General features: G+C 66.9%; 54 protein-coding genes, 1 other RNA gene, 1 pseudogene and 1 riboswitch (1 of these 57 only partly in view). Of the genes and pseudogenes, 26 read left to right on the plus strand and 30 right to left on the minus strand.

Annotated features, from left to right (window positions below):
• Positions 1–246: 246 nt before the first annotated feature.
• Together AC5P66_RS17945 and AC5P66_RS17950 are read right to left on the minus strand one after the other, a co-directional pair.
• The gene (locus tag AC5P66_RS17945) at positions 247–1,569 is read right to left on the minus strand and encodes an aminopeptidase P N-terminal domain-containing protein (protein WP_099486189.1); all 1,323 of its coding nucleotides are present in this window, start codon (positions 1,567–1,569) and stop codon (positions 247–249) included.
• A 5-nt stretch (positions 1,570–1,574) separates the two neighbouring features.
• Positions 1,575–2,123 carry a UPF0149 family protein gene (locus AC5P66_RS17950; protein ID WP_049417103.1) on the minus strand — a complete coding sequence of 183 codons (549 nt, stop codon included), beginning with the start codon at positions 2,121–2,123 and terminating at the stop codon, positions 1,575–1,577.
• Positions 2,124–2,277: 154 nt separating this feature from the next.
• Between AC5P66_RS17950 and AC5P66_RS17955 the strand changes: the two genes are divergently transcribed.
• The 8 genes from AC5P66_RS17955 (at position 2,278) to AC5P66_RS17990 (ending at position 6,409) form a co-directional block, all read left to right on the plus strand.
• Positions 2,278–2,499: a TIGR02449 family protein gene (locus tag AC5P66_RS17955; RefSeq protein WP_005418996.1), complete on the plus strand. Its 222-nt coding sequence runs from the start codon at positions 2,278–2,280 to the stop codon at positions 2,497–2,499.
• Positions 2,496–2,792: a cell division protein ZapA gene (locus tag AC5P66_RS17960; protein WP_049417102.1), complete on the plus strand. Its 297-nt coding sequence runs from the start codon at positions 2,496–2,498 to the stop codon at positions 2,790–2,792. Before AC5P66_RS17955 ends, AC5P66_RS17960 begins: the two co-directional genes overlap by 4 nt.
• 153 nt (positions 2,793–2,945) lie before the next feature.
• Positions 2,946–3,131, plus strand: a non-coding RNA gene (gene ssrS / locus AC5P66_RS17965) — 6S RNA.
• A gap of 83 nt (positions 3,132–3,214) precedes the next feature.
• Positions 3,215–3,808: a 5-formyltetrahydrofolate cyclo-ligase gene (locus AC5P66_RS17970; RefSeq protein WP_049440069.1), complete on the plus strand. Its 594-nt coding sequence runs from the start codon at positions 3,215–3,217 to the stop codon at positions 3,806–3,808.
• On the plus strand, positions 3,805–4,284 hold the full coding sequence (locus AC5P66_RS17975; RefSeq protein WP_049417100.1) for an EVE domain-containing protein: 480 nt from the start codon (positions 3,805–3,807) through the stop codon (positions 4,282–4,284). Before AC5P66_RS17970 ends, AC5P66_RS17975 begins: the two co-directional genes overlap by 4 nt.
• 22 nt (positions 4,285–4,306) lie before the next feature.
• On the plus strand, positions 4,307–4,954 hold the full coding sequence (gene rpiA, locus AC5P66_RS17980; RefSeq protein WP_014648291.1) for a ribose-5-phosphate isomerase RpiA: 648 nt from the start codon (positions 4,307–4,309) through the stop codon (positions 4,952–4,954).
• Between the two features lie 21 nt (positions 4,955–4,975).
• Positions 4,976–5,419, plus strand: coding sequence for a DUF192 domain-containing protein (locus AC5P66_RS17985; protein WP_099495440.1), 444 nt, complete (start codon positions 4,976–4,978; stop codon positions 5,417–5,419).
• 144 nt (positions 5,420–5,563) lie between these two features.
• Positions 5,564–6,409 (plus strand): SirB1 family protein, encoded by an 846-nt coding sequence (locus AC5P66_RS17990; protein ID WP_005419007.1) that lies wholly within the window; start codon positions 5,564–5,566, stop codon positions 6,407–6,409.
• Between the two features lie 59 nt (positions 6,410–6,468).
• Here AC5P66_RS17990 and AC5P66_RS17995 read toward each other — a convergent pair whose 3' ends face one another.
• Positions 6,469–6,693, minus strand: coding sequence for a rubredoxin (locus AC5P66_RS17995; protein WP_014038358.1), 225 nt, complete (start codon positions 6,691–6,693; stop codon positions 6,469–6,471).
• Positions 6,694–6,727: 34 nt separating this feature from the next.
• Here AC5P66_RS17995 and thiE point away from each other — a divergent pair, with 34 nt between their 5' ends.
• Together thiE and hemL are read left to right on the plus strand one after the other, a co-directional pair.
• A complete protein-coding gene (gene thiE / locus AC5P66_RS18000) occupies positions 6,728–7,354 on the plus strand; it encodes a thiamine phosphate synthase (RefSeq protein ID WP_099495439.1) in 627 nt (208 codons plus the stop codon).
• A 17-nt stretch (positions 7,355–7,371) separates the two neighbouring features.
• Positions 7,372–8,661: a glutamate-1-semialdehyde 2,1-aminomutase gene (hemL, locus tag AC5P66_RS18005; protein WP_049417097.1), complete on the plus strand. Its 1,290-nt coding sequence runs from the start codon at positions 7,372–7,374 to the stop codon at positions 8,659–8,661.
• A 73-nt stretch (positions 8,662–8,734) separates the two neighbouring features.
• Here hemL and azu read toward each other — a convergent pair whose 3' ends face one another.
• Entirely contained in the window at positions 8,735–9,184 is a 450-nt protein-coding gene (azu, locus tag AC5P66_RS18010) for an azurin (RefSeq protein ID WP_049413722.1), read from the minus strand.
• Positions 9,185–9,306: 122 nt separating this feature from the next.
• On the opposite strand from azu, the gene AC5P66_RS18015 reads away from it, so the two are divergent.
• Positions 9,307–9,909 (plus strand): HAD-IA family hydrolase, encoded by a 603-nt coding sequence (locus AC5P66_RS18015; protein WP_099495438.1) that lies wholly within the window; start codon positions 9,307–9,309, stop codon positions 9,907–9,909.
• A 53-nt stretch (positions 9,910–9,962) separates the two neighbouring features.
• Here AC5P66_RS18015 and AC5P66_RS18020 read toward each other — a convergent pair whose 3' ends face one another.
• Positions 9,963–11,189 (minus strand): acetylornithine transaminase, encoded by a 1,227-nt coding sequence (locus AC5P66_RS18020; protein WP_099495437.1) that lies wholly within the window; start codon positions 11,187–11,189, stop codon positions 9,963–9,965.
• A gap of 63 nt (positions 11,190–11,252) precedes the next feature.
• Here AC5P66_RS18020 and AC5P66_RS18025 point away from each other — a divergent pair, with 63 nt between their 5' ends.
• Positions 11,253–12,125, plus strand: coding sequence for an ion transporter (locus AC5P66_RS18025; RefSeq protein ID WP_049439908.1), 873 nt, complete (start codon positions 11,253–11,255; stop codon positions 12,123–12,125).
• 102 nt (positions 12,126–12,227) lie between these two features.
• Here the strand turns inward: AC5P66_RS18025 and AC5P66_RS18030 are convergent, their stop codons facing one another.
• The 3 genes from AC5P66_RS18030 to AC5P66_RS18040 form a co-directional block, all read right to left on the minus strand.
• The gene (locus AC5P66_RS18030; protein WP_099495436.1) at positions 12,228–13,169 is read right to left on the minus strand and encodes a YiiG family protein; all 942 of its coding nucleotides are present in this window, start codon (positions 13,167–13,169) and stop codon (positions 12,228–12,230) included.
• A 160-nt stretch (positions 13,170–13,329) separates the two neighbouring features.
• Positions 13,330–14,322 carry a YiiG family protein gene (locus AC5P66_RS18035; protein ID WP_099495435.1) on the minus strand — a complete coding sequence of 331 codons (993 nt, stop codon included), beginning with the start codon at positions 14,320–14,322 and terminating at the stop codon, positions 13,330–13,332.
• Positions 14,323–14,414: 92 nt separating this feature from the next.
• Entirely contained in the window at positions 14,415–15,233 is an 819-nt protein-coding gene (locus AC5P66_RS18040; protein WP_099495434.1) for an SDR family oxidoreductase, read from the minus strand.
• Between the two features lie 108 nt (positions 15,234–15,341).
• Between AC5P66_RS18040 and AC5P66_RS18045 the strand changes: the two genes are divergently transcribed.
• Complete coding sequence (locus tag AC5P66_RS18045) at positions 15,342–16,025, plus strand: hypothetical protein (RefSeq protein ID WP_049413712.1); 684 nt, start codon at positions 15,342–15,344, stop codon at positions 16,023–16,025.
• Between the two features lie 51 nt (positions 16,026–16,076).
• Here AC5P66_RS18045 and AC5P66_RS18050 read toward each other — a convergent pair whose 3' ends face one another.
• Together AC5P66_RS18050 and AC5P66_RS18055 are read right to left on the minus strand one after the other, a co-directional pair.
• Positions 16,077–16,583 carry a DUF2867 domain-containing protein gene (locus AC5P66_RS18050; RefSeq protein WP_099495433.1) on the minus strand — a complete coding sequence of 169 codons (507 nt, stop codon included), beginning with the start codon at positions 16,581–16,583 and terminating at the stop codon, positions 16,077–16,079.
• Positions 16,580–17,242 (minus strand): serine/threonine-protein kinase, encoded by a 663-nt coding sequence (locus AC5P66_RS18055; RefSeq protein WP_099495432.1) that lies wholly within the window; start codon positions 17,240–17,242, stop codon positions 16,580–16,582. Before AC5P66_RS18055 ends, AC5P66_RS18050 begins: the two co-directional genes overlap by 4 nt.
• A gap of 85 nt (positions 17,243–17,327) precedes the next feature.
• On the opposite strand from AC5P66_RS18055, the gene AC5P66_RS18060 reads away from it, so the two are divergent.
• Positions 17,328–19,325 (plus strand): bifunctional DedA family/phosphatase PAP2 family protein, encoded by a 1,998-nt coding sequence (locus AC5P66_RS18060; RefSeq protein WP_049413708.1) that lies wholly within the window; start codon positions 17,328–17,330, stop codon positions 19,323–19,325.
• Positions 19,326–19,446: 121 nt separating this feature from the next.
• Here AC5P66_RS18060 and AC5P66_RS18065 read toward each other — a convergent pair whose 3' ends face one another.
• The 3 genes from AC5P66_RS18065 to AC5P66_RS18075 form a co-directional block, all read right to left on the minus strand.
• Positions 19,447–20,025 (minus strand): LON peptidase substrate-binding domain-containing protein, encoded by a 579-nt coding sequence (locus tag AC5P66_RS18065; protein ID WP_005419042.1) that lies wholly within the window; start codon positions 20,023–20,025, stop codon positions 19,447–19,449.
• Positions 20,022–21,386, minus strand: a complete 1,365-nt coding sequence (mpl, locus tag AC5P66_RS18070; RefSeq protein WP_049413707.1) for a UDP-N-acetylmuramate:L-alanyl-gamma-D-glutamyl-meso-diaminopimelate ligase — start codon at positions 21,384–21,386, stop codon at positions 20,022–20,024. Before mpl ends, AC5P66_RS18065 begins: the two co-directional genes overlap by 4 nt.
• 328 nt (positions 21,387–21,714) lie before the next feature.
• Positions 21,715–22,278, minus strand: a complete 564-nt coding sequence (locus tag AC5P66_RS18075) for an adenylate kinase (RefSeq protein WP_005419045.1) — start codon at positions 22,276–22,278, stop codon at positions 21,715–21,717.
• Between the two features lie 136 nt (positions 22,279–22,414).
• On the opposite strand from AC5P66_RS18075, the gene AC5P66_RS18080 reads away from it, so the two are divergent.
• Both AC5P66_RS18080 and AC5P66_RS18085 read left to right on the plus strand, forming a co-directional pair.
• Complete coding sequence (locus AC5P66_RS18080; RefSeq protein ID WP_099495431.1) at positions 22,415–23,671, plus strand: 6-phosphofructokinase; 1,257 nt, start codon at positions 22,415–22,417, stop codon at positions 23,669–23,671.
• Between the two features lie 117 nt (positions 23,672–23,788).
• The gene (locus AC5P66_RS18085; RefSeq protein ID WP_099495430.1) at positions 23,789–24,178 is read left to right on the plus strand and encodes a DUF488 domain-containing protein; all 390 of its coding nucleotides are present in this window, start codon (positions 23,789–23,791) and stop codon (positions 24,176–24,178) included.
• 67 nt (positions 24,179–24,245) lie between these two features.
• On the opposite strand, the gene AC5P66_RS18090 is transcribed toward AC5P66_RS18085, so the two are convergent.
• Complete coding sequence (locus AC5P66_RS18090; protein WP_049438804.1) at positions 24,246–24,749, minus strand: hypothetical protein; 504 nt, start codon at positions 24,747–24,749, stop codon at positions 24,246–24,248.
• Between the two features lie 308 nt (positions 24,750–25,057).
• On the opposite strand from AC5P66_RS18090, the gene AC5P66_RS18095 reads away from it, so the two are divergent.
• Entirely contained in the window at positions 25,058–27,085 is a 2,028-nt protein-coding gene (locus AC5P66_RS18095; protein ID WP_049438803.1) for a sodium-translocating pyrophosphatase, read from the plus strand.
• 78 nt (positions 27,086–27,163) lie between these two features.
• Here the strand turns inward: AC5P66_RS18095 and AC5P66_RS18100 are convergent, their stop codons facing one another.
• From AC5P66_RS18100 to AC5P66_RS18115, 4 genes and pseudogenes are all read right to left on the minus strand, one after another.
• Positions 27,164–27,331 carry a hypothetical protein gene (locus tag AC5P66_RS18100; RefSeq protein WP_241896209.1) on the minus strand — a complete coding sequence of 56 codons (168 nt, stop codon included), beginning with the start codon at positions 27,329–27,331 and terminating at the stop codon, positions 27,164–27,166.
• Between the two features lie 16 nt (positions 27,332–27,347).
• A pseudogene (locus tag AC5P66_RS18105) lies at positions 27,348–27,665 on the minus strand (tonB-system energizer ExbB); the annotation flags it as partial.
• Positions 27,652–28,119, minus strand: a complete 468-nt coding sequence (locus AC5P66_RS18110; RefSeq protein WP_049413699.1) for a YbaN family protein — start codon at positions 28,117–28,119, stop codon at positions 27,652–27,654. The pseudogene AC5P66_RS18105 and the gene AC5P66_RS18110, both read right to left, overlap by 14 nt.
• A 31-nt stretch (positions 28,120–28,150) precedes the next feature.
• A complete protein-coding gene (locus AC5P66_RS18115) occupies positions 28,151–28,738 on the minus strand; it encodes a biliverdin-producing heme oxygenase (RefSeq protein ID WP_099495429.1) in 588 nt (195 codons plus the stop codon).
• Positions 28,739–28,846: 108 nt separating this feature from the next.
• Between AC5P66_RS18115 and AC5P66_RS18120 the strand changes: the two genes are divergently transcribed.
• Positions 28,847–29,104, plus strand: a complete 258-nt coding sequence (locus tag AC5P66_RS18120; RefSeq protein WP_049413695.1) for a DUF2789 domain-containing protein — start codon at positions 28,847–28,849, stop codon at positions 29,102–29,104.
• Between the two features lie 95 nt (positions 29,105–29,199).
• On the opposite strand, the gene AC5P66_RS18125 is transcribed toward AC5P66_RS18120, so the two are convergent.
• The 5 genes from AC5P66_RS18125 to AC5P66_RS18145 all read right to left on the minus strand — a co-directional run bounded on the left by AC5P66_RS18125 (position 29,200) and on the right by AC5P66_RS18145 (position 34,937).
• On the minus strand, positions 29,200–32,118 hold the full coding sequence (locus tag AC5P66_RS18125) for a TonB-dependent receptor (protein ID WP_495216535.1): 2,919 nt from the start codon (positions 32,116–32,118) through the stop codon (positions 29,200–29,202).
• A gap of 220 nt (positions 32,119–32,338) precedes the next feature.
• The gene (locus AC5P66_RS18130; protein WP_099591120.1) at positions 32,339–33,271 is read right to left on the minus strand and encodes a FecR family protein; all 933 of its coding nucleotides are present in this window, start codon (positions 33,269–33,271) and stop codon (positions 32,339–32,341) included.
• Positions 33,272–33,370: 99 nt separating this feature from the next.
• A complete protein-coding gene (locus AC5P66_RS18135) occupies positions 33,371–33,871 on the minus strand; it encodes an RNA polymerase sigma factor (protein WP_049413688.1) in 501 nt (166 codons plus the stop codon).
• Between the two features lie 83 nt (positions 33,872–33,954).
• Complete coding sequence (locus tag AC5P66_RS18140; RefSeq protein ID WP_049413687.1) at positions 33,955–34,446, minus strand: hypothetical protein; 492 nt, start codon at positions 34,444–34,446, stop codon at positions 33,955–33,957.
• The gene (locus AC5P66_RS18145; protein WP_049413686.1) at positions 34,446–34,937 is read right to left on the minus strand and encodes a hypothetical protein; all 492 of its coding nucleotides are present in this window, start codon (positions 34,935–34,937) and stop codon (positions 34,446–34,448) included. Before AC5P66_RS18145 ends, AC5P66_RS18140 begins: the two co-directional genes overlap by 1 nt.
• Before the next feature lie 184 nt (positions 34,938–35,121).
• Between AC5P66_RS18145 and ppa the strand changes: the two genes are divergently transcribed.
• Together ppa and AC5P66_RS18155 are read left to right on the plus strand one after the other, a co-directional pair.
• A complete protein-coding gene (gene ppa, locus AC5P66_RS18150) occupies positions 35,122–35,658 on the plus strand; it encodes an inorganic diphosphatase (protein ID WP_005410935.1) in 537 nt (178 codons plus the stop codon).
• A gap of 152 nt (positions 35,659–35,810) precedes the next feature.
• Complete coding sequence (locus tag AC5P66_RS18155; RefSeq protein ID WP_049413685.1) at positions 35,811–36,932, plus strand: HDOD domain-containing protein; 1,122 nt, start codon at positions 35,811–35,813, stop codon at positions 36,930–36,932.
• 59 nt (positions 36,933–36,991) lie between these two features.
• On the opposite strand, the gene AC5P66_RS18160 is transcribed toward AC5P66_RS18155, so the two are convergent.
• The 6 genes from AC5P66_RS18160 to thiC form a co-directional block, all read right to left on the minus strand.
• Positions 36,992–37,201 (minus strand): hypothetical protein, encoded by a 210-nt coding sequence (locus tag AC5P66_RS18160; protein ID WP_049413684.1) that lies wholly within the window; start codon positions 37,199–37,201, stop codon positions 36,992–36,994.
• A gap of 169 nt (positions 37,202–37,370) precedes the next feature.
• Complete coding sequence (locus AC5P66_RS18165) at positions 37,371–40,217, minus strand: TonB-dependent receptor (RefSeq protein ID WP_049413682.1); 2,847 nt, start codon at positions 40,215–40,217, stop codon at positions 37,371–37,373.
• 49 nt (positions 40,218–40,266) lie between these two features.
• Entirely contained in the window at positions 40,267–41,166 is a 900-nt protein-coding gene (locus AC5P66_RS18170) for a helix-turn-helix transcriptional regulator (protein WP_049435641.1), read from the minus strand.
• A gap of 115 nt (positions 41,167–41,281) precedes the next feature.
• Positions 41,282–43,600: a winged helix-turn-helix domain-containing protein gene (locus AC5P66_RS18175; protein ID WP_049413302.1), complete on the minus strand. Its 2,319-nt coding sequence runs from the start codon at positions 43,598–43,600 to the stop codon at positions 41,282–41,284.
• Between the two features lie 259 nt (positions 43,601–43,859).
• Positions 43,860–44,531 carry an ion channel gene (locus tag AC5P66_RS18180; RefSeq protein WP_049439493.1) on the minus strand — a complete coding sequence of 224 codons (672 nt, stop codon included), beginning with the start codon at positions 44,529–44,531 and terminating at the stop codon, positions 43,860–43,862.
• Between the two features lie 136 nt (positions 44,532–44,667).
• Entirely contained in the window at positions 44,668–46,512 is a 1,845-nt protein-coding gene (gene thiC / locus AC5P66_RS18185) for a phosphomethylpyrimidine synthase ThiC (protein WP_049413306.1), read from the minus strand.
• 82 nt (positions 46,513–46,594) lie between these two features.
• Positions 46,595–46,696: riboswitch (TPP riboswitch) on the minus strand.
• Between the two features lie 224 nt (positions 46,697–46,920).
• Here thiC and AC5P66_RS18190 point away from each other — a divergent pair.
• A complete protein-coding gene (locus AC5P66_RS18190) occupies positions 46,921–48,498 on the plus strand; it encodes a BCCT family transporter (protein ID WP_100478731.1) in 1,578 nt (525 codons plus the stop codon).
• Positions 48,499–49,020: 522 nt separating this feature from the next.
• Here the strand turns inward: AC5P66_RS18190 and ggt are convergent.
• Positions 49,021–50,739: a gamma-glutamyltransferase gene (gene ggt, locus AC5P66_RS18195; RefSeq protein ID WP_495216536.1), complete on the minus strand. Its 1,719-nt coding sequence runs from the start codon at positions 50,737–50,739 to the stop codon at positions 49,021–49,023.
• A gap of 673 nt (positions 50,740–51,412) precedes the next feature.
• On the opposite strand from ggt, the gene ilvC reads away from it, so the two are divergent.
• The 5 genes from ilvC to AC5P66_RS18220 form a co-directional block, all read left to right on the plus strand.
• Complete coding sequence (ilvC, locus tag AC5P66_RS18200; protein WP_014038401.1) at positions 51,413–52,387, plus strand: ketol-acid reductoisomerase; 975 nt, start codon at positions 51,413–51,415, stop codon at positions 52,385–52,387.
• Between the two features lie 39 nt (positions 52,388–52,426).
• Positions 52,427–54,163 carry an acetolactate synthase 2 catalytic subunit gene (gene ilvG / locus AC5P66_RS18205; RefSeq protein WP_049440962.1) on the plus strand — a complete coding sequence of 579 codons (1,737 nt, stop codon included), beginning with the start codon at positions 52,427–52,429 and terminating at the stop codon, positions 54,161–54,163.
• Positions 54,147–54,398 (plus strand): ACT domain-containing protein, encoded by a 252-nt coding sequence (locus tag AC5P66_RS18210; protein WP_005419108.1) that lies wholly within the window; start codon positions 54,147–54,149, stop codon positions 54,396–54,398. Before ilvG ends, AC5P66_RS18210 begins: the two co-directional genes overlap by 17 nt.
• 96 nt (positions 54,399–54,494) lie before the next feature.
• On the plus strand, positions 54,495–55,586 hold the full coding sequence (locus AC5P66_RS18215; protein WP_099495276.1) for a threonine dehydratase: 1,092 nt from the start codon (positions 54,495–54,497) through the stop codon (positions 55,584–55,586).
• On the plus strand, positions 55,583–55,689 hold the 5' end (the start) of the coding sequence (locus AC5P66_RS18220; protein ID WP_099495277.1) for a 2-isopropylmalate synthase. 1,480 nt of this gene lie beyond the right edge of the window; only the first 107 of its 1,587 coding nucleotides appear in the window; it begins with the start codon at positions 55,583–55,585; the stop codon falls past the right edge of the window. The genes AC5P66_RS18215 and AC5P66_RS18220 overlap by 4 nt, the downstream gene beginning before the upstream one ends.

Genomic DNA, 55,689 nt, shown 5'->3' on the forward strand with positions numbered 1-55,689 from the left:
GAAAACGGGCTGGTCCCTGCCTGAGGCCAGCCAGGGCGCAGACCAAAGGCTGCCGGCCAGCGGCCGGCACTACCGTGCCCGTCTCCTGGAGGGGCCAAGCCCCTCCATCAACACAGTTGCTACAAGGACGTACTTGCGGCGGCCCCGCAAACCCACAGTACCCCGCCATCCCACGGAATGCCGCTGTTGCGGTTGCTGTTGCTGTGGCCTCTGCAGGTGCAGGGCTGCAAGCCCTGCCGAAAACCCCTACCCCGCCATCACCGCTTCGATCTCGTCGGCGCTGCGCGCCAGGCCTTCGGTCAGCACGCGATGGCCGTCATCGGTGATCAGCACATCGTCTTCAGTGCGGATGCCGATACCGCGCCAACGCGGTTCCACCGTCGTGTCGTCCACGCCGATGTACAGCCCCGGTTCGATGGTGAACGCCATGCCCGGCTCCAGAAGGCGTGAATCACCGGCCAGGCGGTAATCGCCCACATCGTGCACGTCCAATCCGATCCAGTGGCCGGTCTTGTGCCGGTAGAAGCGCTGGTACAGGCCTTCGGACAGATTCTTTTCCAGCGTGCCCTTCAGCAGGCCCAGCCGCAGCAGGCCCTCGGTCAAGGTCTGCACTGCGGCCAGGTGACCGGCCTCGTACGGCACGCCCGGCTTGGCCTGGGCCAGCGCCGCCGCCTGCGCCTCGCCGACCAGGTCGTGCAGCGCGCGCTGCTCGGCACTGAAGCGGCCGTTCACCGGGAAGGTGCGGGTGATGTCGCTGGCGTAGCCGCGGTACTCGGCGCCGGCGTCGATCAGCACCAGCTCGCCATCGCGCGACCGCGCGTTGTTGTCCCGGTAATGCAGGATGCAGCCGTTGCGGCCGGCACCGACGATGCTGCAATACGCAGGCACCGCATCGCTGGCGCGGAACACGCGTTCCAGCTCGGCCTGCAGTTCGTACTCGTGGATGCCGGCCCTGGCGGCCTTCATCGCCGCCAGATGCGCACGCACGCTGATCTGTGCGGCGTGGTGCATCAGTGCCACTTCGGCGCCGGATTTGAACAGGCGCTGCTCGTGCAGCAGGTGGCCCAGTTCCAGGAACTCGTGCGGCGGCTGCGCGCCATGGCGTACCTGCGAGCGCACGCGGTTGACCCAGCCGATCAGCTTCAGGTCGAAGTCGGCGTCGCGGCCGAAGTGGTAGTAGACGCGCGAGCGCCCTTCCAGCAGGCCCGGCAGGATGTCGTCCAGATCATCGATCGGGTAGGCATCGTCCATGCCGTACTGCGCTACCGCGCCTTCCTGGCCGGCGCGGCTGCCGTCCCATGCCTCGCGCTCGGCATCGCGCTCGCGGCAGAACAGGATGGCCTCGCCGTGGCGGCGGCCCGGAATCAGCACCAGCACCGCCTCCGGTTCCGGGAAGCCGCTCAGGTACTGGAAATCCGAATCCTGGCGGAACGGATAATGGGTATCGAGGCTGCGCACCTTCTCGGCTGCGGCCGGCAGCACCAGGATCGCGTCCTCGCCAGCCATGTCCATCAGCTGGCGGCGGCGACGCTTGTATTCGCCGGCAGCGATGCCGGTGCGCTGCTTGATATCCATCAGTTCAGGCGCTGCCGATGGCGCGCGGCCAGCACCACGTCGCCGTGCAGCAGCAGCACCGCCACGCGGATGAACTCCTCGATCTCCGACAGGGCTTCGTCGTCGTCATCGCCGCCGGCCTCGAAATCCTCACTGGACGCACGCGCCAGGCTGGCCATGTCGGTCAGCGCTTCTTCGCCCTCTTCGGACAGGGCCGGGCGGCGGCCGCCGCTGCCCAGGCCGAAGCCGCCCAGGAACGAGCGGGTCCAGCTGAACATGGCATCGGCCTGCGCGGACACGTCGTCGCTGTCGGCGAGCAGCAGTTCGAAGGCGAAGTCGCGGTCTTCCAGCTGCTTGATGGTGGCCTGCAGCAGTTGCCCCAGCACGCTGTCAGCGGCCACCGGCGGCAGGTTGTCGTCGGCCAGCACGCGCGCCGGCCAATCGTTGCCGGGGGCGCCGCCGGCGGCCAGCCAGCCGCACAGCGCACCGTGCAGCTCGGCAGCGGTAGCGCCCAGGCCCAGCGCCTGGCTGGCGCGGGTAACGTCGTCGACGGAGGGAAGTTCGGTCATCGTGCGGCTCGTTCGGAAATAGGAAACGCGGGGTGCGCACGCGCGCGCCCGTGAGACCCCGTAGTGTAGCAACCCTGCGGCATCCTCTCGTGGCCGTCCGGCCTTGCTGCGACAGCGCTTGACCGCCCTCACCCGGCTTGCCTATCGTGCCTGCATGGAACCCGCCGATCCCCTTGCCCAGCTGCAGGACTTTGCCGCCCGCGTGGACGCGTTGCTTGAACGCAACCAGCGCCTGGCCGAGGAGAACCGCAGCCTGCGCCACCAGCAGGAACAGCTGGTGGCCGAGCGCTCGACGCTGCTGGCCAAGAACGAGCAGGCGCGCTCGCGGGTGGAAGCGATGATCAGCCGGCTCAAATCCCTGGAGCAGCACACATGAGCGCCGAACCGGTCAGCGTCCGCATCCTCGATCGTGAATACACCGTGGGCGTCGGCGCCGACGAACGCGACAGCCTGATGGCGGCTGCGCGCCTGCTCGATGCGCGCATGCGCGAGATCCGCGGCAGCAACCGCATGGCCGCCGTCGACCGCGTCGCCGTGCTGGCCGCGCTGAACCTGGCCCACGAACTGCAGCTGCTGCGCGACGAGAACGCCCGCCAGGCCGTGGCGCTGCAGCAGACCCTGGCCGACCTGAACCGGCGCCTGGACCGCGCGATCGACGGCACCCCATAGAAAAAGGGGACGGAGGGAATTAAGGCGCATTCGCCCCTTCCGTGCTGGAAACGTCTTAATTCCCTCCGTCCCCTTTTCGCGTATCTGAATTGGCACGGACTGTTGCCGACGAACGGCCTATCCAGATCCTGCGTGCTGGCTATAATGGCCACGCGTTCTCTGCGGTACTCGACGGCATGTGCAAACATTCGCCTTGTCCCTTAAGAACGACACCGGGAGCGCGACAGCGCCGGGAGTGCAGGTCCGCCTTGTAGCGGGAAGCCCGATGGTTCTCCAGCGTTCCCACTTGAGCCCCCGGGTTCAAGGTCGTTTCGCATGCATCGACATTGCGGAGAATGCAATATTCCAGCAAGGGCGGCGTCTTCGGGCGTCGCCCTTGTTCTTTCCGGCACAATGACGGCTGATCCTTGCCGCTCGCTGCCATGACCGACCCGCGCCAGGCCTTGCGCCACGACCTGCGGCAACGCCGCCGTGACCTTAACGCTGGTGAGCGCATCGCCGCCGCCGAATCGCTTGCCGATGCCCTGCTCGCCCTGCCGTTTGCCCCGCGCGAAGGCGCGGTGGCCGGCTACTGGGCGCTGGATGGCGAAATCGCCCTGCACCGCTGGCAGCTGCAACTGCCCGAAGGACTCACCTACTGCCTGCCGGTGCTGGCCGGCGACATGCTGCGCTTCGCACCATGGCGGCCCGGGCAGCCGCTGACCAGCAACCGCTATGGCATCCCCGAGCCGGACGTGGCCGTGGAAGACACCCTGGAACCGGAACGGATGGCGCTGGTCGTGACCCCATTGGTGGGTTTCGACGCACAGTGCCGCCGGCTGGGCATGGGGGGCGGCTGGTATGATCGCAGCTTCGCCTTCCGCCACGACCGGCCGGCGCCGCCCTGGCTGGTCGGTGCTGCGTTCGCGGTGCAGCAGGTCGAGTCCTTGCCGGTGGCGTCGTGGGACGTGCCGGTGGATGCGATCTGCACCGAAGACGGCACCCTGTTCCCCTCCGCTGCCCCCGTGAACGCATGACCGCCCGCAAGCGCTACTGGCTGATGAAGTCCGAACCGGACGCCTTCTCCATCGATGACCTGGCCAAGGTCAAGGTCGAACCCTGGAACGGGGTGCGCAACTACCAGGCGCGCAATTTCATGCGCGACGGCATGCAGGTGGGCGACGGCATCCTGTTCTACCACTCCAACACCAAGGTGCCCGGCATCGTCGGCCTGGCCACCGTCGCCAGCCCAGCCTACCCGGACGACACCCAGTTCGACCCGGAATCCGACTACCACGACCCCAAGAGCACACGCGAAAACCCGCGCTGGATGCTGGTGGACGTGGCCTTCGACCGCAAGCTCAAGCAGGTGATCGCGCTGGACGAGATCAAGTTGCACGCTGACGAGCTGGGCGAGGGCTTCCCGCTGGTTGCCAAGGGCAATCGCCTGTCGGTGTTCCCGGTGACCGCCGCGCAGTGGAAGCTGCTGCTGTCGCTGGAAAAGAAATCCTGATTCCCTGCCTGAGAGTTCTCCCATGTCCGAAGCCAAGCGCCTGGCCGCCGAGAAAGCCATCGAGTACGTAGAAGACGGCATGATCGTCGGTGTCGGCACCGGTTCCACCGTGGCCTATTTCATCGATGCCCTGGCCCGCATCCAGCACCGCATCAAGGGTGCCGTGTCCAGCTCCGAGCAGAGCACCGCGCGCCTGAAGCAGCACGGCATCGAGGTGATCGAGCTGAACCACAGCGGCAACCTGTCGCTGTACGTCGATGGCGCCGACGAGTGCGACCCGAACAAGTGCCTGATCAAGGGCGGCGGCGCCGCACTGACCCGCGAGAAGATCATCGCCGAGGCCAGCGAGCGCTTCATCTGCATCGTCGACCCGAGCAAGCAGGTGCCGGTGCTGGGCAGGTTCCCGCTGCCGGTGGAAGTGATCCCGATGGCGCGCAGCCTGGTCGCCCGCCAGATCCGCGACATGACCGGCGGCCAGCCGACCTGGCGCGAGGGCGTGGTCACCGACAACGGCAACCAGATCCTGGACATCCACAACCTGCAGATCACCGATCCGGAAAAGCTGGAGCGCGAGCTCAACCAGCTGCCGGGCGTGGTCTGCGTCGGCCTGTTCGCGCGCCGTCGCGCCGATGTGGTGATCGTCGGCGGCGAGCCGCCGGTCGTGCTCTGACCCTTCCGAAGGAGCCTGACGATGTCGCTGTTGCGTTCGCTGCTGATGCTTCCGCTGCTGGCCCTGGCCGGCTGCGCCACCGATGCGGCCCGCCATTGGGTCGAGCTGGACGGCGCCCGCTACCAGGTCGAGCTGGCCACCAACGATGAAACCCGCGCGCGCGGGCTGATGTTCCGCGACCAGATGGCGACCGACCACGGCATGCTGTTCATCCACGACCGCGAGGAAATGCAGGCGTACTGGATGAAGAACACCAGGATCGCGCTGGACATCCTTTACTTCGACAGCCAGCGCAGGCTGGTCAGCCAGCAGCGCGACGTACCGCCGTGCTCGGCCGGCGACATGTGCCCGCCCTATCCCAGCGGCGGCCCGGCGCGTTATGTACTGGAACTCAACGCCGGCCAGGCCGAGAAGCTGCAGCTCAAGGACGGCACGGAGTTGAAATTCGGCCCGGGCATCGAGTAACAGGGTTCTGCCCGCGGTAGTGCCGGCCGCTGGCCGGCAACCCCACAGGGGTCAGATCCCATTCGCTCGCGAAAGGCATCTGACCCCTGAATTTTTCACGCGACACCGCTTGAATCCGCCTGCGAATGACGCCAGTCTGTGGCCATGCAGGACCGGATCACACTCCCCGACTGGGATGCCTTGGCCGACCTCGAAGACGAGGCGCTGCCACTGTTGCCGACCGCGCTGCTGATCGCGCGCGATGAATACCCCGATCTGCAGCCGTCCACCTACGACGCGCTGATCCAGAGCCATGTCGAGCACCTCCGCTCGGAAGTGGAGAGCATCGACAACAGCCCGCTGAAGATGGCGGCGATCAACCGCCACCTGTTCGACGAGCTGGGCTACAGCGGCGACCACGACGAGTACTACGACCCGCGCAACAGCTACCTCAACCAGGTGTTCGAGCGCCGCCTGGGCAACCCGATCTCGCTGGCGCTGGTGCAGATGGAAGTCGCGCGCCGGCTGGGTATTCCGCTCGATGGCGTGTCCTTCCCCGGCCACTTCCTGGTGCGCCTGCCGGTGGACGACGGCGTGCTGGTGATGGACCCGTTCAACGGTGGCCGGCCGCTGGACGTGGACGAACTGCGCGAGCGGGCCAAGTCACACCTGGGCGGGCAGATGCCCGACGACCAGGTGCTGGCGCAGATCCTCGACCCGGCGCCCGCGCGCGCGATCCTGATGCGCATGCTGCGCAACCTGCACGGCGTGTATGCCGAAGCCGGCGAGTGGGACCGCGCCGCGCGCAGTGCCGACCGCCTGCTGAAGCTGGCCCCGGAGCAGGACGATGCGCTGCGCGACCGCGGCCTGGCCTATCTGCAGCTGGAGTACCTGGCCGGTGCCCGCCACGATCTGGGCCAGTACCTGAAGCGCAACCCGGAAGCCAGCGATGCGCAGTGGCTGCGCGAGAAGCTGATCGACCTCGGCGGGCCGATGCCGCGGCTGCATTGAGGGAGTCGGTGTGTGGACCAACGGTCCACACCCACCGGATGGGCCGGATGGCCCTCCAGTCAATCGACCTCGACCATCTCGAAATCGGCCTTGGTCACCCCGCAATCCGGGCAGGTCCAGGTCTCGGGAATGTCCTCCCAGCGCGTCCCTGGCGCGATGCCTTCCTCCGGCAAGCCTTCCGCTTCGCTGTACAGGAAGCCGCAGACCACGCACATCCAGGTGCGCAAGGTGGTGGGGGTGGCGTCGCTCATCGGATAATCAGGACTGGATTCACGGGCCGCCATTGTCCCATCGCGGTCCACTCACCGGTAGCCATCGATGACTTCTGCTTCCCCGGCGCCCCGCGGCGTCTACCTGATCACCCCGGACGAGCCCGATACCGCACGCCTGCTGGCCCGTACCGCACCCTTGCTGGCCGCCGGCGCCACCTGGCTGCAGTACCGCAACAAGACCGCAAGCGACGCGCTGCGGCGGGAGCAGGCCACCGCGCTGCAGGCACTGTGTGCGGACCACGGCGTGCCGCTGATCGTCAACGATGACCCGGCGCTGGCCAAGGCCGTGGGCGCGGCGGGCGTGCACCTGGGCGGCACCGACGGCGACATCCCCAGCGCGCGCGCCCTGCTCGGCCCCGAGGCCATCATCGGCGCCTCCTGCTATGACCAGCTGGCCAATGCCGAGAGGGCCGTGGCCGCCGGCGCCAGCTACGTGGCCTTCGGCGCGTTTTTCCCGACCACCACCAAGATCACCACCAGCCGCGCCCATGCCGACCTGCTGCGGCAAAGCGCCGCACTGGGCGTGCCACGGGTGGCGATCGGCGGGCTGACGCCGGACAATGTCGGTCCCATCATCGACGCCGGCGCCGATCTGGTCGCCGTGGTCAGCAGCGTGTTCGCCGCCGAAGATCCGGTCGCGACCCAGCGCGCCTTCCTCGCCCAGTTCGCGTAACGCCCAGGATATCCCCCATGAACCACGACCAGTCCCACGCCCTGTTCTCCCGCGCCCAGCAGCTGTTGCCGGGCGGCGTCAATTCGCCGGTGCGCGCGTTCAAGTCGGTCGGCGGCGAACCGTTCTTCGTCGAGCGCGCCGACGGCGCCTACCTGTACGACGTCGACGGCAACCGCTACATCGACTACGTCGGCTCCTGGGGCCCGATGATCGTCGGCCACAACCACCCGGCGGTACGCCAGGCGGTGAAGAAGGCGATCGACAACGGCCTGTCGTTCGGCGCGCCATGCGCGGCCGAAGTGACCATGGCCGAGACCATCACCCGCCTGGTGCCCTCGTGCGAGATGGTGCGCATGGTCAACTCCGGCACCGAGGCCACCCTGTCGGCGATCCGCCTGGCGCGTGGCGCCACCGGCCGCAACCGCATCGTCAAGTTCGAAGGCTGCTATCACGGCCACGGCGACTCGTTCCTGGTCAAGGCCGGCAGCGGCATGCTGACCCTGGGCGTGCCGACCTCGCCGGGCGTCCCGGCCGGGCTGAGCGAACTGACCCTGACCCTGCCCTACAACGACTTCGAAGCGGCCACTGCGCTGTTCGAGCAGCAGGGCGATGACATCGCCGGCCTGATCATCGAACCGGTGGTCGGCAACGCCAACTGCATCCCGCCGCGCGAGGGCTACCTGCAGCACCTGCGCGAACTGTGTACGAAACACGGCGCGCTGCTGATCTTCGACGAAGTGATGACCGGCTTCCGCGTCGCCCTCGGCGGTGCGCAGGCGCACTACGGCATCACCCCGGACCTGACCACGTTCGGCAAGATCATCGGCGGCGGCATGCCGGTGGGTGCGTACGGCGGTCGCCGCGAGCTGATGCAGCAGATCGCCCCGGCCGGCCCGATCTACCAGGCTGGCACGCTGAGCGGCAACCCGGTGGCGATGGCCGCTGGCCTGGCGATGCTGGAGCTGATCCAGCAGCCGGGTTTCCACGACGACCTCGCCGAACGCACCGCACGCCTGTGCGCCGGCCTGGAAGCGGCCGCCGCCGAAGCCGGCGTGGCGGTGACCACCACCCGCGTGGGCGCGATGTTCGGTCTGTTCTTCACCGACGAAAAGGTGGAGACCTATGCGCAGGCCACGGCCTGTGATATTCCGGCGTTCAACCGCTTCTTCCACGCGATGCTGGACCAGGGCGTGTTCCTGGCACCGTCGGCGTATGAGGCCGGTTTCCTGTCCAGCGCGCACGACGATGCGGTGATCGAGGCCACCCTCGCCGCTGCACGCGTGGCGTTCAAGGCCACCAAGGGCTGATCGCAAAAAGGGGACGGAGGGGATTAAGTCGTTTGTGCACAAACGACTTAATCCCCTCCGTCCCCTTTTTTTTCTAACCGAAGACGAACTTGCCCTTCATCATCGCGAAGTGGCCGGGGAACGAGCAGAAGAAGGTGTAGTCGCCGCCCTTCTGCAGGCCCTGGGTGGAAAAGCGCACGCGCGTGGTCTCGCCACCACCAATCACTTTGGTGTGCGCCAGCACGCGCTTGTCGGCCTTCGGCAGGTAGCTGTCGGCCAGGGTCATGCGCATGCCCGCCAGTGCCACCGGCTGGTAATCGGCCGTGCGGGTCAGCACCCAGTTATGGCCCATCGCGGTAGCGGCCAGCTTGCCGGTATGGCGCAGGGTCAGATCCACGGCGGTGCAATCAGCGGCGACCTTGATCTCGCGACTGCTGAAGCTCATCTGGTCGGTGCTGTCGATGCTCACCGCACACACCCGCGCCATCGCCGACGGCGCCAGCATCAGCGCGCCCAGTCCCACTGCCACCCACCAAGCCTTCATCGTTGCCTCTCCTGCGGTTCAAGCACCATTCTAGGCAGGCCCCTGCGGCCGCGTCTGCGACCGTCTGTCGCATGCCCACTCCAGGGTTTCCCGCGCACTCACTGCAATGGCATGCTCGACCGATGCGGATCGACCTGTTGCTGCTGGATGTGGACGGCGTGCTGGTGCAGTACCAGCGCGCGCAGCGCGTGCTGCACCTGGCGCAGGCACTGGATGTTAGCCCTGCCGCAGTGCAGGCGGCGCTGTTCGACAGCGGACTGGAAGCGGCGCATGACAACGGCACGCTGCAGGGTCCGGCCTACCTGGCGCGGCTGGGGGCGTGCCTGGGCAGGACCGTCGATGTACCCAGCTGGATCGCCGCACGCCAGGCGGCCAGCCATCCGCAGCACGCGGTGCTGCAGCGGCTGCAGGTCCTGCAGCTGCCACTGGCGGTACTGACCAACAATGGCGCGCTGATGGTGCAGGCGCTGCCCACCCTGCTGCCGGAACTGTTCCCTGCACTGCAGGGACGCGTGTTCTGCAGCGCCGATTTCGGCCTGCGCAAACCTGAGCCCGCAGTATTCCTGCGCACACTCGACGTACTGGGCGTGGCGCCTTCGCGCACGCTGTTCGTCGATGACCTGTTCGCCAATGTGCGCGGCGCACGCGCCGCCGGCCTGCACGCGGAAACCGTGCGCGATGGCCGTGGATTGGGAAAGGTGTTGAAGCGTTACGCGGTGAGCTGATTGGGGTCAGAGCCCTCTCCGCGGGAGAGGGATCCGACCCCGGCACCCTGGCTTCAGCGCGCGGCGATGAACGCAGCGATCGCTGCGCGCAGGCGCTTGAGGCCTTCGGCCACTTCTTCGTCGGTGATGTTCAGCGACGGCACGAAGCGCAGCACGTCCGGGCCGGCCTGCAGGGTCAGCAGGCCGTGCTCGGCGGCAAGGTCGAGGATCGCCCCGGCCTGGCCGGCGAAGTCCTTGCCCAGCACCGCGCCCAGCATCAGGCCGCGGCCGCGCACGTCGCTGAACACACCGAACTCGTCGTTGATGCGGGCGAAGCCATCGCGCAGCGCCTTGGACTGGCGGCTGACGTTGGCGGCGATCTCCGCCGAGGCCAGCTTGCGCAGTGCCACGCGGGCCACCGCAGCGGCCAGCGGGTTGCCGCCGAAGGTGGTGCCGTGCGCGCCGAACTGCATGGTCTCGGCCACCTTCGGGCCGGCCAGCATCGCGCCGATCGGGAAGCCGCCGCCGAGCGCCTTGGCCAGGGTGACCATGTCCGGCACCACATCATCCTGCCAGTGCGCGAACAGCGTGCCGGTGCGGCCCATGCCGGCCTGGATCTCGTCCAGCACCAGCAGTGCGTTGTGCTGGTCGCACAGTTCGCGCACGCGCTTGAGGAAACCGGACTTGGCCGGCATCACGCCACCCTCGCCCTGGATGGGCTCCAGCATCACCGCCGCCACGTCGCCGGCGGCCATCGCGGTTTCCAGCTGTACCTCATCGTTGAAATCGATGTAGCGGAAGCCGCCAGGCAGCGGCTCGTAGCCTTCCTGGTACTTCGGCTGGGCCGTAGCGGTCACCGCGCCCAGGGTGCGGCCGTGGAAGCTGCCACGGAAGGTGATGATCACCCGCTTGTCGGCCGGGCGGCCCTGGCTGGAGGCCCACTTGCGGACCATCTTGATCGCCACTTCGTTGGCTTCGGCGCCGGAATTGCACAGGAACACGCGCTCGGCGAAGCGGCTGGCCTTCACCAGCTCCTCGGCCAGGTGCAGCGGCGGCGCACTGTAGAACACGTTGCTGGTGTGCCAGAGCTTGCCGGCCTGCTCGACAAGCGCGGCCACCAGGTCCGGATCATTGTGGCCCAGGCCGCACACGGCGATGCCGGCGGCCAGGTCGATGAACTCACGCCCCTGGCTGTCCCACACGCGGGCGCCCTGCCCTCGCTCCAGCACCACCTGGCGGGGCTTGTAGACCGGCAGGTAGTAGTGCGAAAGGGAGATCAGCGGATCGGTCGCGGCAGTCATGGCAGTCGGCAGGGTTCAGGAATGCCCATTCTCGCGCCGGAACCCCTGCGGCACAATGCGCCCATGCGACCGTTTTCCGCCCCCCAGCTCAACCCCGCCACCGAGACCGGCTGGCGCCGTCGGTGGTTCGACATCATCTACCGCCATGACTCGCGGCCCTCGCGCAATTTCGACCTGATCCTGGTGGTGGCGATCGTTGCCAGCATCCTGGTGGTGATGATCGACAGCGTGCAGCACCTGCATGCCGAATGGTCCACCGGCCTGTACATCCTGGAATGGGGCTTCACGATCATCTTCACCGCCGAGTACCTGCTGCGCCTGGCGGTGGTCAAGCGCCCGCTGCGTTACGCGGTGAGCATCTGGGGCATCATCGACCTGCTGTCGATCCTGCCCGCCTATCTGTCGATGTTCATCCCGGGCGCGCAGAGCCTGCTGGTGGTGCGTGCGCTGCGCATCCTGCGGGTGTTCCGCATCCTCAAGCTGACCCGCTACATCGAGGAAAGCGGCGTCCTGATGACGTCGCTGTGGCGCAGCCGGCGCAAGGTGCTGGTGTTCCTGTTCACGGTGATCACCATCACCATCATCGCCGGGGCGCTGATGTACGTGATCGAGGGCCCCGAACACGGCTTCACCAACATCCCGGCCAGCATGTACTGGGCGGTGGTGACCATGGCCACGGTCGGCTTCGGCGACATCGTGCCGCAGACCGTGCTGGGCCGCTTCGTCACCTCGGTGCTGATCCTGATCGGCTACAGCATCATCGCCGTGCCTACCGGCATCTACACCGCCGAACTGGCCAGCACCATGCGCGAAGCCGAGCTGGCGGCGCGCCGGGATGCCCGCGGCTGCCCGCACTGCGGGCTGGAAGGCCACGAGCCGGATGCACGGCACTGCCGCAGATGTGGCGGTGAACTGCCGGATGCATTCAGCCATTGAGTCACATGCCGGCCAGCGGCCGGCACTACCGGACCAACAGGGTGCGCGCCGGGCATGGCCCGGCGCTACCGTGGGCAGATCCACGCCCTGTGTGGATCGCCCTCAGCGCATGCGGTTGCTGGTGGTCACCAGGTCGTTGTAGGCATCCAGAATCGTCGACTGTGCGCCTTCAGGGTCAGTGGTGAGCCAGCTGCCCGACGCCTTGCGCTCGGCGGCCAGCGCATCGGCGGTGATCGGCTTGCCCTGTTCCAGGCGCTCGACTCCGCGCCCGGTGGTACGCACCAGCTTGTCGGCCGAACGCTGCACATGGCCCCACATCGGGTCGTCCTTGCCGACACCACTGTTCTGGATTTCCGTCACCAGCGCCTGATAGTCGGCCAGCTGGCCGCGCAACGCCGCAACGTCCGGCGCGTCGCTCTGGAACGCCATCGCCAGCTGCTTGCCATCGCCGACAAGGCGCAGGTGGTAATAGGCCAGCGAGCGGCCTTCGCTTTCCTCGATCTGCTTCAGCTGGGCGGCGCGGCGATCGTTCTCGTTCTTTTCCAGCGCCTCATCCATCGCTTCGCTGGCCTTGAAGAAATCAGCATAGGCCTGCATCAGCGGGGCATGCTGGCTGCGCATCCCATCGCCACCATCGCGACGATAGTCCTCGCGGGTGAAGTACCCATCGGCACGCTCGATCAGGGTGTTCAGTGCCTGGAATGCCCGCTGATACTGTCGCGCGGGTGCATCCAGCGGCGTGGCAGGGGTCTTTGCCAGCGCATCGGTCACCGGCTGGCCGCAGTAGTCGACCCGGTGCGACAACAGCTTGCCGGGTGAACGCGGCTGCGCTTCCTTGCCGGTCGGGCCGGCCTCGGGATCCTTCATCCAGCCCGTGTAGGTCTGGAAACCCTCGTGGATGGGCTGTTCGACGCCGTTGTAGCACTCGATGTAGGCGTTCACCTTCTCCAGCCCGGGGTCGGCGACCGCCAGCCCGGCCGGTTTGTTGCAGCCAGCCAGCGCGCCGAGCAGGAGAACAGGAATCAGGCGTGTGGGTGCGTTCAAGTCAGTTCCTTGCACAAGTGAAAACTGCAGCCATCGTCCTGCATGGCGCGAGCGCGCGCTCCAGCACCTCGGCAAGGTGCTGGCATTCGGGGCTGCGGGGTGTGTCATGCCGCAATCAACCTGCTCAATTGCGACAAAAATGACGCGCTGAGCTTCCCGCTTACTGGCGGTTGCTCTGGAAAACCAGCGAGTTGTATTCCTGCATCAGCTTGCTGGCCGAACCGCGCGGCGCCATCGAGGGCGAATCCAGCATGCGCCGTTCGAAATCGCTGTAGGGCGTCTTGCTGCTGACCCGCTGCAGCCGCTCCTTGCCTTCCCGACGGAAGTTCTCGGCTTCGCGCTCGAAGCTGTTCCAGTCCAGCTTGCCCGGCTCCTGATCGGCCACCTTGGCATGCGCCTCGTCGGAAATACGGTTGAAGGCGTCGAGTCGTTCACGGGCTTGGGCCGGATCAAAGTCGTCCTCGCTCATCAGCTCCACGATCGCCTTGGCTTCCAGCATCATCGCCAGACGGTAGTACTCGCGCGTTCGCCCCTCGGCCTGTTCCAATACCTTGAGCTGCTCGCGCTGGGCAGCGTCATTCTGGCGCTCCAGCTCGGCGTTGAACGTTTCGCTGGCAACCACGAAGTCCTTGAATGCGGCCAGCAAGGGCGCGTGCAGCTGCTTGCCCTTGGCAAACTGGTCGTCTTCGTAGTCCTGGCGATCATAGTAGTCGTGCGCCTCCTTGCTGACCGGCACCAGCGCCTTCAACGCCTGCTGATAATGGCTGGCAGCAGCATCGAGTTCGGCCAGCGCCGGCTTGGCAGCCATCGCCTCGGTCACCGGGCCATCGCACTGCTTCATGTCGTAATCGCTGATCTCGAACGGACCGTACACCTGTGTCTCGCGCCCGCTCGGGCCGGCCTCGACGTCCTTGATCCAGCGCGTGTAGGACTGGAGGCTGTCGTGCGTCTTCGAATCAAGCGCGTTGAAGCAGCCGATGTAGGCGTTGAGCTTCGCAGTCAACTGCTGCTGTGCGTCCGACGGCACCGTGTTGACCTCCGGCGTGCCTGCGGCGCCGGCGTCGCCAGCGGTTGCAGGGGCCTTGCCACCGCAGGCGGCCAGGACAAGCGACAGCGAAGCGGCCAGCGCCGCGATGGAAAGCGTACGTGTCATGTGTTCACATCCCTGTTGAAAACGATTACAGCCCTGCATTCTAGCGCAGCAGGCCGAGGGCCGCAGCCCTCGGCCCTTGCGCAACGTAGCACTCAGTCCAGGAACAGATCCGGCAACAACGACCGCGACGGGTCCACGGCATAGCCGGACAGATCGCTGATGCCGGCCTGTGCCAGCACTTCATCGTCGATCAGGAACTGGCCGTGGAAACCCGCCGCCTCGCGCACCAGCACCGCGTGCGCTGCATCGGCCATGATCTGCGGCGTGCGGCAGCCGGCCGCATCGACGCCCGGAATCATGTTGATCGCATCGGTGGCGATCACCGTGCGCGGCCACAGCGCGTTCACCGCCACACCCTGCGGGCCGAATTCCGCGGCCAGGCCGAGCGTGACGAAGCTCATGCCCATCTTCGCCAGCGTGTAGCCGGTATGCGCGCCCCACCACTTCGGTTCCAGGCTGGGCGGCGGCGCCAGGGTCAGGATGTGCGGATTCGGCGCCTGCAGCAGGTACGGCAGGCAGGCCTGCGCGCACAGGAAACTGCCGCGCGAATTGACCTGCTGCATCAGGTCGAAGCGTTTCATCGGCGTATCCAGCGTGCCACGCAGCCAGATCGCGCTGGCATTGTTGACCAGGATGTCGATGCCACCAAAGGCGTCGACCGTGGCGGCAACCGCCGCCTGCACCTGCTCTTCCTCGCGGATATCGCACTTCAGCGCCAGCCCCTGGCCGCCGGCCGCGGTAACGGCTTCGGCTGCGGTATGGATGGTGCCCGGCAGCTTTGGGTTCGGCACCGCCGACTTGGCCGCAATCGCCACGTTGGCGCCGTCACGCGCAGCGCGCAGTGCGATGGCCAGGCCGATGCCACGCGAGGCACCAGTGATGAAAAGCGTTTTGCCCTGCAGACTGCCCACGTTCCACACTCCAGCGTATGCAATGAGCCGCTAGTATGCCGCGCCGACGTGGAGTTCACCCGGCCTTGACGATACTTGGGCCTCCAGTCAACGCACGAGGTTCACGCCATGCGCCGTTCCCGCCTGTTGCTGCCTGCCCTGGGCCTTGCCCTGCTGACTGCCTGCCAGGGCCGTTCGCCGGAACCCGGCAAGGAGCCGCCTGCCGGTGATACCCCCAGCGCAGAGAAGGCCGCCGCCGACGGCAAGCTGCGCTGGAGCGAGGCAGTGGTGTGGGATGGCGACCTCAACGCCTGCCGCCAGGGCGAGAATGCGGCTACGCGTGATTGCCTGCGCGATGCGATGCGCGCCGGCGGCGCCAGCGCCGATGCGATCACCGCCGCCGAACAGCTGTCCACCGGCGGCGAGCTGGCCTACGTGACGGCCTGGCACGAGAACGAAGGCCTGGGCATTGCCACGGTCGAGTATCCGTTCCGCGCCAACACCAACGAGGGCACCCGTCTGGTCGACGCCAGCGGCAAGCGCATCGATGTGGATGCCGTGCAGCTGGACGACACCCTGCGTGCCGACCCCACCGTGCAGGCCCTGCTGAAGGACCACCCGCAGGCCACGCCGTTCGCACCGGCGCAGTCGGCCGGGGCCACGCCGCTGGAGAACGGCGGCATCCGCCTGCTGTACCGCACGCCGCTGCGCGACTGCCACGCCTGCCCGGATGTGGGCCAGCTGCAGATCGCCTACGACTTCGATGCCAAGCGCAACTTCATCGGCCAGCAGGTGGTGCCGGCAACGCCGTAACCTGGAAACGCCGCGTGTCGCCGGGCATGGCCCGGCGAGCGCAGTGTCGAATCACCGGTACCCCTGCACCTGCTTCCTCAGCAGATGCGGCACGATCAGCCGATGCACGGGTGCAACCGGCAGCATGTACACGCGCCCGAACGCGTTGTGCGTATGCACCATGGTCGCCACTTCCAGCACGTCTCCCTGCCACTGCAGGGCCAGCTGCACACGCAGGTGGCGGTCGTCGTCTTCCAGCACGATGGCATCGTCATTCAACGACTGCAGGGTGAAGATGCCCAGCCGTTGCCCCGGATGCGGCTGCACGATGTCCTGCACCGCGCGCAACGAGCCCAGGTGCTTCATGCCGAGCAGGCGCATGCCGCGATTGCGCAGTGCCATCAGCCCATCGAACCAGCCGGGAATGGTCGCGGCCATATCGCGATAGGCCTGCAGGGCCGAACGCCCATCACGATGGGTCGTTGCCTGGCAGGCATGCACGAAGTCGGCGCTGGCCAGCTGTGGGCGCAGGACACTGCCCACGCTCGGCGGGCCGGTCACTACCTGCAGTGGACTCACGGCTTGGGCCCCTGCCCCTCGTTGTCTTCCCAATGCAGGATGCGGCGGGTGACGAAGCGGTAGACCGGCTTGCCGGTGGCGAACCACAGTTCGCGCACCCACGAGGTGCGCTTGAGCACCCGCTTCTCCACCGGGGTGAGCGACTCGCGGCAATACATGCGCTTGTGCTTGAGCAGGTGGCGCAGGTCCTCGCGGGCCAGCAGGCGCATCCAGCGCGAGCGCGGGTTGCCGATCACCGCCAGCTGGAAGTCGATCAATGCCGGGCGGCCGTCCTCGGTCACCAGCCAGTTGGCTTCCTTGGCCAGATCGTTGTGGGCCACGCCGCGCCGATGCAGCTGCTGCAGCAGGCGACGCGCGGCGCGGAACCAGGCCAGGTCGCCACGCGGTGGGCGCTGGTACATGGCGTCGCCGGCCATGAAACTGCGGTCGAGATGATGCCCATTCCACGCCAGCAGCTGCGGCACATCGGCCATGCCGTGGATATGGCGCAGCGCGCGCGCTTCGCGGCGGGCCAGCCACCAGGCCGGCAGCCGCAACCACAGTGGTGTGGCGCGCAGGTCACGGCGTACGAAGGGGCCGGCCGGCCCTTCCACACGGAGGATGCGACCGAAGCTGTCGGCCTTCAAAGCATGCGGTGGCGTGTCTGGCGTATGCGGCATGGGCCCATTCTAGGCGATGGCGATGGTTGCAAACGGTCACCAAGCGGCTGGGAACCAGTCACCTTCACGCCCCTATAATCGGGCAATGGACTCTTCATGGATCGACGCCACGCTCGCGTGGATTGCCGCTCACCCCGTGCTGGCGGGTGCCGTTATCTTCCTCATCGCCTTCTGCGATGCGGTGATCATTCTCGGTGCCATCGTGCCGGCCCTGCCGCTGCTGTTCGCGGTGGGCGTGTTCATCGGACTGGGCCAGATCTCCGGGCCGTACGCGGTGGCCGCAGCCGCACTGGGCGCGTTCGCCGGTGATGGCATCAGTTACTGGATCGGGCGCCGCTGGGGTGACCGCCTGCGTGGCGTGTGGCCCTTCAGCCGTTACCCGCAGCTGCTCGACCGCGGCGAAAACCTGTTCCGCCGCAATGCCTTCAAGAGCATCCTGGTGGCACGCTACGTCGGCGCGATCCGGCCGTTCGTGCCCGCCATCGCAGGCATGATGAAGATGCCAGCGAGCCGCTATGTGCAGGCCAGTGGTATCGCCAGCATTTCATGGGCGGTGCTGTTCCTGGCCCCGGGCTGGATTCTTGGCGAGGCCTATGACGCGGTGGCCGCGGTAGCCGGTCGGCTGGTAGTGGTGGTCGGCCTGCTGGCGGTGATCCTCGGCCTGGTCTGGGCCATCGTGCTTTACGGCTACCGCTGGTCGGCCGCGCGCATGGACAACTGGCTGGCACGCCTGCTTGACTGGTCCAACCGCCATCCGACGCTGGGCCGCTACACCGTCGGTGTGCTGGACCCGAAGCGGCGCGAGTCGGTGCCGCTGGCGATGCTGGCGCTGATGCTGCTGGTGCTGGGCTGGGGCTGGTTCGCGCTGCTGACCGTGGTGGTCGCGCATGGCGAGCCACTGGCGATCGACCTGCTGGTACACCAGGCCATGCTGGCCCTGCGCAACCCGCTGGCCGATTACCCGATGGCCGCGCTGGCGTCGCTGGGCGCCTGGCAGGTGCTGCTGCCGGCCACTGCGGCGGCGATGGGCTACCTGGTCTGGCGCCGGCGCTGGATGGCGGCCGCACACTGGCTGGCCGCGCTTGCCTTCGGCCTCGCATTGACCATGCTGCTCGGTGCCACCGTCGATGTGGTGCGCCCGGTCGACGCCAGCAGTGGCTTCGGCTTCCCGTCGGTGTCGGTGACGATGGCCACCATCACCTTCGGCTTCTTCGCGGTGCTGATCGCCCGCGAGATGCCCGGCCGCACCCGCGTCTGGCCGTATCTGGTGTCGGGCATCGTGGTCAGCCTGATCGGCTTCTCGCGCCTGTACCTGGGTGCGCATTGGCTGAGCGACGTGATCGGCGGCATGTTGTTCGGCACGTTCTGGCTGCTGGTGCTGGGCATCGCCTACCGCCGCCGCTTCAACCGCTCGTTCTGGGTGAAGCCGGTGGCATGGCTGTTCTACGGCGTCTTCGCCGTCGCCGCGATGTGGTACGCACCGCGCAATATCCCGGTGAAGCTGGAACGCTTCGAGCCGACCTTGCCGGCCCCGCAGGCAATGGACACGCAGGCCTGGTGGCAGCACGACTGGGCGACACTGCCGGCGCGCCGCAACGAGTTCGACGACGACCAGCGCTGGCCGCTGGACGTGCAGGTGGCCGGTCCGCTGGCACCGCTGCAGGCACAACTGGAAGCGCGCGGCTGGAAGCGGCAGGAGCAGGCCGGCTGGCAGCAGGCGCTGCTGATGCTGGACAAGAACACCGGCGCTGATGAACTGCCGGTGCTGCCGGCGACGCTGGACACCCGCGTCGAGGCGCTGCTGATGGTACGCACGGGTACACACCGTGATGAGCGCTACGTACTGCGCCTGTGGCCGGCCCCTGCGCAGTTGCAGCCGGGCAACACGCCGCTGTGGCTGGGCAGTGCGCAGACCCTGCGCTACGAACGCCATTTCGAGTGGATCGGCATGTGGCACCCGCTGCGTGGCGTCGACCCGGCATTGAATGCCGTGAAGGACGCCGTGCAGGACCTGCCGCAGCGCGAGGACGTGCACAGCGAAACCGGGTTGCCGGTGCTGCGGTTGAAGACCACTACGCCCTGAGGGGGACGGTGCGCGATCACCCACTGTCGCGCCGGCCCATGCCCGGCTGCGCTTCGCACGATCCAACACGCCGAGCATGGGCTCGGCGCTACAGTAGATCCACGCCATGCGTGGATGGCTGCTACGGCATCCAGCCCAGCAACTGCTGCAATCGCTGGTGCGGGTCGTCCATCTGTAGCAGCTGCAGGCGCTGCTGCTCGCTCAGCGGCAGCAGTTCGGCCAGCCGCCAGCCGACCCAGCTGGCCTGGTCCAGCAGCGCCGGATTGGCCGGCGCATAGGCCTCGCCGGCCTGCTCGATGATGTGCCCCAGCACCGTGGCCAGCAGTGCATGCTGCGGCCGCAGTTCGTCATCGGGGTCTTCCTCGCACCAGCGCACATCAGCCACCACCAGGCCGTTGTCGCGCACGCGGGTGCGCTCGACATGGAAGCGACGGGTGCCGCGCAGGCGCAGCTGCAGCACGCCGTCGGCGCCGACATCGAAGTCTTCGATGCGTACCTGCACGCCAAAGGCAGCCGGTGTCGCCGGTGCGCCGACCTCCTCGCCCTCGAGGATCAGGCAGACACCAAATCCCTCACCACTGCGGCCGCTGTCGCGGACCAGGTCCAGATAGCGCCGCTCGAACACGCGCAGGCCCACCGCTGCACCCGGTACCAGCGCGGTGTGCAGCGGGAACAGCGGCAGCGAGCCGTCGCCGCTCATCGGGCCTGCAGCGCGGCGAGGAAGCGTCGCGGGGCACCGTCGAAGCCACCGTTGGACATGAATACCACGTGGTCGCCACTGCGCGCGCTGGCCTGCAGCTGCGCCAGCAATGCGTCGGTATCGGGCACCGCGTGGGCCTGGCCACGCACCGCGGCGATCACCGCCGCAGCATCCCAGGCCAGTTCCGGGCGATGCAGGAACACCACTTCATCGGCCAGCGCCAGCGAGGGAGCCAGCGCCTGCGCATGTGCGCCCAGCCGCATCGAGTTGCTGCGTGGCTCCATCGCAACCACGATGCGCGCATCGCCCACCTTGGAACGCAGGCCCTCCAGCGTGGTGGCGATCGCGGTCGGATGGTGGGCGAAATCGTCGTAGACGGTGATGCCGTCATGGCTGCCGATCACTTCCATGCGGCGCTTGACGCTGCGGAAGCGTGCCAGCGCCGGGATCACCTCGGCCGGCGCCACGCCCACTGCGTGCGCGGCGGCCAGCGCGGCCAGCCCGTTGAGCACGTTGTGGCGGCCCAGCAGCGACCATTGCACGTCGCCCAGCGCCTGCCCACGATGGTGCACGCGGAAGGCGCTGCCATCGGCGGCCAGCAGCTCGGCATGCCACTCCAGCGCCGGATCGAATCCGAAACGCTCGACCGGGGTCCAGCAGCCCATCGCCAGCACTTCGGCCAGGTACTGATCCTCGCCGTTGACGATAAGCCGCCCACGTGCGGGTACGGTACGCACCAGATGGTGGAACTGGCGCTGGATCGCGGCCACGTCCGGGAAGATGTCGGCGTGGTCGTATTCAAGGTTGTTGAGGATGGCCACCAGCGGCCGGTAGTGCACGAACTTGCTGCGCTTGTCGAAGAAGGCCGTGTCGTACTCATCGGCCTCGACCACGAACTCGCGGCCCTGGCCCACGCGGGCGGAGACACCGAAATCCTCGGCGACACCGCCGATCAGGAAGCCCGGCGAGCGCCCTGCACTTTCCAGCAGCCAGGTGAGGATGGTGGTGGTGGTGGTCTTGCCGTGGGTACCAGCCACGGCCAGCGTGTCGCGGCCCGGCAGCACCTGCTCGGACAGCCACTGCGCGCCGGAGATATAGCGCTGGCCGGCATCGAGCACGGCTTCCACGGCGGCATTGCCGCGCGACAGTGCGTTGCCGATCACCACCTCGTCGGTGCCGGCCGGCACGCTGTCGGCACGGTAGCCCTGGTCCAGGATGATGCCCAGCTGTTCGAGCTGGGTCGACATCGGCGGGTAGATGGCCTGGTCGCTGCCGCTGACGGAATGCCCGAGTTCCCGCGCCAGGGCGGCCACGCCGCCCATGAAGGTGCCGGCAATTGCAAGGATATGTACGCTGCTCATGACCGAGGATTGTGACCGATGACGGCTGTATAGGGCCAATGTCCGCTATCGGGTAAGACAACCCCTACACGGGATGTGAGAAAACTCCAATGAGCTGTCAGGGAATTCCCGATAGCGATGTTCTGTGAACCCGGACACAATTCGAACTGCCAGCCGCAGTACCCGAACCGGTCCTACTCCCCAAGAGGCCATCCCCAAGGGAGCTCATGCTGCGGGGCCCTGAGCAAGCCCTTCGCTGGCGCCTATCAAACGACACAGGCCTGATCCTCGCGGACCAGGCCTGTGTTTTTTGCGCCCGAAGGACCGGAAGCATGCCGGCCCCGCCGGATCAGGCCTTGATCGCTGCCAGGATGCGGGCTTCGATCTCGTCCAGCTCACCGACGCCATCGACGCGGGCCAGGGTGCCACGGCCGGCGTAGAAATCGACCACCGGGGCGGTCTGGTCGTTGTAGACCTGCAGGCGCTGGCGCACCGCTTCCGGGTTGTCATCGGCGCGGCCCTGCTCCTTGGCGCGGCCGGCGATGCGGTCGACCAGCAGCTCGGTGGGCACATCCAGCTGCACCACTGCGTCCAGCGGCTGGCCGATCTTGGCCAGCAGGCCATCCATCGCATTGGCCTGGGCCACGTTGCGCGGGTAGCCATCGAGGATGAAGCCCTTGGCGACATCAGCCTGGGTCAGGCGCGACTCCAGCATGCCCAGCAGGATGTCGTCCGACACCAGGTTGCCGGCATCCATCACCGTCTTGGCCTGCTTGCCCAGCTCGGTGCCGGCGGCGATTTCCGCGCGCAGCATGTCACCGGTCGAAATGTGGGCGATCCCCAGCTTTTCCTTCAGGCGCGTCGCCTGTGTCCCCTTGCCCGAACCGGGCGGTCCCAACAGAACCAATCGCATTGACCTGACTCCAACGTGTTGAAAACAAAGAAGGTTCGCGTCCCGGACGGTCCGGTATCGCTGCACCGCAATAGCGCCACTTTACCGCATCCGGGTAATGTCCCTGCAATGTCCCTTCCCCCGAACAGGTAGAAGCATGCGCAACGGTACCCTCCTTTATGCCCAGTCCGGCGGTGTCACCGCCGTCATCAATGCCACGGCGGCAGCGGTGATCGAGCAGGCCCGGGCCAAGGGCATCAAGGTCCTGGCCGCCCGCAACGGCATCCTCGGCGCCCTGCGCGAGGAGCTGATCGACACCACCAGAGAGAGTGCGGCCGCGATCCGCGCCCTCGCCCATACCCCGGGCGGGGCCTTCGGTTCGTGCCGGGTCAAGCTGAAGTCGCTGGACGCCGACCGCGCCCGCTATGACCGCCTGCTGGAGGTGCTGCGCGCGCATGACGTGCGCTGGTTCCTCTACAACGGTGGCAACGACTCGGCCGATACCGCGCTGAAGGTCTCGCAGCTGGCCAAAGCCTCCGGCTACGACCTGACCTGTATCGGCGTGCCCAAGACCATCGACAACGATCTGGCGGTGACCGACACCTGCCCCGGCTTCGGATCAGCGGCCAAGTACACCGCGGTCTCGGTGCGCGAGGCGGCACTGGACGTGGCGGCGATGGCCGAAACCTCCACCCGTGTCTTCATCTACGAGGCGATGGGCCGCCACGCCGGCTGGCTGGCCGCCGCCGCGGGCCTGGCCGGCAACGGTGATGACGAAGCGCCGCACATCATCCTGCTGCCCGAGCGCGCCTACGACGAGGGCGCCTTCCTGGCCAAGGTGAAGGCGGTGGTCGAGCGTGTCGGCTACTGCGTGGTGGTGGCGTCGGAAGGCATCGCCACCGCTGATGGCCGCTTCGTTGCCGATGCCGGCGGTGGCAAGGATTCGTTCGGGCACGCGCAGCTGGGCGGCGTGGCCGCGCACCTGGCCGGCCGGGTCAAGGATCAGCTGGGCCTGAAGGTGCACTGGGCCCTGCCCGATTACCTGCAGCGCTCGGCCCGCCACCTGGCCAGCAGGACCGACTGGGAGCAGGCGCAGGCGGTGGGCAAGGCCGCGGTGCAGCTGGCACTGAAGGGCCAGAATGGCGTGATGCCGGTGATCGTGCGCAGCAGCGATGCACCGTATCGCTGGAAGATCGAAGCCGCGCCGTTGTCGAAGATCGCCAACCACGAGAAGAAGATGCCGGCCGGTTTCATCCGCCGCGATGGCTTCGGCATCACGGCCAGGGCGCGCGCCTACCTGTCACCACTGATCAGGGGCGAAGCACCGCTTCCCTATGGCACCGATGGCCTGCCGAAGTACGTCACCCTGAAGAACGTGGCGGTGAAGCAGAAACTACCGGCCTTCGAAGGCTGACCTGAAAAAGGGGACGGAGGGGATTAAGTCGCATACGCCCCTCTGTCATCTCCAACAGCATCAGCAGTGGGTCGGATACGACTTAATCCCCTCCGTCCCCTTTTCATGGAGATCATCATGGCACTGCGTGTTGTTCGACTCGGTACGCCGCGCCAACCCGGCGAGGGACTGCGCATCGGCACCGTTCGGCGCCCACCGCGCGGCGTGCCGCGCAGCGAGTTCGCCCGACAGGACTGGTACGACGTCTGGTTTCCGACCCTGTCACCCAGCGCGGAGCTGGTGAAGCGGGCGCATGAGGCAACGACGACGGCCGACTGGACCGCCTTCTTCCGCCATTACAAGGCCGAGATGAAGGCGGCCGATGCTGCCCACGCGCTGGACCTTCTGGCCGCGATGTCGCACCACAGCGACATCAGCGTGGGCTGCTACTGCGAGGATGAAGCGCACTGCCACCGCAAGGCATTGCGCGAGCTGCTGGTGGCGCGGGGAGCAATGCTGGCGGATTGATCAGCCGGTTGCCGGCCAGCGGCCGACACTACCCCCGTGGATGCCTGGGCGCAGCGCCGGCGACATCTTAATTGCAGGCCTTGCCTTCCATCTGCAGTTGCGCGGCGAACATCGTCACCTGCGGAATCTGGCCGGCGGCGGCCTGCTTCTTCGCCTCCTCCAGGTAAATGCGCGACTGGCCTTGGCCGTCCAGCTCAACCTTGTTGCTCGACGGCAGACGCCACACCCGCACCACTGCCTGCTGGGCCGGGCACGCCGCGTTCGGCACGCGGATCACATCGTTGAGTTTCCAGCCCTTGTCCGCACTTGGCTGCGCCTTGGTGTAATCGACGAAGCGCGCGCGTGGCTGGCACTGTTCGCTGGTACGCACGGCGGAGAAGCGGTAGGGCGCGGCGGCGTCGCCGGTGAACGCACCTTCCAGCCGCGCGCAGGCCTCGGGGATCTGGCGCAACGTATGCACCGCACCCACCGCCTGCGGCGCGCCCACGGCACGCTGCAGTTCCGGGGTTTCCGCGGCGAAGGCCGGCACGGCCGGGACCAGGGCGGCAAGCATCAACAGGGACAGGCGCATGGGGGATCTCCTACGGGACTGTGCGCAGGCTTGCAGAGACTGGCTTAACGGGGTGCAAAGGCCGTTGGCTCGCGAATCATGCCCATGGCCCGACGGCATGCGCCGCGGCTCCGAGGAGCCAGTCGAGCATGGCTCGACTCTGCAAGTGGCGGCACGCATACTGCGGGCACCAGGGAATGCTGAACACCGCCATACGTCGGACGACCGCCAAGGTCGGTACGGGTTGGTTCCAGGCTGCAGCCCGTCGTCCCCCTCGTGGTGCCGTTCATCGCCACTGGATGCCTACATCCATTCTGCGGAGGGGTCTAATGCTGGAACGTCACGGGCTGTCATTGGCGCTGGGCTGCGCCATTCTCGCGATCCTGTTCGGAATCGTCTCGGCGCGCTGGATCCTGCGCCAACCCACCGGCAATGCGCGCATGATCGCGATCGCCACCGCGATCCAGGAAGGTGCGCGTGCCTATCTCAACCGCCAGTACCTGACCATCGGCATCGCCGGCGTGGTGCTGTTCGTGCTGGTCGGCATCTTCCTCAGCTGGTACACCGCGATTGGTTTTGCAGTCGGCGCGGTGCTGTCCGGCGCCGCCGGCTACATCGGCATGAACGTGTCGGTACGCGCCAACGTGCGTACCGCAGAGGCGGCGCGCAACGGCATCAGCGCGGCGATGGACGTCGCCTTCCGCGGCGGCGCGATCACCGGCATGCTGGTGGTCGGGCTGGGCCTGCTGGGCGTGGCCGGCTACTACGCACTGCTGTTGCAGATGGGCCTGCCGATGGAACAGGCGCTGCACGCGCTGGTCGGCCTGGCCTTCGGCTCCTCGCTGATCTCGATTTTCGCGCGGCTGGGGGGCGGCATCTTCACCAAGGGCGCCGACGTCGGCGCCGATCTGGTCGGCAAGGTCGAAGCCGGCATTCCCGAAGACGATCCGCGCAACCCGGCGGTGATCGCCGACAACGTCGGTGACAACGTCGGCGACTGCGCCGGCATGGCGGCCGACCTCTTTGAAACCTATGCAGTCACCGTCATCGCCACCATGCTGCTGGGCAGCCTGATGCTGGCCGAAGCCGGTGCCAATGCCGTGCTGTATCCGCTGGTACTGGGCGGCGTGTCGATCATCGCTTCGATCATCGGCGCGCTGTTCGTCAAGGTGAAGCCAGGCGGCTCGATCATGGGTGCGCTGTACAAGGGCGTGATCGTTTCCGGCGTGCTGGCCGCCATCGCCTTCTACCCGATCACCACCGGACTGATGTCCGACAACGTGCATGGACCGATGGCGCTGTATGGCTGCGCGCTGATCGGCCTGGTCCTGACCGGCCTGATCGTGTGGATCACCGAGTACTACACCGGCACCCAGTACAAGCCGGTGCAACACGTAGCACAGGCCTCGACCACCGGCCACGGCACCAACATCATCGCCGGACTCGGCATCTCGATGAAATCCACCGCGCTGCCGGTGGTGGCGGTGTGTGCGGCGATCTGGGGTGCGTTCGCACTGGGCGGCCTGTACGGCATCGCCATCGCCGCGACCGCCATGCTGTCGATGGCCGGCATGATCGTCGCCCTCGATGCCTACGGCCCGATCACCGACAACGCCGGTGGCATCGCCGAAATGGCCGAGCTGCCTTCGGAGATCCGCGACATCACCGATCCGCTGGACGCGGTGGGCAACACCACCAAGGCCGTGACCAAGGGCTATGCGATCGGCTCGGCGGCACTGGCGGCACTGGTGCTGTTCGCCGACTACACCCACAACCTGCAGGCAGCCCATCCCGGCCAGGAGTTCCGCTTCGATCTCAGCGACCACACGGTGATCATCGGCCTGTTGATCGGCGGCCTGATTCCCTACCTGTTCGGTGCGATGGCGATGGAAGCGGTCGGCCGCGCGGCAGGTGCAGTGGTGGAAGAAGTGCGCCGCCAGTTCCGCGAGATCCCCGGCATCATGCAGGGCACCGGCAAGCCGCAGTACGACAAGGCGGTGGACATGCTGACCCGCTCGGCGATCCGCGAAATGATCGTGCCCTCGCTGTTGCCGGTCGCCGTGCCGGTGGTGGTCGGCCTGCTGCTGGGGCCGCGCGCACTGGGCGGCCTGCTGATCGGCACGATCGTCACCGGCCTGTTCGTGGCCATTTCGATGACCACAGGCGGCGGCGCCTGGGACAACGCCAAGAAGTACATCGAGGATGGCCACTTCGGTGGCAAGGGCAGCGAAGCGCACAAGGCCGCGGTGACCGGCGATACCGTTGGTGACCCGTACAAGGACACCGCCGGCCCGGCGATCAACCCGCTGATCAAGATCATCAACATCGTGGCGCTGCTGCTGGTGCCGCTGCTGTAGAGCCACGCGACGCGTGGATGGCAGGCTTGACCGGGTGGGATCCCTTTCCTGCGGAAAGGGATCCCACCCCGCTGGCGATCACCGCCCGCGCAGGAAGAACGACACCGACACCGACACCGGCACCATCACGTCCACGGGGTCGCCGGCCACCTCGGGCGGCGGCGCCGGGACCGGGGCGTCAGCGGTGTCCGGCGGAGGCGTCGGCTCCGGCGCACGCGGCGGTGACAGGTCACCCTGCGGCTGCACCGGCGCCTTCGGTTGCTCGCCCCACCAGATCCTGCGACAGGTGCAGTTCGGTACGGATTGCATCCAGCATCGCCCGTGCGATGCCCTCCTGCACGCTGGCGTCAGCGTTCTCGCCGGGGCGGCTGGGTGCCTGCAGCAACAGCGTGCGTGCGGCACGCAGCTGCCGGGCCTGCCGCGCCACCTCCCAGCCCCTGGCCAGCAGTACGGTCCAGGTGGCCGGCGATGCCACTGCCAGCGCGATCATCACGGTTTTCACCACCACGTCGGCGGCCAGGTACATGCCGCACGGGGTCAGTGCGGGAGCGGCCACAGGGGCCCGGTCAGCAGGCAGCATCGTCTCGGGTTCCAGCGGTATCGGGGGATGCGGTGCGGCGGCGGGCCGCGCGAGGATCGTTGGCGTCGTCCACTTCCACGACCGGATTGGGCTCCAGTCGCGGTGCCGGCCGGCTGAGCACGTAACCGGCGCTGGCGGCAAAGAACAGGCCCACGCCGAGCAACAGGCGCCACGACGGATGCGCGCCCCAGCAGAACAGGGCAAAGCCCACCGCCATGCCTGCACTGGCAAACGCCTTGCCCTTGCCCGACACGGCACCCTGCTCGCGCCACAGCCGCAGCGACGGGCCGTAGCGTGGATGCGCCAGCAGGCGCTGCTCGAACGTCGGCGAGCTGCGTGCGAAGCAGCCCACCGCAAGGATCAGGAAGATGGTGGTCGGCATCACCGGCAGCAACGCGCCGATCACGCCGAGGCCGACCATCGCCCAGCCCAGCGCGAACCAGAGCCAGCGCATCAGCGCTGCACCTGTGGGCGCGCGCCGGGCATCAGGCGAATTCCACTTCGACATGGCCGTGCACGCTGCGGAACGCGGCGTCGGCCGCATCGATCACCTGCTGCTCCTGCTCGCCACTCAGCGGCACCGCGTCCAGCACAGCGGTGAACTCGCGCCAGTGGCGCGCTGCGCCATCGGGATGGGCGGCCAGGTGGCGAGCGCCGAAATCACGGTGCAGGCCGAGCGTGGCCGCCATCTTGTACAGAATGGTGCCGCCGAGATTGGAACCTTCAGCCACGTACAGCCAACCCAACGCAGTGGGCAGCGCGAGGTCCGAGGGCAGCGCGTCGATGTCCGCGCCAGGCAGGGTCTGCTCCAGGTCCTGCAGGTCGCGTGCGACCTGTGTCAGGCGCCGGCGCCCTCCGAGATCGGGCAGCAATGCGTCCAGGGCAGGGTTGGCATACAGCGCATCGATGCTGCGGTGGAAGCGATACTGCACGCGCAGGAAACGGGCGAAGTTGCTGCGGTCGGCGAAGATGTCACCGGCCATGATGCGCTTGTCCAGCGCACCGTGGCTGTCGCGTGTGGCGGCCTTGAGCCGCAGGCTGCGGCTGTCTTCGGGAGCGATGTGTGCGTTCATGGGGGAATGCCAGGAGGGTCGTCCTGCTGTAGACGTCCGCCGCAGGGGTTTCCCCAAGCCCATGTGCGCCGATAATGGGCCATCCCCTTCTTCCACCCGGAACCGATGATGATCACCACCGAACCGCGCATGACCAACCTGTTCCTGCAGCTGGGCCTGGACGCCAGCGCCGAGGGCATCGCCCGCTTCATCCGCGAGCACCAGCTGGCCACCGACGTTGAAGTGTTCGAAGCGCCGTACTGGAACGATGCCCAGCGCCAGTTCCTGTCCGAGTCGCTGCAGGCTGATGCGGCATGGACCACCGTGGTGGACGAGCTGAACGAGTCGCTGCACGAAGATGCGGTGAAGGCGGCGACCGGGCTTTAAGTGCCTGGCGGAAGGCGCTGGGCAAGGCCCGGCGCTACCGTCGCCTCACCCTGGGTCAGAGCCCTTTCCGCAGGAAAGGGATCCGACCCCGCCGATCAGTACTTCCAGGTCAAGGCCAGCCGTGCGGTGCGGCCCGGGGCCGGCATCACACCCAGGGCGAGCGGATCCAGATAGTAGCGGTCGGTCAGGTTGTCGACGCCGGCGTCGACCGACAGCTGGTCGTTGAAGCGCCAGCTGGCGAACAGATCCACCAGCGTGGTTGGCCGGTACAGCTGCTGGATCGCCGACAGGCCCACGTTCCAGTCCTTGTCCAGCGTGCTGATCGGGCCGGCGTTGTGGACCACGCGGGTGCCGAAGGTCAGGCGCTCGTCGAACAGGCGCGAGCCCAGGGTCAGGTTGACCATGTAGCGCGGCGGGTTCTGGGTGTTGGTGTACGACCCCTCGAAGCCGCCGTCCACGCAGTTAGGCGTGTGGGCCAGCTCATCGTTCCTGCGCTGTGCGCCATAGGCCCGGCGCTCGGCGGCGATGTCCGGCGCGCAGGTCTTGGCTTTGAAGTAGTAGTGCGCGGACAGGTCGGCGAAGACCTTGCCGCTGTCATAGCTGGACTGGAACTCCATGCCGGAGACCTTGAACTGGTCGACGTTGCGGATCAGACCGGCCGACAGCGTGCGGTAGTCACGGGTGATCAGGTCGTCGATGCGGGTGTCGAAATACGCCAGCTTCAGCGCCAGGCGGTCGCCGGCAGTGAACAGGTTGTAGCGGAGGGTGCTGGCGCCGATTTCCCAGCTGCGCGCGCGCTCCGGCTTCAGCTCACCCACCGGCTTGGCGGCGGTGAACAGGCCCAGCGTGGTCTCGAACAGGCTCGGCAGCTTGGTGCCTTCGGCATACTTCACGTAGACCAGGGTGTCTTCGCTGAAGCGGTAGGCCACGCTGGCGGTCGGCGAGAACGCGGAGTCGCGGCGGCGGATCGGCTGCGACCAGGTCCAGCTGACCGGCACTTCCAGATCCTGCGGCTTGCCGGCGTCATAGAAGTTCCACCCACCGATGTCGCCCACCGTGCCCTTCTTGTACGGCGAGGCCAGCAGCGATTCCTGGGTAAAATTGCCATTGGCATCCGGATACCAGTTCAGCAGCGCAATGCGCTTTGCACGCCACGACGGCAGTGCCGGGTTGCCGTTGAGCAGCTCGGTGTAGCGGTACTGGCCCTGCACCTCATACGTATCAGGCGTCGCCAGGCGGTTGCGGTCGTGCACCTCCACCCGGTTCCAGCGGCCACCGGCCAGCAGTTCCCAGTGTTCGTCGGGCTGCCACTTCAGCGAGGCCACGGCACTGTATTCCTTGCGCTCGGCGTTGCGCAGGAAGCGGTTGTTGACCAGGTCGTCGTGCTTGATCGGCCCCGAGCTGCCCGGGGCGATGTCTTCGTCGCTGTAGGACAGGCCGTAGTCGAGCGTGAACGCACCGGCGCGTGTGTCGAACGTCGAGGTGTTGCTGGCATCCAGGTTGAAGCGCTTCTGCCGCAGCGGGTTCCGGTAGGCATCCTTGTAGCCGGGATCGCCACTGAAGCTGGGCGCGTCGTACCACTCGGTGCGGCGATCGAAGTACCACGGGGTGATGCCGGTCAGGCTGTTGTACATCACGCTGTCGGTGTCGGTGTAGGCGGCATTGATGCGCAGGTCAACCCGCTCACTGTCCGGGTTGAAGCGGTAGCGCAGGCTGTAGCTGTCCATGTCGACGTGGCCCGGATCCCACTGCGGGATGCGGTCACGATCCACCCGGATGATCTGCGAGGCCATGATCTCGCCGGCGGTGCCTTCGTAACGGCGGTAACCGGCCTCCAGCGTCTGCGCGTCGTCGATGCGCCAGGTGCCCTTGAGCAGCGCCGACTTCGAGCGCGAGGAGGTGTTGAACACTTCGCTGCGCGGCGGATTCAGCGGCGCCAGCGTGCGACGGGTCTGCGGGAAATCATCGTAGCCATGCCGGCCCGAGAAGTAGTTGCCGTTGTCCCGGTAAGCGTAGGCGGCGACCAGATCGAAGCGGTCCCAGTGACCGGCACCGGCCACGTTGAAGAACTGGCTGCCGGTGGCGCTGCGATCGGTGCGCGGTGTCGCACTGTAGGACGGCAGGTTGTTGGCACTGCCATTGGCCAGGCCACCGCGCACGCGCGCCCCGAAGTCGCGCCCCTCGCGCAGCACGTCACCGATCTTCAGCGTCTCCATCTCTACCATACCGCCGATGCCACCGGAGGCGTTGGCCTGCAGGCTCGGGCCCTTGGTGATGGTCAGGCTGGAGATCAGGTCGGGGTCGAGGTAGGTGCGCTGTGACTGGCCCGCATAGCCGCGGTAGGTGTCCATGCTGGACTGGCCACCGTCGATGATCACCGGTACGCGGCTCTGGCCCTGGATGCCACGGATGTTGACGTCGAAGCCATTGCCGACGCGCGGATCACCGGCGGTGACACCGGCCACACCCTTGACGATGTCACCGTTGGAGGTGCCGCGGAAGCGCTCCAGATGCGCGCGGTCGAGCGTGGTGGTCGAACCCACGCTGCGGTAGCTGTCGAGCAGGCGCGCTTCATCGTTGTTCGCACCGCTGTCGACGCGGTCGCCGGCCACACGCAGCGTGCCGGTGACGATCACACCGCTGTCGGCCTGCACCGGCGTTGCTGACTCCAGAGTGACCGCATCGGCGCTGACCCGGCGCACCGCCACGCCGCTGCCCTGCAGCAGGTGCTGCAACGCCTGGTCGGCCGACAGGCTGCCGCTGACCGCGTGGGAGGTTACGCCGTGTGCCAGCGATGCGGGGTACACCACCTGCACGCCGGATTGGCGCATGTAGCTGCGCAGCGCCTCATCCAGCGGTTGTGCAGGAATATCGAAGCGCAGTACGGCCGCGTGGTCGCTGCGGGCGCTCTGCGCCAGTGCGGGTGGCGTCGTGCTGGCCAGCCCGGCGGCAAGCAACGCAATGCACAGACGGGACGGGCGCAGTACGTGGCCCGAGCGGTGGGAGTCGAACATGGAGGAACCTGTCAGGTAATCGGTGCCGCGAACGCGGCGTCATCCGCAACACGGGCGGACACGGCGACGTACGTGGCGACGGCGGGTACGTTCGCCGGGTAAGACGGCTGGGCGCGCGACAACCCCAAGAGCGATTTGCGGTCGCGGGGGATGCCGACGGTGCGCGGTGGTTGCCGACCGTTGGTCGGCACAGAGACGCTCATCCACGCGTGGCGTGGAGCTACTGCACGATGGCGACGCCGAAGGGAAGACGAGTAACCTGAAGACCCGCCGTTGCCGCCAGCGCGTCCAGCGCCTGTTCCGGGCGGTCGATGCGCAACGCAGCACTCACTGCAGGAAGACGTGACAGATCGCCGCGCACGAAGGTCGGCCCCGCGCGATAGCGCCCGACCCACTGCACCGCATCGGCAACGGGGACCTGCTCCAGCAGCAGCTCGCCCTGGCGCCAGGCGCCGACGCTGTCGGCGGTCACGTCAGCCCGTCGCATGACTCCGCCATGTTCAGTGTAGACGGCACGCTGCCCCTGCTGCAGGTAGGTCCAGCCACCGTCGGCCGGGCTGGCCACGCGCACCCTGCCCTGCCCCACCTGGGTTTCCACCCCGTCGTCGCCACGCGCGACGGTGAACGCGGTGGAGATGTCCTCGATCAGGCCATTGCCGGCGCGCACGCTGAAACGCCGCTGTGCATCCGGGCTGACCTCGAACCAGGCGCGCCCGCGCAGCAGCTCGACCTCGCGGGCGTTCGCATTGAAGCGCACGGCAATCGCACTGTCCGCATCCAGCACCGCGCGACTGCCATCGGGCAGCCGTACGTGCTGCACCTGATGCGTGCTGCGATGATCGGACTGCAGGCGCAGCCACGCCTCCGGCCATGCAACCAGCATTGCCAGCATTGCCGCCGCTGCCATCGCCCAGCGCAGTCGATGCGGCCGACGCCGTCCGCTGGACCCGGCCTGCGGGCGCGGCCCGACACTGCGCCACAGCGCGCGCTCGTGCTCGAAGGCCCTGCGGTGCCCCGGCTGTTGCAGCCAGTGCTCGAACGCCTGCATGCGTACATCGCTGATGTCACCCGAGGCCAGCCACGCGATCCAGTCCCGGGCCTGTTCGGCCAGGTTATCGTCATTGGCGGCGGGCAGCATGTTCGGCGGGCGCATCGGCTGGCGGACAGGCGCATTCAAGCGCGGGGGAACTGGACCGCATCCACGGTCAATGATCAAGACGTCTGTGCGCGCGCCAACCCCAAGCCGGCGTGATCATCGGCCACTGCGCGCCCAGGCCAGGCGCTGCAGCGCGGAGCGCACATGATTCTCGACGGTGGTCACCGACACCCCCAGGCGGCGTGCGATCTCGGCCTGGGTGAGGCCCTGCAGGCGGTTGAGCCGGAAGATGGTGCGGGTCGGCTCCGGCAGGTGACCCGCCGCATCGAGCACCCGCTGCAGCTCATCCTGTGCCATGGCCTGCTCCTCGGTGGAGATCACCTCGTCGGCCCCCCACAGGTAGTGGTCGGCCAGCAGCCGGTTGCGGCGGCTCGATTCGCGGCCGTGGTCAGTGGCAAGGTTGGCGGCCAGCCGATACAGATAGGCCCGCGGATTGTCGATCGCCTGGCTGTCATCGACCCCACGGGCCTTGAACCAGACCGCCTGGATCACGTCCTCGGCGCCGCTGTCACCCCCGAGGATGCGCTGCACCCGGCGCAGCAGCGCTGGCCGCTCGCGGATCAGCAGTTCGGTGAGCGTGGCGGCATTGGAGGACATGCGCGGAGCCGGGACGACAGACGGAGGCGCCGCGCATGCTACTCCGTTAATGCGAATAAGTCACATTACTATCAACACCCCGACTACAGGCAATCAACCAGTGCGTCGTAGGTATTGGCTGTCGTGCCGGGCAGCGGCGCGTGCAACGCATCGAATCCGTCACCCGTTTCCCACACCTGCAGCAGGGTTTCCAGGCGTGTCCCGGCTGCCAGCGGCAGCACGCAGGCATAGCGTCCGCGGTTGACCTTGATCAGGCCGCTGGGCTTTACCCTGGTGTCGCTGCCGGCGAAGGTCCATACACACTGGACAACCACCCCCGCGACCTGTTCCACGGAACAGCGCAGGCGCATGGCCCACAGATTGATGTACTGCCCCTCGCAGAAGGTATCGCCACACACCTCATCGAAGCCACGCACCAGTTGCCGCTCGGCAGCAAGGAAACGCTCGTGGCCGCCCCCCGGGCCGGAGTAATCCCGCGCATCGACGAACGCAGGCGCGGCCTGCGCGACACCGGCGCACGGCAGGCTGACAGACAGCACGCCACACAACAGCCAGCATTTGTAGAAGCTCCCCATCAGCCCACCCTCCCCTGCGTGCGCAGGCATTCAGGCAACCCATCGAAGATGCCGTGGTCAAGCCCGGGCAAAGGCGCGGTCAGGCCGCCCGGCGCTTCCAGTGAGGCATAGAACGCCTCGACGGGCACGCCGGGCTGAAATTCGACCGGGCAGACCCAGCTGCCGTTGTCGACCCGCACCTGGCCCGTATCGGGATGCACTTCCAGCTCGCTGGCCGCCACCACCAGGACGCAGCGCTGCACGGTGCCGCGGTGGGCAAGCACGGCGCAGCGGAACTCCATCACCCGGTAGTTGCTGTAATCACCTTCACACAAGGTGTCGGCACACCATGCGGCGAATTCGCCGGCCACCGCGTCCTCCAGCGCAAAGGCCCGGTCCCATCCGGCCTCGTCGGAGGGATAGTCGATCAGGTTGACATGCGCCCCGCGCGCAAGCGCAGGCAACGGCGCCAGCAGCAACAAGGCGCAACAGCCCAAGCGGTTCCAGTTCATGGCAAGTCTCCTTGGCAAGGACGTCCAGCCTGCCGGGGGGACCGGGTGGAACCCATCGGGAAACCCCGCCCCATTCGCTCCGCCAGGGGCGGGCGCGCAGGTCGGTCCAGCCCTACCCTGCACAGCGCCCGGCAAAGGCATAAAATGGTGAGCTATCCGTCTATATCCCCACCTGGAGCACACCATGGGCCTGGAACTCGTCTCGCCCGGCAAGAACCCGCCGGAAGAAATCAACGTCATCATCGAGATCCCGAAGGACTCGGAACCGGTGAAGTACGAAGTGGACAAGGAAACCGGCGCGATCTTCGTCGACCGCATCCTGTCCACCCCGATGCGCTATCCGTGCAACTACGGCTACGTGCCGAGCACCCTGTGTGGCGACGGCGATCCGGCCGACGTGCTGGTGGTGCTGCCGCTGCCGCTGGTGCCGGGCTCGGTCGTGCGCTGCCGTCCGGTCGGCGTGCTGAAGATGAGCGATGAGGCAGGCAGCGACGAGAAGATCCTGGCCGTGCCGGTCTCGAAGATCTTCAGCGGCTACGCCCACGTCGAAGACATCGCCCAGGTTTCGAGCCACTGGCTGGAGCGCATTGGCCACTTCTTCGAGCATTACAAGGACCTGGAGAAGGGCAAGTGGGTCAAGCTGGACGGTTGGGGTGGCGCCGCTGAGGCCAAGCAGATCCTGATCGAGGCGCACCAGCGCCATCTCGACAGCAAGGCCTGAGCCTGAACCGCATCGCTCCGGCGATACCCTGCCGGAGCGATGCGGGTCACGTTTCATGACGACGGCACATCACTCTTGCTGCCGTATTAGGTAAATTGCGTCACTTCACACGTCATCGACATCCATCGTCGAGACAGCCAGGGGAATGTGTCGTGCGTATTCTGCTTGTTGGGGATGCAGCCAGCCTGCCGGCCGAGCTGACCGAATTCATTGCCGATCTTGGGGAAGACTGGCAGCCGCTGACCGCCGCCGATGGCCAGACCGCGATGACCGCGGTGGCCACGCAGGGCGTGGACGCGGTGATCGTCTGCCCGCAGTTGCCCGATCTCAATGCCACCACGCTGCTGGGCCAGATCCGGACACTGCGCCCGGAAACCATCCGCATCGCGCTGGTCGATGCACACCATGGCAACCGCCCGCCGCCGGCGCGCCTGATCGGTGTCGCCCACCGCTTCCTGCCGCTGCCGCTGGCGCCGGAAGTGCTGCTGGAGGCATTGACCAGCCTGGAAGAACTGCGCGAAGTGCTGGACAGCCCGCGCCTGCGCGATGCCATCGGCCGTATCGAGAAACTGCCATCGCCACCGCACCTGTACCTGAGCCTGACCCAGGCCCTGGAACATGACGACGATACCGACAGTGCCGATGTGGCCAAGCTGGTCGCCGCCGATCCGGCCATCGCGGCCAAAGTGCTGCAGCTGTCGAACTCGGCTTTCTTCAGCCAGGGCCGCACAATTGCCGACCTGCGCACCGCGGTCACCCGGCTGGGCCTGGCCACGCTGCGTGACCTGGTGCTGGCCAGCGAAGTGTTCTCCGCGCCGACGCTGTCGGCTGCCGAGCGCAACTCACTGCAGCAGCGCGCCCTGCTCGCCTCCCGGCTGGCCGCACGCCTGCTGCCCGAGTCCAGCGCCGAACTGGGGGCGACCGCCGCACTGCTGGCCGACATCGGCCTGCTGCTGCCCGGCGTGCGCAACGAGCGCAGCGAGCCCGCGCTGGCCGGCGATACCCGCCCAGGCCATGCCGAGGCCGGCGCCTACCTGCTGGGCCTGTGGGGCCTGCCGATGCCGATCATCGAAGCGGTGGCCTTCCACCTGCAGCCGCAGCGCGCCAACACCCGCAGCTTCTGGGTGACCGGCGCGGTGCACGTGGCCCTGGCGCTGGTCAATGGCGATCCGGTGGACGAGGACTACCTGCAGCGTGCAGGCGTGCTGAACAAACTGCCGCAATGGCGCGAGCACGCCAATGCACTGATGGGACTGGTGCCCAGCGACGCCTGAGCGTGCTGGATGTTGTCCGGACGACAGAGGGCGCACCCACACGGTGCGCCCTTTCCATGTCAGCGGGTACCGCAGGCATCCTGCACGCAACGCCGGTACTGCGACTCGCAGATGACCGGTGACTTGCCACTGGCCAGGCACTGCTGGCGGAACGCTTCGCAATAAAGCCCGCCACCACAGACCCCGAGGCCCTGCGCGAACACCGCGCCTACCAGCGTCGCATAGATCAGTACAGCGGCTGATGCCTGGCGCAGCAACGTGTCCTTCATATCCCTCTCCAGATGCAAGCGTCCGGTATTGGACCTCCTGACTGTGTCGATTGCGACACGACAGGACCGTGACTGCGCTCACCTTCCAACAGTTTCCGGAATTCCCCTACAAAAAAGAGGGCGGACCTTGCGGCCCGCCCTCCCCGTGTTGCTACCGCACTTCGATGGATCAGAAGCGCTGGGTGTACTTCATGTACAGGAAACGACCCACATCGAAGCCGCCGTAATAGGCGAACGCCGAGTTCGGAGCCGAGTACTGCAGCGGACCCTTGTGGTCGAACACGTTGTTCGCACCCAGGGCGATCGTCGCATCCCACGGCGCCTTCCAGCTGACCTGCAGGTCGTGGAAGGTGTTGGAGCCGGTGTGACGCAGCGGATCGGTCTCGCCATTGGCCATGTGGTTCGGCGCATCGCACCAGCCGTCAGCCAGCGAGATGCAGCTTTCCTTCATGCCGGAGTAGTAGCGTGCGGTGTAGTTCACACCGAAATCGCCGTACTGCCAGTTGACACCCAGGTTCGAACGCACGCGGAACAGGCCCGGCTCGCCGACGCGGCCGATCATGATGTTGTCACCCGCGCTGTTCTGGCCCTGCTCGTCGTACTTGGCGGTGTAGCTGGTGGTCCAGTCGATGCTGAACTGACCGATCGCCAGTTCCGGCAGGCGGTACTTGATGCCCAGGTCGTAACCTTCGGTTTCCATCTTGCCGAGATTGGCGGTGCCGTAGGTGATCGCACTGACGTGGCCGTCAGCCGCACGGGTCACGCTCGAGCAACGCTCGGAGTTGCCCAGCACGTAGCAGTCACGCAGGATGCGGTCGACGCTGTCAGCGATGATCATGTCGCTGATTTCGTACTTGTACCAATCCAGCGAGACGTCCAGGCCCTGCACCCAGCGCGGGCTCCACACCAGGCCGAAAGTGGTGCTCTTGGAGGTTTCCGGCTTCAGGTTCGGGTTGGCACCCGAGACGAACTGGTCACCCGACTGGCACGGCAGGGTCGAGCACGGCAGGTTGCCCTGGCCCAGCTGCACGTAGTTGGCCGGAGCGCCAGCGGCGGTGCACGCGGCATTGCCGGCAACGCTGCCCGGGGCGTTCACGCCGCACGGATCGATGTACGACTCGAAGCTCGAGCTCAGGCCACCGTACAGGTCGCTGATGGTCGGAGCGCGGAAGCCCTCGGCGTAGGTGCCGCGGACCAGCAGTTCATCCAGCGGACGCCAGGTCAGGCCGAACTTGCTGTTGGTGGTGCCACCGAAGTTGCTGTAGTCCGAGTAACGGCTGGCAACGTTCAGGGTCAGTTCCTTGGCGAAGGCCATGTCGGCCAGCAGCGGTACGTTCAGCTCGAGGTAGACCTCGTTCAGATCGTACTGGCCGCGGGTCGGCTTCTGGCCCAGGCCGGTGGACTGGCCCGACTGCGCGAAGGCGTCCGGCACGTAATTGCCTTCTTCCTTGCGGTGCTCGACACCCAGCGCGAAGCCCAGGTCGCCGGCCGGCAGGGTCACGATGGAACCGGACAGGTTGGCGGTGAAGCTGGTGGTCTTGGTGACGCCGCGGGTGGTGAAGGTCGGGAACAGGAAGTCCTGCAGCTCCTGGTTCGCCAGCGAACCCTGGCCATCAACGCCGTACGGCAGCAGCGGGTTCCACGGGCGGCAGTCGCCCAGGATCGGCTTGGCCGAGGTGCCGCAGCGGGCAATGCCGCCGGCGTCGATGAACGACGGGCCCAGGGCCTGGCCTGCAGCGATCAGGCTCATGTCGCCGCGGTTGCTCTTGATCGACTCGTTGCGGTTCCACAGCGCGCCGACATCCCAGTCGAAGGTCTTGCCGCCCAGCTCGAAGAAGCCGGTCAGGGTCGGAGCGAAGCGCAGGGTCTTCAGCTGGCTGTCAGTGGTACGCGGCACTTCCCACAGGCGACGACGGAAGCTGACGTCCTGGCCGACCGGGTTGAAGGCGCTCGAGCCTTCCAGCGGGGTGCCGAAGGAGTTGGACTGGAACGGATAGCCGGCGATCTGCTGGAACGTCTGGCGCTCGTTGTAGAGCACGTCGGTGTTCAGGCTGATCGAATCGGTGAAGTCGTAGGTACCGTTGATGTAGACCGACTTGCGCTTCACACCGGTCAGCAGGGTCATCTGCTCGTTGGAGTTGGCGAATTCGTCTGCCGTGATGACGTGGTAGTCATTCGGGTTCTTCGGGTTGCCGCCGGCGTTCAGGGTCTTCCAGACAGCCTGCTTGGAGTCGCCGCAGTCGACCTGGGTCGGGTTGCACCAGCTGCCGTTCTGGCTGATCGGGCTCCAGGTGGCCGAGGTCGAGTTCGGACCCAGCGAGCCGTCACGGCTGTACCAGCGGTCCTTGGCCCACACCGGGTCCTGCTTCGAGTACTCGGCCGACAGGGTCAGGCTGCCGCGCTCGCCGCGGGCACCGAGGGTCATCGAATAGGTTTCGGTGTCGCCGTCGCCCTTGCCGTACTGGCCGACGTAGACGTTGGCTTCGCCGCCGTCGAAGTTCTTGCGGGTGATCACGTTGACCACGCCGGCGATGGCGTCGGAACCGTAGATCGACGAGGCGCCGTCCTTCAGGATTTCGATGCGTTCAACGGCCGACATCGGGATCTGGCTCAGATCCTGGTAGCCGGCGGTGGTCGCGCCCAGGCGCTTGCCGTTCATCAGCACCAGGGTGCGCTGGGCGCCCAGGTTGCGGATGTCGACGTAGTAGCCGCCCACGTTCTCGCCCGAAGCCAGCGACTCCGAACGCGAAATGGCCGGGGAACCGGCCGAGGTCAGGTTGTTCAGCACGTCGGCGACGCTCGAGAAGCCCTGCTTTTCCAGGGATTCGCGGGTCATCGTCAGGATCGGCTGCTGGGTCTCCACCGAAGCGCCGCGGATGCGCGAGCCGGTGACCGAAATGCGGTCCAGGTCGGTGGTGCCCTTTGCTTCCTGGGCGGAAGCAAAGGCCGGCGCCAGCGCCAGCGCAATGCCGGCCGGCAGCAGGCCGAACCGCACTGCGGGATTACGAACGTTCATCTATCTCTCCAAGGTACGTGTTAGCAGCGTGTTAAAACACCCCAGCACGTTACGATTGCGTTGCAGCGCTGTATTTGCGCGAACCAACCGGAGACTTTGCGGATTGTGGCGGGAGCAAGCCGCCGTTCTCCCTGAAGCGCGATGCGGACTGGCCGTAGCGGGCGCGGAACGCACGCGCGAAGCTGCAGCAGTTGTCGAAACCGCTGGCGGCAGCGACCTCGCCCACCATCATGTCGGTGTCGCGCAGCAGATCAGCGGCGCGTTCGAGGCGCAGTCGTGCCGAAAGCGACTGCGGGCTTTCCTCGTACAGGCTCTGGAAGGTCTTGGACAGGTACCAGCTGGAGAAGTTGGTCAGCTCGGCCAGTTCGCCGATGCGCACCACCCGGTGGCTGTTGCCTTCCAGATAGAGGCGCGCGCGCTGCATGCGGCCGAACACCTGGCGCTTGCGGCTGCGCGAGCGGCCCGGGCAGCGCTGCACGTTGTCGGCCAGGCCGCGCTGCAGGCCCGCGAGGTGCAGCAGCAGCGGGCGCAGGGTCTGCGCCGGCTGGCCGCTGGCCAGCGCATCGCGCCACAGGCGCAGCGCCACGCGGGCATCAGTGCGGTTCATCCGGCCACGACCTGCATACAGGCCGCAGTCGGCCATCTCGGTCAGCACGCGAAGCGCTTCGATGTTCAGGTTCAGGCCGACGCACAACCCGTTGCGACCGGCCTGCACCAGCGGCCGCGATTCCTTCTCGAAGGCGATCCACTCGCCCTGGCGCAAGCGGAAGCGCCCTTCCTTGGCCTCGACCCACGAGCTGCCACGCACCTGCATCCAGACAGTGAAGCTGGAGCCGGCGGTCTGCAGGCTACCCAGCCGGGCCACGCCCAGGCAGGTCGGTGCGACGTCGTCGAGCGACCGGTCCAGGGAAACAGTTTGGCCGCGATCGGCCAGCGAGAGTTGACGCATGGGGGCACCACGGATTTGCCTAGTACAGGACTCCGTTTTGCCAAATCAGGCGGCACTGCGTCAGGAAGGTCCGACGAGATCGCCACGAATTCGCAACGAGATCCCGACGAAGAAATTACGAAGGCCCATTTCCCTTGAACAACAACAACTTGGAGAATGCGGGGAACAGTGCAGGCGGGCGCTCGGGCAACCGCATCACGCCGATGTCAGCGCCATCGCTGACCGCCATCGCCACGAACAGGTCCTTTCCGTCGGCGCTGGCACTGAGCCCGTTGCCGGCGCTGAGCCGTTCGGCGTCCAGGCAGCGTTCCGGCTCCTCGCGGCCGGGCTGGATGCGCACGAAGGTGGTGCCACACGTGGTCGAGGTACCGAGGTAGCCGATGCCGCTGTTGCCGGCCACGGTCCAGGCCCGGTATCGCCAGCGGCTGGGCCGGTCATCGCTGATCTGCTGCACACTGGCCGGAGACAGCGCGGCATCCGCCGACCACAGGCCTCCGGCGGCCAAGCGGGTGAACAACACGCGGCCACTGCTCCGGTCGAAGCGCGCCTGCGACACCCCATCGATGCTGGCCAAGCGGCGCCAGGGCTGGACGCTGCGATCGAACAGGCTCAACCGCGTGCGCTGGTCGGCATCGCGCTCGACCACAAACAGCTGCTGCGGCGAGGCGCCATACAGTGCCTGCAACGGCTGTTCGGCCGGAACCGGCAAGGGTTGCAGGCGTTCATCGCGTGGCGCGATTTCATAGACCACCGTGCGCCCATGCGCATCGCGGCCAACCACGAGCAATTGCCGGCTGTCGGCCGACCAGTCCGGTGCCTGCCGCGCCTCCGGCCGCAGCCCTTCGATGGGACGCAGCGAATCCGGCCGCTGCATGTCCGCCCACCACAGGGCGAAGCTGCCGGAACGATCGGAGGTGAAGACCAGCTGGCGGCCATCAGGCGCTGCCATCGGTTGTCCATCGCGGCCACTGGAGGCGAACAGGCGCTCGGGCGTGCCGCTGCCCTGCATCGGCACCTTGAACACGCCGAACTGCGCGCGCCGGTGGACGAAAGCCAGCATGCCACCGCGTCGCGACACTGCTGGCCACTGCGCATCATCCAGGCCGGCATCGCGCAACGTGTGCCGCTCGACATCCAGGTAATAGAGCCGCGCCTCGCTGTCGACACGACGACCGAAGACGATGGTGCGGCCATCGTCCAGCCAGGCCCAGCCGCGCAGCTCTGCCGCTTCATCGGTCAACTGCTCGGGCGTACCGCCCGCGGCCGGCACCCGCCACAGATCACCCAGCTGCGGGTTGCGCACGAACACCAGCCATTGCCCATCGGGCGAATACCGCGGTGCGTAGTCGAAGTCATCCTCATCGACGCTGTAGGCCAGCGCGCGCCACTGGCCACTGGCCAGGTCCAGCACACGGATGCCACGGTGCGCGTAGCGACCGACCATGCTGCCGAACACCAGGCCACGCCCGTCTGGCGTCCAGTCGAAACTGAGCAGCTCCGTGCCATCGCAGCGTGTGGCCTGGCGCAGTGCGCCACCGGTGGCGCTGGCGATCAGTACCTGGCAGCCGCCGTCGGCGTAGAACCGCGCGAAGGCGATTTCGCGACCATCCGGCGACCAGTTCGGGAAGCGATCGACGGCACCGGCCGGTGGCGCCAGCAACTGGCGCGCCGGCGCGTTGCCGGAGGTCTGCAGCTTGATCGCGCCACCGCCGTTGCCATCCTCGTTGGCGCCCTCATAGGCCACCAGAGAACCGTCCGGTGACAGCGTGGGATAGGTTTCAAAGCCGCTGGTCGCGGTGATCAACCGATACGGCCGCTGCGGGCTGCCGATCACCCGCGTACCGTTCTCCACGGCAGCCTCCACCGGCGAACTGCCGGCCGGTGCACGACGCAGCAGCAGCGTGGTCAGCACCAGCAGCGTGGCCAGCATCAACACGCCCAACGCCAGCAGCACGCGCCGACGGATATGGCGCCAGCGGCGACGCGCCGCCTGTGGATGCGCAGGCAACGCAGCAGTGGTCACCGGCTGTGCGGCCATGCCCTCGTCGTCAGGGACGCCTGCGGCCACGGGCTCGGCATCGTCCAGCACCTGTACCGGGACCAGAAGCCGATAGCCGGTCTTGGCGATGGTTTCGATGTAGGCCTGGCCGTTGTCGTCGTCGTTGCTGAACGCCTTGCGCAGCTGGGTGACGGCCTGGGTCAGCACATCGTTGGTCGGCAGCGTGTCCGGCCATACCTCGGCGAACAACTCGTCGCGGGTGACAACGCGGCCCGGCTGCCGCAGCAGCACGCGCAGCACGCCCAGCGCCTTCGGCGTCAGCCGGCGCGGGCGACGCGCGCCGACGACCTCGACTTCGCGCGAGGACAGAGTGACGGTGCACTCTCCTATCCGTATCCGATCGGATACCGGGGGCTGGATTTCGCTGCTGTTCATTTTCTGCTACACAGTAGAGACAGGTCCCGGGCAGTGTTTGCCTTCGATACCGCCCCGTCCTGGGAACAGCGAAAAGCCAGACTCCGCACAAAGCATCGGCGCATACCGCAAAAACAATTGAGCGCGCGAATACTAGCCTATGCAAGTTACCTCGCCTATCGCGTGGTCGACATCAGGCTCTCTCTCGCCGACGCATTCACATAATTTGCGACATCATTCGCGCCCTTTCGGGCGCGAAATTTTTATCTGGCGTTCATTTTCACATGCGCCGCAACATGGTCAATCCGACCAGCCGCGAAACCACCAAAGCCACGTACATCACGCCGGAAAACTGCTCCAGCATCACCAGTGCGCGTGCCTGCGGATGCAGTGGCACGACGTCACTCAGACCGACGCCGGAGAGCAAGCTGAAGCTGAGATAAAGCAGCTCCATCCAACTGCGCTGCGCGCCTCCGCCGGTGCCCTGGAAGCTGCCCGGGTACCATTGCTGGCATACCGAGAATGCGAACGCGAATGCCCATGCAAGCAAGGTGAATGTCGCGCCGGCGGCGAACAGCTCGTCACGGGTGACCTTGTGGTCCTGGAGCATGTAGGCGATCAGTGCGCCGGCCGTATAGAAATACAGCAGGCTTTCCAGCAACTGTGCGGTGGTCAGCAGCGTGGTGCGGTCGAGCAGCGCACCGGCCAGCGAAAACACCACCGACGGGATGGCCAGCACCAGTGCCAGCCAGGTGCCCAGCGGGCTGCGCTGCACCACCCACAGCGCCAGGCCCAGTACCGCCATGCCGAACACGCCCAGCGCCGCGCGGCCGGCAGCGGTGTCATCCAGCGCGGGGTACAGCAGCACCGCGATCAACTGGGCGCCCAGCAGCCAGGCCGAAGGATGACGGCGGGCAATGGCCAGCCAACGGGTGGTCATGGCAACAGGCATGGTGTCCTTCCCCCAGGGTGATGCGCGGAGCATAGCGGGGAGCGGCGTGATGAGCGGTGGTGCCGGCCGCTGGCCAGCACGCTTCCCCGCCCCCGCACAACCGGCTGCCGGCCAGCGGCCGGCACCCGGCTACTCGTCATCCCTGGTGGTAGACCTCTGCGCCAGCCGCGCGGAACTCCTCCGACTTCTCCTTCATGCCGGCCTCGGCGTAGTCACGCACATCCTGGGTGATCTTCATCGAACAGAAGTGCGGGCCGCACATCGAGCAGAAGTGGGCCAGCTTGTGCGCATCCTTCGGCAGCGTCTCGTCATGGAACTCCTTGGCCTTCTCCGGATCCAGGCCAAGGTGGAACTGGTCTTCCCAGCGGAACTCGAAGCGCGCCTTGCTCAACGCGTTGTCGCGAACCTGCGCGCCCGGATGGCCCTTGGCCAGGTCGGCTGCATGCGCGGCAATGCGATAAGCCATGATGCCGTCGCGCACGTCCTGGCGATTGGGCAGGCCGAGATGCTCCTTCGGCGTCACGTAACAGAGCATGGCCGTGCCGAACCACCCGATCATCGCCGCGCCGATCGCGCTGGTGATGTGGTCGTAGCCCGGTGCGATATCGGTGGTCAACGGCCCCAGCGTATAGAACGGCGCCTCGCCGCACTCACGCAGCTGCTTGTCCATGTTCTCCTTGATCAGCTGCATCGGCACGTGGCCGGGGCCCTCGATCATGGTCTGCACATCATGCTTCCAAGCGATCTTCGTCAGCTCGCCCAGTGTTTCCAGCTCACCGAACTGCGCGGCGTCGTTGGCGTCGGCGATGCAGCCCGGGCGCAGGCCGTCACCCAGCGAAAAGGTCACGTCATAGGCCTTCATGATTTCGCAGATCTCTTCGAAATGCGTGTACAGGAAATTCTCCTTGTGGTGCGCCAGGCACCACTTGGCCATGATCGAGCCCCCGCGGCTGACGATGCCGGTCACCCGCTTGGCGGTGAGTGGCACGTAGCGCAGCAGCACGCCGGCGTGGATGGTGAAGTAGTCCACGCCCTGCTCGGCCTGCTCGACCAGCGTGTCGCGGAAGATCTCCCAGGTCAGTGCTTCGGCACGGCCGTCAACCTTCTCCAGCGCCTGGTAGATCGGCACCGTACCGATCGCCACCGGCGAGTTGCGGATGATCCACTCGCGGGTTTCATGGATGTGCTTGCCGGTGGACAGGTCCATCACGGTGTCACCGCCCCAGCGGATCGCCCACACCAGTTTCTCTACCTCCTCGGCGATTCCCGAGGAAACGGCGCTGTTGCCGATGTTGGCATTGATCTTGGTCAGGAAGTTGCGGCCGATGATCATCGGCTCGCTTTCCGGATGGTTGATGTTGTTGGGCAGCACCGCGCGGCCGCGCGCGATTTCATCCCGCACGAACTCCGGGGTGATGATCTTCTGGATCGAAGCGCCGAACGCCTCGCCCGGGTGCTGCTGCAGCAGGCCCGCATCGCGGATCGCTTCCAGCCGCTGGTTCTCGCGGATGGCAACGAATTCCATTTCCGGCGTGATGATGCCGCGCCGCGCATAGTGCATCTGGGTGACGTTCGCGCCTGCCCGTGCACGGCGCGGCAGGCTGCGTGCGGGGAAGCGCACGGCAGCGAGCTTGGGGTCGTGCTCGCGATCACGCCCGAACGACGAACTCAGGCCTTCGAGCTGCTCGGTATCGCCACGTTCCTCCACCCAGCCGCGACGCAGTGCCGGCAGACCGGCGGACAGATCGATACGCACGCCCGGATCGGTGTAGGGGCCGGACGTGTCGTAGACCGTGACCGGCGCATTCTCTTCGCCGCCGAACAGCGTCGGGGTGCGGGTCAACGCGATCTCCCGCATCGGCACCTGCAGATCCGGGCGCGAACCGGGCACGTGGATCTTGCGCGAGCCGGGAATGGGCCGGGTCACGGATTCGGAGAGTTGCTGGGCCTGTTGCTGCAGGGCGGAGAGCTGTGCGTTCATCGGGCATCGTCCAGGAAGGTCAGGGACGAAGCGGCGGCGCACTGCGACCGTGCCCGGACGCTCCTTGGGCGGAGTCCGGGAATGGCTGCATTGCAAAGCTTCCCTACGCCGGTATGAGCCGGATCAGGTTCCAAGGGACTGTCTCAACCGCGGCCACATGGCCGCGGTACCCCCGCTTCTTGGCGTGCATTAGAGCATAGACCGCCCGCCTCCGGAGTTGCCCCCAATCGATATTCGTTAACAGAACCATGACGTCGCGTTCAGTAACGTGCACGTCCGTCGCGCTCCAGCGACCGATGCTTCCTTCGCCGCCGACGCGGCCCCTGCCCGGTTCGCGCTGCATGCCGCCGGCCCTTCGCTGCAAGCTCTGCTCGCTCCCCTCAATCCCTTGATCGGAGAAGCTCCTTCATGGTGTTTCGCGTTTCCATCGCACTGGTTCTGCTGCTGGTGCTGCTTGCCGGTATTGCACCCGGCCCCTTCAATACCGTGGTGCAGAGCATCCTCGGTGAACTCATCCGCGGCATCGGCTGGCTGTACCTGCTGGTCGTGTTCCTGGCGCTGGTATTCCTGATGTACCTGGCCTTCGGCCGCTTCGGCAACCTGCGCATCGGCGGCGAAGACGCCGAACCGGAGTTCTCGCGAGCCAGCTGGATGTCGATGCTGTTCGCCGCCGGCATGGGCATCGGCCTGGTGTTCTGGGGCGCCGCCGAGCCCATTTCGCACTTCAGCAAGCCACCGGAAGGGCTTGCTCCGCAAAGCCTGGACGCGGCACGCGCCTCGATGCGCTATGCATTCTTCCACTGGGGCCTGCACCCGTGGGCCATCTACGCGCTGATCGGGCTGGCAATGGCCTGGTTCCAGTTCAACCGCAACGGCCGTGGCCTGGTCAGCGACATGCTGCAGCCGATCATCGGCCGCCACCATCGCGGCTGGATCGGTCGGGTGGTCAACATCGCTGCAGTGGTCGCCACCGCGATCGGTGTCGCGACTACGCTGGGCTTCGGCACCATCCAGATCGCCGCCGGCATCGAGCGCGTGTTCGGCGTGCAGGCTACCGTCCCAGTGCAGATGACCATCATTGCCGTCGCCTTCGTGCTGTATATGGCGTCCACCGCCAGTGGCGTGGAGCGGGGTGTGAAGTGGCTGTCCAATTTCAACCTGGCGTTGGCTGCCCTGCTGGCAGCCATCCTGCTGGTGCTGGGGCCGACCGGCTTCATCTTCGATACGTTCACCACCACGCTGGGCTCCTACCTCAACCAGCTGGTGACGATGAGCCTGCGCATGTCACCTTTCTCCGGCAGCACCTGGGTGGCGGACTGGACAATCTTCTACTGGGCCTGGTGGATCTCGTGGGCACCGTTCGTAGGCTCGTTCATCGCACGCATCTCGCGCGGCCGCAGCGTGCGCGAGTTCGTGATCGGCGTAGTGCTCGCGCCGACGCTGCTGGGCTTCTTCTGGTTCGCGGTATTCGGCGGCACCGCGCTGTGGGCGCAGATCTTCGGCCATGCCGACCTGGTGCAGGCGCTGGGCAATGGCTACGAGACGGTGCTGTTCACGCTGTTCGACAGCATGCCGCTGCCGCTGCTGCTGTCGTGCGTCGCACTGGTACTGCTGATGATCTTCTTCGTAACCTCGGCCGACTCGGCGGTACTGGTTCTGGCCAGCATGTCCACTGACGAAGCAGGCGATCCTCCGTTGAAGCGCAAGCTGGCCTGGGGCATCGCGGTGGCGTTGATCGCAGCGGCGTTGCTGCTGGCCGGCGGCCTGGATGCACTGCAGGGCATGATCACGATTGCGGCGTTGCCATTCGCACTGTTGATGGTGCTGGTGATGGTGTCGCTGTATCGGGTGCTGGACCAGGAATACACGCGCGAGCGGCGGCAGGCGCAGCGCCAGCGGCACATGATCGATGCGTGGATCGCACGCGAGATGGCGGCGCAGGAGGAGACGCAGGCCGAGGCCGCACGCGCGCACGATCAGGATTGAGGGTGTTTTGCAGCCTGCGGCTGCACCGCTTTTTCAGGCAAGGGCCAAGGTCAAATTCAAAGGCGGCTCTGGGTTGCTGCTGGTTGGGTGGGGCGGTGTGGGTGGGCAGGACACGCCGTGAACCCATCCATGGGGGCTCGATGGCGCCATCCATGGCGCCAACGGTCCTGCCCACCCACACCGCCCCACCCCCGACAGTTTCCCGGTAACGGTTGGTTTTCCACGCTTTGCGTGGAAGATGTGTATCGGAAAACAAGAAGGGGTCGGATCCGTTTTCCTTCGGAAAACGGATCCGACCCCAACACACAGCGCGCGGCTGTTGCCTTTGCCTTTGCTCTTGCTCTTCTTTTTTCTTTTCCTGCGGTGACGGACACGGAAACTGTCCGTGGCCAGGCGGGTGGGTTGGCTGGGGGCGTGTGATCTGGCCCCCCGTCAGCGGCCCCCAGACGATCCACCCGCCCGGCTAAGCCCCGTATCACTGCCATCACCGCAGAGGGGGCTCAGCCCGGTGGCCGGGAAACCTCAGTACCCCGCCGCCTGCCCGTCCTTGCGGCTCTCCGAAGCACCGTAGTAAACCCCGGTGTCGGGATCGCGCATGATCGCCTGGTAACCGCCATACGGCCCATCTGCGAACACGATGCGATGCCCCTTGCGCATCAGCGCACGCACTGTTTCATATGGGAAGCCGGTTTCCAGATTCACTTCGCCACCATCGGTCATCGCCGTGGCCTGCCCGGTCGGCTCGGTCGAGCCTTCATGCTGGATGCGCGGTGCGTCACCGGCTTCCTGCAGGTTCATGCCGAAGTCCACCAGGTTCATCACGATCTGCGCATGGCCCTGCGGTTGCATCGCGCCGCCCATCACGCCGAAGCTGGCATACGGCTTGCCACCCTTGGTAATGAAGGCCGGGATGATGGTCTGGAACGGGCGCTTGCCCGGTGCGTAGCCGTTGGGATGGTTCTTCTGCAGCACGAACATCTCGCCGCGGTCCTGCAGGATGAAGCCCAATCCCGGCGGCGCCATGCCGCTGCCCATGCCGCGGTAATTGGACTGGATCAACGACACCATCATGCCGTCGGCGTCGGCCACGGTCATGTAGATCGTGTCGCCTTCCTCCAGTTGCTTCGGTGTGCCCGGCTGCACTTCCTTCAGGGCCTTGTCCATCGAGATCAGCGCACGGCGCTGCGCGGCGTACTCCTTGGAGATCAGCTTCTGCACCGGCGCCGGCTGGAATGCCATGTCGGCGTAGAAGCGCGCACGGTCGGCGAAGGCCAGCTTCTTCGCTTCGACGAACAGGTGCACGTGCTCGGGTGAGCCGAACGGGATCTTCGAGAAATCGTAGCCTTCCAGCACGTTGAGGATCTGCAGCGCAGCGATGCCCTGGCTGTTGGGTGGCAGCTCCCAGACGTCGTAGCCACGGTAGTTGCTGCTGACCGGCTCGACCCATTCACCGTGGTGGTCGGCCATGTCCTGGTAGCTCAGGTAGCCGCCGTTGGCCTTGAAGTAGTCACCGATGGTGCGGGCGATCTCGCCCTTGTAGAAGGCGTCGCGCCCGCCGTCGGCGATCTTCTCCAGGGTGCTGGCCAGGTTCGGGTTCTTCCACATCTCGCCCTTGCGCGGGGCGTGGCCGTTGATCGTGAACTGCTCCTTGAAGCCCGGGTACTGCGACAGCTTGGGCACCGAGCGGTCCCAGTAGTAGGCGATCACCTCGGCCACCGGGTGCCCTTCGCGGGCGTAACGGATGGCCGGCGCCAGGTTGTCGGCCATCGGCTTGCGACCGAAACGGTCGTGCAGGGCGAACCAGCCGTCGACCGCACCGGGCACCGACACCGGCAACGGGCCGGTGGCCGGGATGTCCTTCAGGCCACGACGCTGGAACTCGGCCAGGGTGAGCGACTTCGGCGAGCGGCCCGAGCCGTTGTAGCCGTAGAGCTTCTGCGTCTTTGGGTCCCAGACGATGGCGAACAGGTCGCCACCGATGCCGTTGCCGGTCGGCTCCATCAGGCCGAGCGCGGCATTGGCCGCGATCGCCGCGTCGACCGCCGAGCCACCGCCCTTCATCACGTCCAGCGCGATCTGGGTGGCCAGCGGCTGCGAGGTAGCCGCCATCGCATGCGGGGCGATCACCTCCGAACGGGTGGCGAAGGTGTGGCCGGTGATGCGGTCGGCGGCGATGGACAGTGCAGGCACGGCAGCCAGCACGGCGGCGGCGAGCAGGGAGCGGGCAAGGCGTCGGGACACGGTCGGGTTCCGGTGGAAGGTGGTTCCGCGATCTTCGCCGCTGCGACCTTCCTACGGTATCGGGCAGAGGTCATGGACGTTGATCCTGGGGTAGATGCGGACCAAGGCAGAAAGCCACTGGATTCCGCGCAAAAACCGCCCTGAAAGGAGTGAATTCGGGTTCACCGAAACACTTTCAACGGCAACCATCCTTGTGCCGCAAGCGATTGCGCTGGATTCACTGGAAACCGATAAAAAAACCGTCGTGAGGGTTGACACCGCCAAAACGGCTGTGTTTCTCTCGATCACATGTTGCATCACAACACGCCACTGCGAACCCACATTGAAGCCGCCGACACCGGCGCCGCCTCGCTGCGTTCGATTCTTGTGCTCGTACTTATTACCCAGCCAACAGGTGCGGGACGAGCCAGCGTGTAAGCAACAGACACACCGGAACTCATCAAAAACCCGCACCCGCCCCGGTGCGGGTTTTTTCATTTCAGGACCTGGTTTCAGACGCAACCACCATGACCAACGCTCAGTGCAAAGCCCGGACCCAGACCACCACCACGCCTCGTAGTGGCTGTGCCTGTGCGATGCGCGGCGCCCCCTCCACCGCTTTCCCCTGACCGGCCGGCACGTCACCTCGACGACCGGCCGTTCTTTTTTCTTCCCACCGCAAGGAACCTCCCCCATGAGCACCAACGACCTGCCCCAGACCAAGATCGCCGTCATCGGCTACGGCAGCCAGGGCCGCGCCCACGCACTGAACCTGCGCGAATCCGGCTTCGACGTGGTGGTAGGCCTGCGTCCGGGTGGCCCGACCGAGGTCAAGGCACAGGCCGATGGCTTCACCGTGAAAGCACCGGCCGATGCGGTGAAGGATGCGGACCTGGTTGCCGTGCTGACGCCGGACATGGTGCAGAAGAAGCTCTACGACGACGTGCTGGCTGCGAACATGAAACAGGGTGCGGTGCTGTTGTTCGCGCACGGCCTGAACGTGCACTTCGACATGATCAAGCCGCGCGAGGACCTGGACGTGGTGCTGGTCGCGCCCAAAGGCCCGGGCGCGCTGGTCCGTCGTGAATATGAAATCGGCCGCGGCGTGCCGTGCATCTGGGCGGTCTACCAGGACAAGAGCGGCAAGGCGGCCGAGTACGCCCTGGCCTATGCGGCCGGCCTCGGCGGTGCCCGCGCCAACCTGATCCAGACCACCTTCAAGGAAGAGACCGAGACCGATCTGTTCGGCGAGCAGGCGGTGCTGTGTGGTGGTGCGTCGGCGCTGGTGCAGGCCGGTTTCGAGACCCTGGTCGAAGCCGGCTACCAGCCGGAGATCGCCTACTACGAAGTACTGCACGAGCTGAAGCTGATCGTCGACCTGTTCTACGAAGGCGGCATCTCGCGCATGCTGGAATTCATCTCCGAGACCGCGCAGTACGGCGACTACGTCAGCGGCCCACGCGTGATCGACGCCGGCACCAAGGCACGCATGAAGGAAGTGCTGAAGGACATCCAGGACGGCACCTTCACCAAGAACTGGGTGGCCGAGTACGAAGCGGGCCTGCCGAACTACAACAGGTTCAAGCAGGCCGACCTGGAGCACCCGATCGAAAAGGTGGGCAAGGAACTGCGCGCCAAGATGGTCTGGTTGCAAGGACAGGCCGCGTAACCGCGCGGCCCTCCCCCACCCGCTTTGCAAGGTTCCCCCATGAACTCTTCCACACACCGCAGCGCGCCGCCCAACGGCGCGCGCTGGCTGACCCAGGCGCTGGAGGCCGAAGGCGTCCGCACGCTGTTCGGCTATCCCGGTGGCACCATCATGCCGTTCTACGACGCGCTGGTGGACTCGTCGCTGAAGCACATCCTGGTGCGCCACGAGCAGGGTGCCGCCCTGGCCGCCAATGGTTTCGCCCGCGCCAGCAACCAGGTGGGCGTCTGCGTGGCCACCTCCGGCCCGGGCGCGTCGAACCTGGTCACCGGCATCGCCGATGCGATGCTGGACTCGGTACCGATGGTCTGCATCACCGGCCAGGTCGGCACGCCGCTGCTGGGCACCGACGCCTTCCAGGAACTGGATGTGTTCGGCCTGACGATGCCGATCGTCAAGCACAGCTGGCTGGTGCGCAGCGTCGATGACCTGCCGCGCGTGGTGGCCGATGCGTTCCGGATCGCCCGCGAAGGTCGCCCCGGCCCGGTGCTGATCGACCTGCCCAAGGACGTGCAGCTGGCCGACGCCAGCCATCTGCCGGCCCATGCGCCCAGCAGCGTCGAACCGCCGCCGGCGCCGGCCGAGGCCGCCATGGCCGAAGCCATTGCCGCGCTGGCCGCGGCCGAGAAGCCGGTGGTCTACGCCGGCGGGGGTATCGCGCTGGGTGATGCGGTGCAGGACCTGCGCGATTTCGTCGAGGCCAGTGCCATCCCCACCGTGATGACGCTGCGCGGCCTGGGCGCACTGCCGGCCAGCCATCCGCAGTCGCTGGGCATGCTGGGCATGCACGGGACCCGCGCGGCCAACATGGCGGTGCAGGAAAGCGACCTGCTGCTGGTGCTGGGCGCACGCTTCGACGACCGTGCCACCGGCAAGCTGGCGGAGTTCGCACCGTTCGCCCGCGTCGTTCACATCGATGCGGACGCGTATGAGATCTCCAAGCTGCGCAGCGCCGATGTCGCCGTGCCCGGCAACGTCGGTCACGCCATCCGCGCCCTGCGTGCGGCCTTCCCCTCCCCCAAGGCCCACCAGGAGGCGTGGCGCAAGCGCTGTGCGCAGCACCGCGATCGCTTCGCTGCCCGCTACGATGCCCCGGGGCAACACATCTACGCGCCGGCGCTGCTGAAGCGCCTGAGCGAGCTGGCCCCGGCCGACGCGGTGATCGCCTGTGATGTCGGCCAGCACCAGATGTGGGTGGCCCAGCACTGCCGCTTCAACCACCCGCGCAACCACCTGACCAGTGGCGCGCTGGGCACCATGGGCTTCGGCCTGCCGGCGGCGATGGGCGCGCAGTTCGCCTGCCCGGACCGCACCGTGGTGCTGGTCTCCGGCGATGGCAGCTTCATGATGAACGTGCAGGAGCTGGCGACCATCGCCCGCTGCCGCCTGCCGGTGAAGATCGTGCTGCTGGACAACAGTTCGCTGGGCATGGTGCGTCAGTGGCAGGAGCTGTTCTTCGCCGAGCGCTACAGCGAAATCGACCTGTCCGACAACCCGGACTTCGTGGCATTGGCGCAGGTGTTCGGCATCGCCGCAACCCGCATCGACCACCGCGACGACGTGGAAGGTGGCCTGGCCGCGCTGCTGGCCGAACCCGGCCCGGCACTGCTGCACGTGGCCATCGATGCACGTGCCAACGTGTGGCCGCTGGTGCCGCCGAACACCGCCAACAGCACGATGCTGGAAAGCAACCCCGCCCATGCCCGCCAGGAGGTCCCCAATGCACTACCGGCTTGACCTGGTGCTGCACCCGGCCGAAGGCGCGCTGTTGCGCGTGATCGGCATGGCCGAGCGCCGTGGCTTCGCGCCGCGTGCGATCAGCGGTGCGCCGGTGGCCGCCGACGATGGCCGCTGGCACCTGCAGCTGGTGGTGGATGGCCAGCGCCCGGCGGAAACGCTGTGCCGGCAGATCGAGAAGATCTACGACTGCGTGTCCGTGCAGGTCACCGCCGTGGAAGGAGCATCCGTATGAACACCCGTACCGTAGTGACCACGGTGCCGGTACGGAGGCGTCTTCTTCGCCGCCCGTGCCCGCATGCGGCGGTCGCCTGCAACCCGCTGGTGGCCCATGCCGGCCGCTGATGCCAGCCAGGAAAGCGATGTCGGCGACGTAAGCGTCGCCGACGTACTGGCGGCGCAGGCCCGGCTGCGCCGCTTCCTGCCGCCTACCCCGCTGCACCATGCCGAGCGCTTCGGCACCTGGCTGAAGCTGGAGAACCTGCAGCGCACCGGGTCCTACAAGGTGCGCGGCGCGTTGAACGCGCTGCTGGCCGGCCGCGAACGCGGCGATACCCGGCCGGTGATCTGCGCCTCGGCCGGCAACCATGCCCAGGGCGTGGCGTGGGCGGCCTACCGCCTGGACGTCCCGGCCATCACCGTGATGCCGCATGGCGCACCGGCCACCAAGATCGCCGGCGTCGCTCACTGGGGCGCCACCGTGCGCCAGCATGGCACCAGCTATGACGAGGCCTACGCCTTCGCCGTCGAACTGGCACAGCGCCATGGCTACCGCTTCCTGTCCGCGTTCGACGACGCAGATGTGATTGCCGGCCAGGGTACCGTCGGCATCGAGCTGGCCGCGCACGCGCCGGACGTGGTGATCGTGCCGATCGGTGGTGGCGGACTGGCCTCCGGCGTTGCACTGGCGCTGAAATCACAGGGCGTGCGCGTGATCGGCGCCCAGGTGGAAGGTGTTGACTCAATGGCGCGCGCCATCCGCCGCGACGTGCGCGAGATCGCCCCCGTCGCCTCGCTGGCCGACGGCGTGCGGGTGAAGATCCCTGGTTTCCTGACCCGACGCCTGTGCACCTCGCTGCTGGACGACGTGGTGATCGTGCGCGAAGCCGAACTGCGTGAAACCCTGGTGCGGCTGGCACTGGAAGAACACATCATCGCCGAGGGCGCCGGTGCGCTGGCGCTGGCAGCTGGCCGCCGTGTCGCCGGCCGCCGCAAGTGTGCGGTGGTGTCCGGCGGCAACATCGATGCCGGTGTCCTGGCCGGCCTGCTCACCGACATCCGGCCGCGCCCGCCGCGCAAACCACGGCGACGGCGCAGCGAAACCCCGCGCTCGCCGACCAAGGCCAGCGCCCTCGCCTCCCCCGCCTCTTCCCCTTCCCCCCTGCAAGCCGCCGCACCCGCTGTCGAGGAGATTTCCCTGTGACCACCATCGAACGAATTACCACCCCGCGCATCCGCATCTTCGACACCACCCTGCGTGACGGCGAGCAGTCCCCCGGCTGCAGCATGAGCCCGCCGCAGAAGCT

The organism is Stenotrophomonas sp. YJH_SMC_122, from assembly GCF_059369535.1.

Excerpts from the sequence above, each read along its gene's own strand:
- AC5P66_RS18120 (WP_049413695.1), top strand. The coding sequence starts at position 28,847 with ATGATCACCACCGAACCGCGCATGACCAACCTGTTCCTGCAGCTGGGC.
- AC5P66_RS17955 (WP_005418996.1), top strand. The coding sequence starts at position 2,278 with ATGGAACCCGCCGATCCCCTTGCCCAGCTGCAGGACTTTGCCGCCCGC.
- AC5P66_RS17960 (WP_049417102.1), top strand. The coding sequence starts at position 2,496 with ATGAGCGCCGAACCGGTCAGCGTCCGCATCCTCGATCGTGAATACACC.
- AC5P66_RS18025 (WP_049439908.1), top strand. The coding sequence starts at position 11,253 with ATGCGACCGTTTTCCGCCCCCCAGCTCAACCCCGCCACCGAGACCGGC.
- AC5P66_RS18020 (WP_099495437.1), bottom strand. The coding sequence starts at position 11,189 with ATGACTGCCGCGACCGATCCGCTGATCTCCCTTTCGCACTACTACCTG.
- AC5P66_RS18080 (WP_099495431.1), top strand. The coding sequence starts at position 22,415 with ATGCGCAACGGTACCCTCCTTTATGCCCAGTCCGGCGGTGTCACCGCC.
- AC5P66_RS18115 (WP_099495429.1), bottom strand. The coding sequence starts at position 28,738 with ATGAACGCACACATCGCTCCCGAAGACAGCCGCAGCCTGCGGCTCAAG.
- AC5P66_RS18190 (WP_100478731.1), top strand. The coding sequence starts at position 46,921 with ATGGTGTTTCGCGTTTCCATCGCACTGGTTCTGCTGCTGGTGCTGCTT.
- AC5P66_RS18180 (WP_049439493.1), bottom strand. The coding sequence starts at position 44,531 with ATGCCTGTTGCCATGACCACCCGTTGGCTGGCCATTGCCCGCCGTCAT.
- AC5P66_RS18135 (WP_049413688.1), bottom strand. The coding sequence starts at position 33,871 with ATGTCCTCCAATGCCGCCACGCTCACCGAACTGCTGATCCGCGAGCGG.
- AC5P66_RS17950 (WP_049417103.1), bottom strand. The coding sequence starts at position 2,123 with ATGACCGAACTTCCCTCCGTCGACGACGTTACCCGCGCCAGCCAGGCG.
- ilvG (WP_049440962.1), top strand. The coding sequence starts at position 52,427 with ATGAACTCTTCCACACACCGCAGCGCGCCGCCCAACGGCGCGCGCTGG.
- AC5P66_RS17990 (WP_005419007.1), top strand. The coding sequence starts at position 5,564 with ATGCAGGACCGGATCACACTCCCCGACTGGGATGCCTTGGCCGACCTC.
- AC5P66_RS18035 (WP_099495435.1), bottom strand. The coding sequence starts at position 14,322 with ATGACACGTACGCTTTCCATCGCGGCGCTGGCCGCTTCGCTGTCGCTT.
- AC5P66_RS18140 (WP_049413687.1), bottom strand. The coding sequence starts at position 34,446 with ATGGGGAGCTTCTACAAATGCTGGCTGTTGTGTGGCGTGCTGTCTGTC.
- ilvC (WP_014038401.1), top strand. The coding sequence starts at position 51,413 with ATGAGCACCAACGACCTGCCCCAGACCAAGATCGCCGTCATCGGCTAC.
- AC5P66_RS18110 (WP_049413699.1), bottom strand. The coding sequence starts at position 28,119 with ATGCGCTGGCTCTGGTTCGCGCTGGGCTGGGCGATGGTCGGCCTCGGC.
- AC5P66_RS18090 (WP_049438804.1), bottom strand. The coding sequence starts at position 24,749 with ATGCGCCTGTCCCTGTTGATGCTTGCCGCCCTGGTCCCGGCCGTGCCG.
- ppa (WP_005410935.1), top strand. The coding sequence starts at position 35,122 with ATGGGCCTGGAACTCGTCTCGCCCGGCAAGAACCCGCCGGAAGAAATC.
- AC5P66_RS18075 (WP_005419045.1), bottom strand. The coding sequence starts at position 22,278 with ATGCGATTGGTTCTGTTGGGACCGCCCGGTTCGGGCAAGGGGACACAG.
- AC5P66_RS18055 (WP_099495432.1), bottom strand. The coding sequence starts at position 17,242 with ATGCCGCATACGCCAGACACGCCACCGCATGCTTTGAAGGCCGACAGC.
- AC5P66_RS17985 (WP_099495440.1), top strand. The coding sequence starts at position 4,976 with ATGTCGCTGTTGCGTTCGCTGCTGATGCTTCCGCTGCTGGCCCTGGCC.
- AC5P66_RS18215 (WP_099495276.1), top strand. The coding sequence starts at position 54,495 with ATGCCGGCCGCTGATGCCAGCCAGGAAAGCGATGTCGGCGACGTAAGC.
- AC5P66_RS18060 (WP_049413708.1), top strand. The coding sequence starts at position 17,328 with ATGGACTCTTCATGGATCGACGCCACGCTCGCGTGGATTGCCGCTCAC.
- AC5P66_RS17995 (WP_014038358.1), bottom strand. The coding sequence starts at position 6,693 with ATGGCGGCCCGTGAATCCAGTCCTGATTATCCGATGAGCGACGCCACC.
- AC5P66_RS18015 (WP_099495438.1), top strand. The coding sequence starts at position 9,307 with ATGCGGATCGACCTGTTGCTGCTGGATGTGGACGGCGTGCTGGTGCAG.
- mpl (WP_049413707.1), bottom strand. The coding sequence starts at position 21,386 with ATGAGCAGCGTACATATCCTTGCAATTGCCGGCACCTTCATGGGCGGC.
- AC5P66_RS18175 (WP_049413302.1), bottom strand. The coding sequence starts at position 43,600 with ATGAACAGCAGCGAAATCCAGCCCCCGGTATCCGATCGGATACGGATA.
- AC5P66_RS17970 (WP_049440069.1), top strand. The coding sequence starts at position 3,215 with ATGACCGACCCGCGCCAGGCCTTGCGCCACGACCTGCGGCAACGCCGC.
- AC5P66_RS18160 (WP_049413684.1), bottom strand. The coding sequence starts at position 37,201 with ATGAAGGACACGTTGCTGCGCCAGGCATCAGCCGCTGTACTGATCTAT.
- hemL (WP_049417097.1), top strand. The coding sequence starts at position 7,372 with ATGAACCACGACCAGTCCCACGCCCTGTTCTCCCGCGCCCAGCAGCTG.
- thiE (WP_099495439.1), top strand. The coding sequence starts at position 6,728 with ATGACTTCTGCTTCCCCGGCGCCCCGCGGCGTCTACCTGATCACCCCG.
- AC5P66_RS18045 (WP_049413712.1), top strand. The coding sequence starts at position 15,342 with ATGCGCCGTTCCCGCCTGTTGCTGCCTGCCCTGGGCCTTGCCCTGCTG.
- rpiA (WP_014648291.1), top strand. The coding sequence starts at position 4,307 with ATGTCCGAAGCCAAGCGCCTGGCCGCCGAGAAAGCCATCGAGTACGTA.
- AC5P66_RS18170 (WP_049435641.1), bottom strand. The coding sequence starts at position 41,166 with ATGCGTCAACTCTCGCTGGCCGATCGCGGCCAAACTGTTTCCCTGGAC.
- thiC (WP_049413306.1), bottom strand. The coding sequence starts at position 46,512 with ATGAACGCACAGCTCTCCGCCCTGCAGCAACAGGCCCAGCAACTCTCC.
- AC5P66_RS18130 (WP_099591120.1), bottom strand. The coding sequence starts at position 33,271 with ATGCGCCCGCCGAACATGCTGCCCGCCGCCAATGACGATAACCTGGCC.
- AC5P66_RS18165 (WP_049413682.1), bottom strand. The coding sequence starts at position 40,217 with ATGAACGTTCGTAATCCCGCAGTGCGGTTCGGCCTGCTGCCGGCCGGC.
- AC5P66_RS18095 (WP_049438803.1), top strand. The coding sequence starts at position 25,058 with ATGCTGGAACGTCACGGGCTGTCATTGGCGCTGGGCTGCGCCATTCTC.
- AC5P66_RS17975 (WP_049417100.1), top strand. The coding sequence starts at position 3,805 with ATGACCGCCCGCAAGCGCTACTGGCTGATGAAGTCCGAACCGGACGCC.
- azu (WP_049413722.1), bottom strand. The coding sequence starts at position 9,184 with ATGAAGGCTTGGTGGGTGGCAGTGGGACTGGGCGCGCTGATGCTGGCG.
- AC5P66_RS18125 (WP_495216535.1), bottom strand. The coding sequence starts at position 32,118 with ATGTTCGACTCCCACCGCTCGGGCCACGTACTGCGCCCGTCCCGTCTG.
- AC5P66_RS18085 (WP_099495430.1), top strand. The coding sequence starts at position 23,789 with ATGGCACTGCGTGTTGTTCGACTCGGTACGCCGCGCCAACCCGGCGAG.
- AC5P66_RS18065 (WP_005419042.1), bottom strand. The coding sequence starts at position 20,025 with ATGAGCGGCGACGGCTCGCTGCCGCTGTTCCCGCTGCACACCGCGCTG.
- AC5P66_RS18210 (WP_005419108.1), top strand. The coding sequence starts at position 54,147 with ATGCACTACCGGCTTGACCTGGTGCTGCACCCGGCCGAAGGCGCGCTG.
- AC5P66_RS18145 (WP_049413686.1), bottom strand. The coding sequence starts at position 34,937 with ATGAACTGGAACCGCTTGGGCTGTTGCGCCTTGTTGCTGCTGGCGCCG.